This window comes from Mycobacterium sp. 852002-30065_SCH5024008, assembly GCF_001665645.1.
GTDB classification, from domain to species: domain Bacteria; phylum Actinomycetota; class Actinomycetes; order Mycobacteriales; family Mycobacteriaceae; genus Mycobacterium; species Mycobacterium paraffinicum.
The window spans coordinates 55,834-112,511 of sequence record NZ_LZSZ01000061.1; the positions used below are offsets into that span (position 1 = coordinate 55,834).

Annotated in this window: 55 protein-coding genes and 3 pseudogenes (1 of these 58 running past the window's edge); 28 read left to right on the plus strand and 30 right to left on the minus strand. The window is 66.9% G+C overall.

Features of this window, described 5'->3' with window-relative positions; translation table 11 throughout:
• Positions 1-80 precede the first annotated feature (80 nt).
• Positions 81-953, minus strand: a complete 873-nt coding sequence (locus A5781_RS06710; protein ID WP_156622467.1) for an aminodeoxychorismate lyase — start codon at positions 951-953, stop codon at positions 81-83.
• A 104-nt stretch (positions 954-1,057) separates the two neighbouring features.
• On the opposite strand from A5781_RS06710, the pseudogene A5781_RS26095 reads away from it, so the two are divergent.
• The 3 genes and pseudogenes from A5781_RS26095 to A5781_RS06720 all read left to right on the plus strand — a co-directional run.
• A pseudogene (locus tag A5781_RS26095) lies at positions 1,058-1,132 on the plus strand (16S rRNA (guanine(966)-N(2))-methyltransferase RsmD); the annotation flags it as partial.
• Positions 1,129-2,223, plus strand: coding sequence for a folate-binding protein YgfZ (locus tag A5781_RS06715; protein WP_067203013.1), 1,095 nt, complete (start codon positions 1,129-1,131; stop codon positions 2,221-2,223). The pseudogene A5781_RS26095 and the gene A5781_RS06715, both read left to right, overlap by 4 nt.
• Before the next feature lie 144 nt (positions 2,224-2,367).
• Positions 2,368-2,553, plus strand: coding sequence for a DUF3073 domain-containing protein (locus A5781_RS06720; protein WP_067203015.1), 186 nt, complete (start codon positions 2,368-2,370; stop codon positions 2,551-2,553).
• A 61-nt stretch (positions 2,554-2,614) separates the two neighbouring features.
• Here the strand turns inward: A5781_RS06720 and purM are convergent, their stop codons facing one another.
• The 3 genes from purM to A5781_RS06735 all read right to left on the minus strand — a co-directional run bounded on the left by purM (position 2,615) and on the right by A5781_RS06735 (position 5,837).
• Complete coding sequence (gene purM, locus A5781_RS06725) at positions 2,615-3,709, minus strand: phosphoribosylformylglycinamidine cyclo-ligase (RefSeq protein ID WP_067203017.1); 1,095 nt, start codon at positions 3,707-3,709, stop codon at positions 2,615-2,617.
• A gap of 72 nt (positions 3,710-3,781) precedes the next feature.
• Positions 3,782-5,308, minus strand: a complete 1,527-nt coding sequence (gene purF, locus A5781_RS06730) for an amidophosphoribosyltransferase (RefSeq protein ID WP_067203019.1) — start codon at positions 5,306-5,308, stop codon at positions 3,782-3,784.
• A 139-nt stretch (positions 5,309-5,447) separates the two neighbouring features.
• The gene (locus tag A5781_RS06735; RefSeq protein WP_067203021.1) at positions 5,448-5,837 is read right to left on the minus strand and encodes a sterol carrier family protein; all 390 of its coding nucleotides are present in this window, start codon (positions 5,835-5,837) and stop codon (positions 5,448-5,450) included.
• A 19-nt stretch (positions 5,838-5,856) separates the two neighbouring features.
• Here A5781_RS06735 and A5781_RS06740 point away from each other — a divergent pair, with 19 nt between their 5' ends.
• Positions 5,857-7,071, plus strand: a complete 1,215-nt coding sequence (locus A5781_RS06740; RefSeq protein ID WP_067203024.1) for an MCE family protein — start codon at positions 5,857-5,859, stop codon at positions 7,069-7,071.
• Here the strand turns inward: A5781_RS06740 and A5781_RS06745 are convergent.
• The 5 genes from A5781_RS06745 to A5781_RS06765 form a co-directional block, all read right to left on the minus strand.
• Positions 7,053-7,688, minus strand: coding sequence for a CPBP family intramembrane glutamic endopeptidase (locus A5781_RS06745; RefSeq protein ID WP_067203027.1), 636 nt, complete (start codon positions 7,686-7,688; stop codon positions 7,053-7,055). The genes A5781_RS06740 and A5781_RS06745 overlap by 19 nt on opposite strands.
• A 19-nt stretch (positions 7,689-7,707) precedes the next feature.
• Positions 7,708-10,005, minus strand: coding sequence for a phosphoribosylformylglycinamidine synthase subunit PurL (gene purL / locus A5781_RS06750; RefSeq protein WP_067203029.1), 2,298 nt, complete (start codon positions 10,003-10,005; stop codon positions 7,708-7,710).
• 49 nt (positions 10,006-10,054) lie between these two features.
• Complete coding sequence (locus A5781_RS06755; protein WP_067203032.1) at positions 10,055-10,402, minus strand: VOC family protein; 348 nt, start codon at positions 10,400-10,402, stop codon at positions 10,055-10,057.
• 70 nt (positions 10,403-10,472) lie between these two features.
• Complete coding sequence (locus tag A5781_RS06760; RefSeq protein WP_067203034.1) at positions 10,473-11,999, minus strand: multicopper oxidase family protein; 1,527 nt, start codon at positions 11,997-11,999, stop codon at positions 10,473-10,475.
• Positions 11,996-12,418 carry a hypothetical protein gene (locus A5781_RS06765; RefSeq protein ID WP_067203036.1) on the minus strand — a complete coding sequence of 141 codons (423 nt, stop codon included), beginning with the start codon at positions 12,416-12,418 and terminating at the stop codon, positions 11,996-11,998. Before A5781_RS06765 ends, A5781_RS06760 begins: the two co-directional genes overlap by 4 nt.
• Positions 12,419-12,731: 313 nt before the next feature.
• On the opposite strand from A5781_RS06765, the gene A5781_RS06770 reads away from it, so the two are divergent.
• Complete coding sequence (locus A5781_RS06770) at positions 12,732-13,181, plus strand: nitroreductase family deazaflavin-dependent oxidoreductase (RefSeq protein ID WP_067203041.1); 450 nt, start codon at positions 12,732-12,734, stop codon at positions 13,179-13,181.
• A gap of 47 nt (positions 13,182-13,228) precedes the next feature.
• Complete coding sequence (locus A5781_RS06775) at positions 13,229-13,597, plus strand: DoxX family protein (RefSeq protein WP_067203044.1); 369 nt, start codon at positions 13,229-13,231, stop codon at positions 13,595-13,597.
• 12 nt (positions 13,598-13,609) lie between these two features.
• On the opposite strand, the gene A5781_RS06780 is transcribed toward A5781_RS06775, so the two are convergent.
• Complete coding sequence (locus A5781_RS06780; protein ID WP_067203164.1) at positions 13,610-14,878, minus strand: M18 family aminopeptidase; 1,269 nt, start codon at positions 14,876-14,878, stop codon at positions 13,610-13,612.
• 166 nt (positions 14,879-15,044) lie between these two features.
• Between A5781_RS06780 and A5781_RS06785 the strand changes: the two genes are divergently transcribed.
• The 3 genes from A5781_RS06785 to A5781_RS06795 all read left to right on the plus strand — a co-directional run bounded on the left by A5781_RS06785 (position 15,045) and on the right by A5781_RS06795 (position 17,653).
• Positions 15,045-16,055: a Dyp-type peroxidase gene (locus tag A5781_RS06785; RefSeq protein WP_067203046.1), complete on the plus strand. Its 1,011-nt coding sequence runs from the start codon at positions 15,045-15,047 to the stop codon at positions 16,053-16,055.
• The gene (locus A5781_RS06790; protein ID WP_067203048.1) at positions 16,052-16,849 is read left to right on the plus strand and encodes a family 1 encapsulin nanocompartment shell protein; all 798 of its coding nucleotides are present in this window, start codon (positions 16,052-16,054) and stop codon (positions 16,847-16,849) included. The genes A5781_RS06785 and A5781_RS06790 overlap by 4 nt, the downstream gene beginning before the upstream one ends.
• A gap of 63 nt (positions 16,850-16,912) precedes the next feature.
• On the plus strand, positions 16,913-17,653 hold the full coding sequence (locus tag A5781_RS06795) for an SDR family NAD(P)-dependent oxidoreductase (RefSeq protein WP_067203051.1): 741 nt from the start codon (positions 16,913-16,915) through the stop codon (positions 17,651-17,653).
• A gap of 14 nt (positions 17,654-17,667) precedes the next feature.
• Here the strand turns inward: A5781_RS06795 and A5781_RS06800 are convergent, their stop codons facing one another.
• A complete protein-coding gene (locus A5781_RS06800; RefSeq protein WP_067203053.1) occupies positions 17,668-19,362 on the minus strand; it encodes an MOSC and FAD-binding oxidoreductase domain-containing protein in 1,695 nt (564 codons plus the stop codon).
• Positions 19,363-19,565: 203 nt separating this feature from the next.
• Here A5781_RS06800 and A5781_RS06805 point away from each other — a divergent pair, with 203 nt between their 5' ends.
• The 7 genes and pseudogenes from A5781_RS06805 to A5781_RS06840 all read left to right on the plus strand — a co-directional run bounded on the left by A5781_RS06805 (position 19,566) and on the right by A5781_RS06840 (position 26,290).
• Positions 19,566-20,438 (plus strand): alpha/beta fold hydrolase, encoded by an 873-nt coding sequence (locus tag A5781_RS06805; protein ID WP_067203055.1) that lies wholly within the window; start codon positions 19,566-19,568, stop codon positions 20,436-20,438.
• 65 nt (positions 20,439-20,503) lie between these two features.
• A pseudogene (locus A5781_RS26515) lies at positions 20,504-21,822 on the plus strand (TetR/AcrR family transcriptional regulator).
• A 145-nt stretch (positions 21,823-21,967) separates the two neighbouring features.
• Positions 21,968-23,014: a zinc-binding alcohol dehydrogenase family protein gene (locus tag A5781_RS06820; protein WP_067203063.1), complete on the plus strand. Its 1,047-nt coding sequence runs from the start codon at positions 21,968-21,970 to the stop codon at positions 23,012-23,014.
• Positions 23,015-23,076: 62 nt separating this feature from the next.
• Positions 23,077-23,670, plus strand: a complete 594-nt coding sequence (locus A5781_RS06825; RefSeq protein ID WP_231990651.1) for a TMEM175 family protein — start codon at positions 23,077-23,079, stop codon at positions 23,668-23,670.
• 2 nt (positions 23,671-23,672) lie between these two features.
• Entirely contained in the window at positions 23,673-24,353 is a 681-nt protein-coding gene (locus A5781_RS06830; protein ID WP_067203064.1) for a haloacid dehalogenase type II, read from the plus strand.
• 26 nt (positions 24,354-24,379) lie between these two features.
• Positions 24,380-25,831, plus strand: a complete 1,452-nt coding sequence (locus A5781_RS06835; protein ID WP_067203066.1) for an NAD(P)/FAD-dependent oxidoreductase — start codon at positions 24,380-24,382, stop codon at positions 25,829-25,831.
• 3 nt (positions 25,832-25,834) lie between these two features.
• Positions 25,835-26,290 (plus strand): cupin domain-containing protein, encoded by a 456-nt coding sequence (locus tag A5781_RS06840; RefSeq protein ID WP_067203069.1) that lies wholly within the window; start codon positions 25,835-25,837, stop codon positions 26,288-26,290.
• 4 nt (positions 26,291-26,294) lie between these two features.
• Here A5781_RS06840 and A5781_RS06845 read toward each other — a convergent pair whose 3' ends face one another.
• A complete protein-coding gene (locus A5781_RS06845; RefSeq protein WP_067203072.1) occupies positions 26,295-26,702 on the minus strand; it encodes a VOC family protein in 408 nt (135 codons plus the stop codon).
• Between the two features lie 131 nt (positions 26,703-26,833).
• On the opposite strand from A5781_RS06845, the gene A5781_RS06850 reads away from it, so the two are divergent.
• The 4 genes from A5781_RS06850 to A5781_RS06865 all read left to right on the plus strand — a co-directional run bounded on the left by A5781_RS06850 (position 26,834) and on the right by A5781_RS06865 (position 30,702).
• Positions 26,834-27,652: a GntR family transcriptional regulator gene (locus A5781_RS06850; protein ID WP_067203075.1), complete on the plus strand. Its 819-nt coding sequence runs from the start codon at positions 26,834-26,836 to the stop codon at positions 27,650-27,652.
• Between the two features lie 97 nt (positions 27,653-27,749).
• On the plus strand, positions 27,750-28,226 hold the full coding sequence (locus A5781_RS06855; RefSeq protein ID WP_067203078.1) for a hypothetical protein: 477 nt from the start codon (positions 27,750-27,752) through the stop codon (positions 28,224-28,226).
• 207 nt (positions 28,227-28,433) lie between these two features.
• A complete protein-coding gene (locus A5781_RS06860) occupies positions 28,434-29,249 on the plus strand; it encodes a lysophospholipid acyltransferase family protein (RefSeq protein WP_067203081.1) in 816 nt (271 codons plus the stop codon).
• Positions 29,250-29,322: 73 nt separating this feature from the next.
• The gene (locus A5781_RS06865; protein WP_197503726.1) at positions 29,323-30,702 is read left to right on the plus strand and encodes a wax ester/triacylglycerol synthase family O-acyltransferase; all 1,380 of its coding nucleotides are present in this window, start codon (positions 29,323-29,325) and stop codon (positions 30,700-30,702) included.
• Here A5781_RS06865 and purQ read toward each other — a convergent pair.
• The 3 genes from purQ to A5781_RS06880 all read right to left on the minus strand — a co-directional run bounded on the left by purQ (position 30,699) and on the right by A5781_RS06880 (position 32,405).
• The gene (purQ, locus tag A5781_RS06870; RefSeq protein ID WP_067203085.1) at positions 30,699-31,373 is read right to left on the minus strand and encodes a phosphoribosylformylglycinamidine synthase subunit PurQ; all 675 of its coding nucleotides are present in this window, start codon (positions 31,371-31,373) and stop codon (positions 30,699-30,701) included. The two genes, A5781_RS06865 and purQ, sit on opposite strands and share 4 nt — an antisense overlap.
• Positions 31,370-31,609 carry a phosphoribosylformylglycinamidine synthase subunit PurS gene (gene purS / locus A5781_RS06875; protein ID WP_066955000.1) on the minus strand — a complete coding sequence of 80 codons (240 nt, stop codon included), beginning with the start codon at positions 31,607-31,609 and terminating at the stop codon, positions 31,370-31,372. The genes purQ and purS overlap by 4 nt, the downstream gene beginning before the upstream one ends.
• Positions 31,610-31,670: 61 nt before the next feature.
• Positions 31,671-32,405: an ATPase gene (locus A5781_RS06880; RefSeq protein WP_082939234.1), complete on the minus strand. Its 735-nt coding sequence runs from the start codon at positions 32,403-32,405 to the stop codon at positions 31,671-31,673.
• Between A5781_RS06880 and A5781_RS06885 the strand changes: the two genes are divergently transcribed.
• Entirely contained in the window at positions 32,382-33,020 is a 639-nt protein-coding gene (locus A5781_RS06885) for an MBL fold metallo-hydrolase (RefSeq protein WP_067203091.1), read from the plus strand. The genes A5781_RS06880 and A5781_RS06885 overlap by 24 nt on opposite strands.
• A gap of 92 nt (positions 33,021-33,112) precedes the next feature.
• Here the strand turns inward: A5781_RS06885 and A5781_RS06890 are convergent, their stop codons facing one another.
• Both A5781_RS06890 and A5781_RS06895 read right to left on the minus strand, forming a co-directional pair.
• Positions 33,113-34,780: an FAD-binding dehydrogenase gene (locus tag A5781_RS06890; RefSeq protein WP_067203094.1), complete on the minus strand. Its 1,668-nt coding sequence runs from the start codon at positions 34,778-34,780 to the stop codon at positions 33,113-33,115.
• A 48-nt stretch (positions 34,781-34,828) separates the two neighbouring features.
• Positions 34,829-35,533, minus strand: coding sequence for a DUF2334 domain-containing protein (locus A5781_RS06895; RefSeq protein ID WP_067203096.1), 705 nt, complete (start codon positions 35,531-35,533; stop codon positions 34,829-34,831).
• Between the two features lie 137 nt (positions 35,534-35,670).
• Between A5781_RS06895 and A5781_RS06900 the strand changes: the two genes are divergently transcribed.
• A complete protein-coding gene (locus A5781_RS06900) occupies positions 35,671-37,290 on the plus strand; it encodes a DHA2 family efflux MFS transporter permease subunit (RefSeq protein ID WP_067203098.1) in 1,620 nt (539 codons plus the stop codon).
• A 262-nt stretch (positions 37,291-37,552) separates the two neighbouring features.
• On the plus strand, positions 37,553-39,178 hold the full coding sequence (locus tag A5781_RS06905) for a DHA2 family efflux MFS transporter permease subunit (RefSeq protein ID WP_067203101.1): 1,626 nt from the start codon (positions 37,553-37,555) through the stop codon (positions 39,176-39,178).
• Between the two features lie 10 nt (positions 39,179-39,188).
• On the opposite strand, the gene A5781_RS06910 is transcribed toward A5781_RS06905, so the two are convergent.
• Positions 39,189-41,339 (minus strand): S9 family peptidase, encoded by a 2,151-nt coding sequence (locus A5781_RS06910; protein ID WP_067203170.1) that lies wholly within the window; start codon positions 41,337-41,339, stop codon positions 39,189-39,191.
• Positions 41,336-42,223 (minus strand): phosphoribosylaminoimidazolesuccinocarboxamide synthase, encoded by an 888-nt coding sequence (locus tag A5781_RS06915; protein ID WP_067203103.1) that lies wholly within the window; start codon positions 42,221-42,223, stop codon positions 41,336-41,338. Before A5781_RS06915 ends, A5781_RS06910 begins: the two co-directional genes overlap by 4 nt.
• Before the next feature lie 64 nt (positions 42,224-42,287).
• On the opposite strand from A5781_RS06915, the gene A5781_RS06920 reads away from it, so the two are divergent.
• Positions 42,288-42,908 (plus strand): hypothetical protein, encoded by a 621-nt coding sequence (locus A5781_RS06920; RefSeq protein ID WP_067203105.1) that lies wholly within the window; start codon positions 42,288-42,290, stop codon positions 42,906-42,908.
• Here A5781_RS06920 and A5781_RS06925 read toward each other — a convergent pair.
• From A5781_RS06925 to purB, 3 genes are read right to left on the minus strand one after another with little or no spacing between them, the layout of a single operon-like run.
• Entirely contained in the window at positions 42,873-43,892 is a 1,020-nt protein-coding gene (locus tag A5781_RS06925) for a tellurite resistance/C4-dicarboxylate transporter family protein (protein WP_067203108.1), read from the minus strand. The genes A5781_RS06920 and A5781_RS06925 overlap by 36 nt on opposite strands.
• The gene (locus tag A5781_RS06930; RefSeq protein ID WP_067203110.1) at positions 43,889-45,136 is read right to left on the minus strand and encodes a cytochrome P450; all 1,248 of its coding nucleotides are present in this window, start codon (positions 45,134-45,136) and stop codon (positions 43,889-43,891) included. The genes A5781_RS06925 and A5781_RS06930 overlap by 4 nt, the downstream gene beginning before the upstream one ends.
• The gene (gene purB, locus A5781_RS06935) at positions 45,133-46,551 is read right to left on the minus strand and encodes an adenylosuccinate lyase (RefSeq protein WP_067203113.1); all 1,419 of its coding nucleotides are present in this window, start codon (positions 46,549-46,551) and stop codon (positions 45,133-45,135) included. Before purB ends, A5781_RS06930 begins: the two co-directional genes overlap by 4 nt.
• A 42-nt stretch (positions 46,552-46,593) precedes the next feature.
• Here purB and A5781_RS06940 point away from each other — a divergent pair, with 42 nt between their 5' ends.
• Positions 46,594-47,340, plus strand: coding sequence for a DUF429 domain-containing protein (locus A5781_RS06940; protein WP_067203115.1), 747 nt, complete (start codon positions 46,594-46,596; stop codon positions 47,338-47,340).
• On the opposite strand, the gene A5781_RS06945 is transcribed toward A5781_RS06940, so the two are convergent.
• Entirely contained in the window at positions 47,274-47,936 is a 663-nt protein-coding gene (locus A5781_RS06945) for a TetR/AcrR family transcriptional regulator (RefSeq protein WP_067203118.1), read from the minus strand. The genes A5781_RS06940 and A5781_RS06945 overlap by 67 nt on opposite strands.
• Positions 47,937-48,009: 73 nt before the next feature.
• Here A5781_RS06945 and A5781_RS06950 point away from each other — a divergent pair, with 73 nt between their 5' ends.
• Both A5781_RS06950 and A5781_RS06955 read left to right on the plus strand, forming a co-directional pair.
• Positions 48,010-48,927, plus strand: a complete 918-nt coding sequence (locus A5781_RS06950; protein ID WP_067203121.1) for an alpha/beta hydrolase-fold protein — start codon at positions 48,010-48,012, stop codon at positions 48,925-48,927.
• Between the two features lie 75 nt (positions 48,928-49,002).
• A complete protein-coding gene (locus A5781_RS06955; RefSeq protein WP_067203172.1) occupies positions 49,003-50,586 on the plus strand; it encodes a gamma-glutamyltransferase family protein in 1,584 nt (527 codons plus the stop codon).
• Here A5781_RS06955 and purD read toward each other — a convergent pair.
• Positions 50,583-51,851, minus strand: a complete 1,269-nt coding sequence (purD, locus tag A5781_RS06960; RefSeq protein WP_067203124.1) for a phosphoribosylamine--glycine ligase — start codon at positions 51,849-51,851, stop codon at positions 50,583-50,585. The genes A5781_RS06955 and purD overlap by 4 nt on opposite strands.
• Before the next feature lie 24 nt (positions 51,852-51,875).
• A complete protein-coding gene (locus A5781_RS06965) occupies positions 51,876-52,307 on the minus strand; it encodes a MarR family winged helix-turn-helix transcriptional regulator (RefSeq protein ID WP_231990652.1) in 432 nt (143 codons plus the stop codon).
• A 58-nt stretch (positions 52,308-52,365) separates the two neighbouring features.
• On the opposite strand from A5781_RS06965, the gene A5781_RS06970 reads away from it, so the two are divergent.
• A complete protein-coding gene (locus A5781_RS06970) occupies positions 52,366-53,451 on the plus strand; it encodes an aldo/keto reductase (protein ID WP_067203177.1) in 1,086 nt (361 codons plus the stop codon).
• Positions 53,452-53,460: 9 nt separating this feature from the next.
• On the opposite strand, the gene A5781_RS06975 is transcribed toward A5781_RS06970, so the two are convergent.
• From A5781_RS06975 to A5781_RS06990, 5 genes and pseudogenes are all read right to left on the minus strand, one after another.
• Complete coding sequence (locus A5781_RS06975; protein ID WP_067203126.1) at positions 53,461-53,895, minus strand: carboxymuconolactone decarboxylase family protein; 435 nt, start codon at positions 53,893-53,895, stop codon at positions 53,461-53,463.
• On the minus strand, positions 53,895-54,752 hold the full coding sequence (locus A5781_RS06980; protein WP_067203128.1) for an NAD(P)-dependent oxidoreductase: 858 nt from the start codon (positions 54,750-54,752) through the stop codon (positions 53,895-53,897). Before A5781_RS06980 ends, A5781_RS06975 begins: the two co-directional genes overlap by 1 nt.
• A pseudogene (locus A5781_RS26520) lies at positions 54,749-54,847 on the minus strand (hypothetical protein); the annotation flags it as partial. The gene A5781_RS06980 and the pseudogene A5781_RS26520, both read right to left, overlap by 4 nt.
• 2 nt (positions 54,848-54,849) lie before the next feature.
• Positions 54,850-55,599: an SDR family oxidoreductase gene (locus A5781_RS06985; protein WP_067203130.1), complete on the minus strand. Its 750-nt coding sequence runs from the start codon at positions 55,597-55,599 to the stop codon at positions 54,850-54,852.
• Positions 55,600-55,613: 14 nt separating this feature from the next.
• On the minus strand, positions 55,614-56,678 hold the 3' portion of the coding sequence (locus tag A5781_RS06990; RefSeq protein WP_067203134.1) for an aldehyde dehydrogenase. Its footprint extends 405 nt past the window's final position; only the last 1,065 of its 1,470 coding nucleotides appear in the window; the start codon falls outside the window, past its right edge — the gene reads right to left on this strand; the stop codon is at positions 55,614-55,616.

The window sequence follows — 56,678 nt, forward strand, 5'->3', positions numbered from 1 at the left end:
TCAATTTCTCGGACCACCTCCCTTCTTGTGTACGGCCGACCGTACCCGCGATTCCGCAAGCCGACAACACAATTCAGCGCTTAGCGATCACTGACGATCGCCGAGTCGACCAGTGCGGCGAATTCGGCGGCCAGCGGAGACCGGGGCAGCGGCCGACCGTCGAGGGTGTGTACGCGGGCGGCCAACGTCATACTTGAGACCAGCCAGATCCCTTGCGCCGCATTGAGATCGGCGAGCCGCAACGCGCGATAGTCGCAGTCGTAGCCCTTGTCCCGCGCCACCTCGAAGAGGGCCTGCTGCGTAGTGCCACGCAAAATCGGATACCACGGCGGCGGTGTCAGCAGGCACAGGTTCCCGCCTGCCGCGGTTTCGTCAGCGGCCGCGATCACCACCGTCGAGCGCGGTCCTTCCAGGATGTAGCCATCCGAGCTGACGAAGATCACGTCACCGGCCCCTTGCCGGGCGGCATGACGCAAAGCCGCCATGTTGACCGCGTAGGACAGCGTCTTGGCGCCGGCGAGCAGCCACGGCATCGCGCCGGCACCGCCCGAGGGCAGTCCGCGGTCCAACGTCACCGCGGCCAGGCCCTCGCGCCGAACCGCCGTCACTCGTTCGGGGACGGCGTTGACCATCACATAGGTGGTCGGCGTCGTCCCGCCCTCCCGGCCGCGGCTGTAGATCAGCCGCATCGCGCCTTCGTCAGCGGTGTCCGCGACCCACTGCCGAGTGGCCAGGTCGATCGCATCGCGCCAGCTCGGCAGGTCCGGCTCGGGCAGGTCCATCAGCCTCGCCGACTGGGTCAGCCGCTGCAGATGGGACTCGACCAGACAGGGCCTGCCGTCGCGGACCAGCAGCGTCTCGAAGATGCCGTCGCCGCGAACCGCCGCCAAGTCGTCGGCGTGCAGCAGCGGCGCGTCCGGCGGATGAATCGCGCCGTCCAGCGTGACGATCACACCCGCCTGGCCTGCCATGAAGGTAAAGCCTAGCCGCGAATGTGAGGGTGGCCGCACGCTCCGCGGACGAGACACCAGGGGGTCCGTAGAGTTGACGTGTGTCTCGCGCCGGCGACGATGCAGTGGGGGCACCTCCCGCTTGCGGGGGACGTAGCGATGAGGAGGAGCGGCGCACATGAACGCAGTTCCTGCACCCGATGCCGGACCCGACGCGGGCGCCGTCTGGCATTACGGCGATCCCCTGGGCGAACAGCGCGCGGCCGAAACCGCTGCAGTCGTGGTGGACCGCTCAAACCGCGCAGTCCTCACCCTGACCGGTGGTGACCGCCAGAAGTGGCTCCACAGCATCTCCACCCAGCACGTCAGCGACCTTTCCGAGGGCGCCAGCACGCAGAACCTCAGCCTCGACGGTCAGGGCCGCGTCGAGGACCACTGGGTCCAAACCGAACTCGGCGGCACCACCTACCTGGACACCGAACCCTGGCGCGGCGAACCGCTACTGGAATACCTGCGCAAGATGGTCTTCTGGTCTGATGTCACCCCGGCTGCCGCCGACATGGCGGTGCTTTCGCTGTTGGGCCCGCGCCTGTCCGACCGGGCGGTGCTCGACGCGCTCGGCGTGGACGCCCTGCCCGCCGAGCTGACGGCGATCCCGGTGGCCGGCGGGGGCTTTGTGCGGCGGATGCCCGGCGGCCCCGCCGGCCAGATCGAACTGGATTTGGTGGTCCCGCGCGGCGAGTCCGCCGGCTGGCAGAAACGTTTGGTCCAGGCGGGCCTGCGACCCGCGGGGGTCTGGGCGTACGAAGCGCACCGGGTGGTGGGGCTGCGCCCGCGATTGGGCGTCGACACCGATGAGCGCACAATTCCGCACGAGGTGGGGTGGATCGGCGGCCCCGGCGAGGGCGCCGTCCACCTGGACAAGGGCTGTTACCGGGGGCAAGAGACCGTCGCGCGGGTGCACAACCTCGGTAAACCACCCCGGATGCTGGTGCTGTTGCACCTCGACGGTTCGGTCGAGCGGCCGTCGACGGGTGACCCGGTGGTCGCCGGCGGTCGCGCGGTCGGTCGCCTTGGCACCGTGGTGGACCACGTGGACCTCGGGCCGGTGGCCCTGGCGCTCATCAAGCGCGGGGTGCCGGCGGACACGGAATTGGCGACCGGCCCGCAGGCTTCGGTGGCTGCGGTGATCGACGCCGATTCGCTGCCACGCACGGAACAGATCGGCGCGGGACGCCTGGCCGTTGAACGCTTGCGGGGCGGTGCGAGATAATTGTGAATGACGTCCGCCACAGCGGCAGGGGGCACCGACGCCCAACCGTAAGGCACGGTAAACTGTCGGCAGGACAATAACGACACCAGGAGATCGGAGCCGCCTGATTCGGGCCGCTCCGTTATTGCGCGAGGGGGTTCCCCCATGGGCCGCGGCCGGGCTAAGGCAAAGCAGACCAAGGTTGCTCGAGAACTCAAATACAGTTCCCCGCAGACCGACTTCCAGCGGCTACAGCGCGAGCTGGCAGGAACGGATGCCGACGACTCCACCGGACTGGAGGACGACAGCGTCGCCGACTCCTGGGCAGACACCGACGACTGGCGTCGCTAAGACTCACGCCGCTGTGCCGCTGCCATTCGCTTCGACACGGCGCTAGCCCGGCTCCCGCCCTTTAAAATCTCGGGTGCTGCCCGACGAGCTTTGCCCGCGGGCCTTCTTTACCGCCTTTGCAGACGGTTCCCAACACCCAGCAGTCCAAGTGCCGGGCGGTCAAGATGGCCAGGGCCCGGTCGGTGTCCTCGGGGGCGACGACGGCGACCATGCCCACGCCCATGTTGAACGTCTTCTCCATCTCCTCGCGCGCCACCCGGCCACGCTGGGCGATCATGGCGAACACCGGTGCGGGCGTCCAGGTCCCGCGGTCGATCTCGGCGACCAGGCCGTGCGGGATGACGCGTTGCAGGTTGCCGGCCAGCCCGCCGCCGGTGACATGGCAGAACGTGCGGACATGGGTTTCGGCGGTCAACGCCAGGCAGTCTTTGGCGTAGATCCGGGTGGGTTCCAACAGCTCTTCACCCAGCGTGCGGCCGAACTCCTCGACATAACCCGCCAGGTTCATCCGGTCGATCTCGAGCAGCACCGTGCGGGCCAGGGAGTAGCCGTTGGAATGCAGGCCGGAGGAGCCCATCGCGATGATGGTGTCGCCGGGTTTGACGCGTTCGGGACCCAACACGTCGTCGGCCTCGACGACGCCGATACCGGTTGCCGAGATGTCGTAGTGGTCCGGTTCCATCAGGCCGGGGTGCTCGGCCGTTTCCCCGCCCAGCAGCGCGCAGCCGGCGCGCACGCACCCCTCGGCGATACCCGCCACGATCGCGCTGAGGCGTTCGGGCACCGTTCGGCCCACCGCGATGTAGTCCTGCAGGAAAAGCGGCTCGGCGCCGCACACCACGAGGTCGTCGACCACCATCGCGACCAGGTCCAGGCCGACGGTGTCGTGCTTGTCCATCGCCTGGGCGACCGCCAGCTTGGTTCCCACACCGTCGGTGGACGCCGCCAGCAGCGGTTCGCGGTAATCGTTGCGCAACGCGAACAGCCCGGCGAACCCACCTAGGCCGCCCCGCACCTCGGGCCTGGTGGCCTTCGTCGCCAGCGGCTTGAACATTTCAACGGCGCGGTCGCCCGCCTCAATGTCCACCCCGGCCGAGGCGTAGGTGATGCCGTGGGTGCCCGGGCTTCGTCCGGGGCTTTTTCCGGGATCCGTCATCGCGATAAAGGCTACCGGGCGCCGCCGACCGCCGTTATCAAACCGTCTTGGAAGGGGCGCGCCGGACGTCCGTCAGTGGACGATCGGCACTTCGTCGGGTGCCAGATCGTCGAGACCGGCTCCGCGGGCGGCGTTGGTGAGCATGTGCTCGATGACGTTCTTGCCCAAAGCCGTCTCCTCGGGCAGTTCGATCGGATACTTGCCGTCGAAGCAGGCGGTGCAGAGCCGCGACGCGGGTTGCTCGGACGCCGCCACCAGGCCGCGCAGCGAGATGTAGCCGAGGGTGTCCGCGCCGATGGCATGCCGCACCGCCTCGAGTATCTCCTCTTTGTCCTGCACGGCGTTGGCGATCAACTCGGCCGGCGACGGGAAGTCGATGCCATAGAAGCAGGGCCACTTCACCGGCGGCGACGCGATCCGCACGTGGACTTCGACGGCGCCGGCCTCGCGCAGCATGCGCAGCAGCGCGCGCTGGGTGTTCCCCCGCACGATCGAGTCGTCGACGACGATGAGCCGCTTGCCGCGGATGACCTCGCGAAGTGGGTTGAGCTTCAACCGGATACCGAGCTGGCGGATGGTCTGGGACGGCTGGATGAAGGTCCGCCCGACGTAGGCGTTCTTCATCAGGCCCTGCCCGTACGGAATGCCGGACTCCTGCGCGTATCCCACCGCGGCCGGGGTGCCCGACTCCGGGACCCCGATCACCAGATCGGCGTCGACCGGGCATTCACGGGCCAGCCGGCGACCGATCTCCACCCGGGTGGCGTGCACGGACCGGCCGGCGATCGTGCTGTCCGGACGCGCCAGGTAGACGTATTCGAAGACGCAGCCCTTGGGGGTGGGGTTGGCGAAACGCGTGGAGCGCACCCCGTCGGCGTCGATCGCGAGCAGCTCGCCCGGCTCGATGTCGCGTACGAACGACGCGCCGACGATGTCGAGGGCCGCCGTTTCGGAGGCCACCACCCAGCCGCGATCCAGCCGTCCGAGCGAAAGTGGCCGCACCCCATGCGGATCGCGGCAGGCATACAGCGTGTTCTCGTCCATGAACGTCAGGCAGAACGCGCCGCGCACGGTTGGCAGCAGATCCAGGGCCGCCCGCTCCAGCGTGGAATCGGCCGCGCCGTGGGCTAGCAGCGCGCCCAAGATGTCGGAGTCCGTCGTGGCGGGGGCGGGGGCACGCCGGGCGATCAGTCCCGCGTCGCGGGCGCGGGCGGCCAGCTCGGCGGTGTTGACCAGGTTTCCGTTGTGCCCCAGAGCGACGCCGGTGCCGGCGGCGGTGTTGCGGAACACCGGTTGCGCGTTCTCCCAAGTGGTGTCGCCCGTGGTGGAGTAGCGGCAATGCCCGATGGCCACATGGCCCGGCATTGCCGCGAGCGTCTGCTCGTCGAACACCTGGCTGACCAAGCCCAAGTCTTTGAAGACGAGGACCTGCGATCCATCGGCGACGGCGATACCCGCGGCTTCCTGCCCGCGATGCTGCAGGGCGTACAAGCCGTAATAGGTGAGTTTTGCGACGTCCTCGCCCGGGGCCCAAACCCCAAAGACACCACACTCTTCACGAGGCGAGTTCAGGTCCTGCTCGGGTTCCTGGACGGTCACGATTGGGCGGCTCCCTGGGGAACGATTGGTGACGTAACGGAGTCTACGGGTCCGACGCCCGCGACCGCGAATTAGCAGCGCGTGTTGGGCGGCGAAAATTCCCGCATCCGACCCTAAACCTGCAGTTCAGAGTTGTCATTCAGCCGACACCGAACAAGGGCAGACAGTGTTCGATCTCACCCGTCCGAGCGCCGGAAAGGCTCAGCGCACCGGCGTCCTTCGCGTCCTGGAAGGACAGCATCCCGGTCGCCAGCAGCAGCCACGTCCGCGGATCGGTCTCCACCACGTTGGGAGGCGTGCCCCGGGTGTGCCTCGGCCCGGCGACGCATTGCACCGCGACAAACGGCGGGATACGCACCTCGACGCTGGCGCCGGGCGCCACGGCGGCCAGAGTGCGGGCGGTGAGCCGGACGGCCGCGGCCAGGCCCTCGCGGTCGGGGGCCGGCAGGGATTCGTCGCGCAACCAATCCGCCACCGCCAACACGGCCTGCCGAGTCTTTGCCGGATCGGCCTTTTCACGGGCGGCCATACCCTAGGGTCTCAAACTCATGGAGCGTCGTCGCCTGCGGCGCGGGCCACCGTACAAGACCGTCGGCCTCGTGACGATCATCGTCATGGGTTTGGCCGGGTCGCTCCTGTACCTACAGTTCCGTGGCGACCTCACGCCGACGACGAAGCTCACCATGGTCGCCACCCGGGCCGGACTGGTGATGGATCCGGGATCCAAGGTCACCTACAACGGGGTGCAAATCGGCAGGGTGGCGAGCATTTCCGAGATCACCCGCGACGGCAAGCCGGCCGCCAAGGTGGTCCTTGATATCACCCCCCGGTTCGTCCCGATGATCCCGGCCAACGTGGCGGCCGCCATCAAGGCGACCACGGTCTTCGGCAACAAATACGTCGCGTTGAACTCGCCGCCTCAGCCCGCGACCCAAGCGATCACACCGTCGACCGTGATCGATGCGAGGTCGGTGACGACCGAATTCAACACCGTGTTCGAAACACTCATCTCGATCGCCGAGAAAGTCGATCCGGTCAAGGTGAATCTGACGCTCAGCGCGGCCGCGCAAGCCCTGACGGGATTGGGCGACAAGTTCGGCGAATCTGTGGTCAACGGCAACACGATCCTCGACGACGTGAATCCCCAGATGCGCGAAATCCACGCCGACATTCAGCAGTTGGCCGCGCTCGGTGACACGTACGCCAACGCCTCGCCGGACTTGTGGGACGCGCTCGACCACGCGGTGACCACGGCGCGTGCGCTCAACCGCCAGCAAGCCGACCTGGACGCGGCGCTGCTGGCGGCGGCCGGACTGGGCGGCACGGGCGCCGACGTATTCGGTCGCGGCGGACCGTACCTGGCGCGGGGGGCCGCCGATCTGGTCAGCTCCAGCCAGCTGCTCGACGAGTACAGTCCGGAAATCTTTTGCACCATCCGCAATTTCAATGAAGTCGGACCCAAGATCCACAACGCCCTCGGCGACAACGGCTACTCGCTGGGTGCCCACGCCGCGGGCGCAATCGCCGGGGCACCCAATCCGTACATCTGGCCGGAGAATCTGCCCCGGACCAACGCCAGGGGCGGCCCCGGCGGCCTGCCGGGCTGTTGGCAGACGATCACCCGGCAGCTGTGGCCGGCGCCGTTTCTGGTGATGGACACCGGCGCAAGCATGGCCCCCTACAACCACTTCGAACTCGGCTCACCACTTTTCGTCGAGCATGTGTGGGGTCGGCAACTGGGCGACTACACCATCAACCCGTGACGCCGCACGCCCAGCGCGGCGATCGCGCCGGCCTCGTTGATGGCCAAGTGCACCAACATGGGCGCGGCGATGCTGCCGGAACAGTCTGCCAGCCAACCGAATAACCAGCCCGCGATGCCCGTCACCAAAACGGTGCCCACCACCGGGTCACCCGCCGACCTCGCGTCCGCGACGTGGGAGAGCCCAAAGCACGCCGCTTGCAACAACCTTCCACCCGACCTGCCGCACGCCCCGGAAGCGGCGACGGTCAGCGCGGCGCGAAACGCGGCCTCCTCGGCCCAGACGGTCCCGACGGGGATGCGCAGCAGCAACCAGCCGGACACCGATCCGGGCGGCTCCCGCTCGGCCATCGATGCCCGCACCGAAGGCACCGCCGTCGTCGCCGCGATCACGCTCGCCGCCGCCGCGCCGGTCGCCGACCCAAGCCGCAGCCCCGCCCACAGCCGCGGCGGAGATAAACCCAGCGGAGCACGCGTCACCAGCACCAGCAGGCCGGCCGCACCCGCCTGCACCGCGGCGCGCCAGGCCGTGGGCAGTCGCGGGCCGACGAAGCTCCAGCCAACCAGGGCGGCGGCCAAAGAGAACGCTTCCGCCCGGCGAAAACCGGTTCGGCCCATCAGGATTCGCCGCTAGGGCTCATCCGAAGAGGCGGGGCAGCACCGCCTCGGACGTCTCGCGCAGTTCCTCGAGCGACACGGTGAACAGGCCCTGAACCTCCACCCCGTCCGAGGCCTGATCGACGACGCCGATGCGCACCGGGGGCAGCCCCCGCGCCTCACACATCGCCCGGAACCGGCTCTCCTCGGTACGCGGCACCGCCACCAAAACCCGGCCCGCCGACTCGGAGAACAACGTGACGAACGGATCGGCACCCTCGGGAAGCACGATGCGGCAACCGGTTTCGCCCGCCAGGGCAGCCTCCACGATCGCCTGCGCAAGCCCGCCCTCGGACAGGTCGTGCGCCGCGGACACCAGCCCGTCGCGGGAGGCCGCGGTCAGCACCTCGGCCAATAACTTTTCGCGCGCCAGATCGACCGCGGGCGGCAGCCCACCCAGGTGGTCGGCCGTCACCTGCGCCCAGATGGACCCGTCGAGTTCATCGCGCGTATCGCCCAGCAGCATCAGGGCCTCGCCCGGTTCGCCGCCCAGACCGGTTGGGATGCGCCGGCCGACATCGTCGAGCACACCGAGCACACCGACCACCGGCGTGGGCAGAATCGCCGCCGACCCAGTCTGGTTGTAGAAGCTGACGTTGCCGCCGGTGACCGGAATGCCAAGGGCCGCACAACCATCGGCCAGCCCTCGCACCGCCTGAGAGAACTGCCACATCACCCCGGGATCTTCCGGAGAGCCGAAATTGAGGCAGTTGGTCACCGCGACCGGGGTGGCGCCGGTGACGGCGACGTTGCGGTAGGCCTCAGCCAGCGCGAGTTGGGCTCCGACATAGGGGTCGAGCAGCGTGTAGCGCCCCGACGCGTCAGTCGACAATGCGATGCCGCGGCCGGTGGTTTCGTCGACGCGGAGCACACCGCCATCGGCGTGCTCGGCCAGCACGGTGTTGCCGCGCACGTAGCGGTCGTACTGCTCGGTGATGAAGGCGCGGCTGCACAGGTGGGGGCTGCCCAGCAGTGCAAGCAAAGTCGCGCGCAGTTCCTCCCCGGTCGTTGGCCGCGGCAGGCTGGTGGACCGGTCGGCGTTCAGGGCATCCTGCGATTCGGGCCGTGCGACCGGCCGCTGGTACACCGGGCCCTCGTGCGCCACGGTGCGCGGCGGCACGTCGACGATCGTTTCGCCGCGCCAGGTGATCCGCAACCGGTCGCCGTCGGTGACCTCGCCGATCACCGTGGCCAGCACCTCCCATTTGCTGCAGACCGCCAAGAAGGCGTCCACGTTCTCCGGCGCCACCACCGCGCACATCCGCTCCTGCGACTCGCTGCAGAGCACCTCCGCGGGCGTCATGTCCTTGGCCCGCAACGGGACGAAGTCGAGCTCGATCGCCATCCCGCCGTCCCCGGCAGACGCTAATTCCGAGGTAGCGCAAGACAATCCGGCCCCACCCAGATCCTGGATGCCGATCACCAGGCCGCCCGCGTAGAGCTCGAGGCAGCACTCGATCAGCACCTTCTCCATGAAGGGGTCGCCCACTTGCACCGACGGGAGCTTCTTGCGGGACCCTTCGCTGTCGAAGGTTTCCGACGCCAGCACCGACACCCCACCGATGCCGTCGAGGCCGGTGCGCGCGCCGAACAGGATGATCTTGTTTCCGGTGCCCGAGGCGAACGCCAGGTGCAGGTCCTCCTGGCGTAACACGCCGACGCACAACGCGTTTACCAACGGATTGCCGGCGTAGCACGCATCGAAGACCGTCTCGCCGCCGATGTTGGGCAACCCGAGCGAGTTGCCGTAACCGCCGATGCCACGGACCACCCCGTCGACCACGCGGCGGGTGTCGGGCGCGTCGGCGGCGCCGAACCGAAGCTGGTCCATCACCGCGACCGGTCGGGCCCCCATGGCCATGATGTCGCGGACGATGCCGCCTACGCCGGTCGCCGCGCCCTGGTAGGGCTCGACGTAGGAGGGGTGGTTGTGGGACTCCACTTTGAAGGTGACTGCCCATCCGTCGCCGATGTCGACCACGCCGGCGTTTTCGCCGATGCCCGCCAGCATGCCGGCGCGCATGTCGTCGGTGGTGGTCTCGCTGAAGTAGCGCAGATGAACCTTCGACGACTTGTACGAGCAGTGCTCGCTCCACATCACCGAGTACATCGCCAGCTCGGTGTCGGTGGGTCTGCGGCCCAGGATCTCGCGGATCCGCTCGTACTCGTCCTCTTTGAGGCCCAGCTCGGCGAACGGCTGCGGCTGGTCGGGGCTGGCAGCGGCGTGCTCGACGGTGTCGGTCGCCTGGGTGCGGGCGCTCGTCCCGGAGACAGTCACGCCAGACAGTCTAGGGCGACGCCGCTATCGCCGTGGGGTCGCCGCGTGGCTATTGACCGACGACGCAGAAGACGTTGCCCTCCGGGTCGGCCAGCACCACCCAGCGAAAATTGTCACCGAACCTGTGCCGGCCGACCTCCGTGGCCCCGGCGGCCGTCAGCCGGGAGACCTCGGCGTCAACGTCGGCGGCACCGAAGTCGAGGTGCACGCGGTTTTTCCCGGGCGTGGGATCGGGCACCTTCTGGAATCCGAGCCGGGGTCCTTCCGACAAGCTCACTGCGGTGAACTCGTCGGCTAGCAATTCCTGCGTCGTACCCCCGAACTGCTCGGCCCACCATCCGGCCAGCATCGCGGGGTCGCTGCAGTCGAAAGTGATCATCTCCACGTTGAGCGCCATACCGCCAGACCTTAGGCCTCGGACTGACTCGGGTGAAAGGACTGCGCGCATCGCCGAGGCAACCCGGCGGTTAAGCGATTGTCAGGAAGTCGGCCATCATGGCCATGTCCTCGTGCTCGAGGTTGTGGCAATGCAGAAGGTAGGAGCCGGCGTAGTCGGTGAATCGGGTGAGGACTTCCACCGCCTCGGCCGGGCGGACGTCGACGGTGTCCTTCCAGCCCACGTCGAAACGTCCGGGTGCGCGGTTGTTGCGGGACAGCACTTGGAACGAGTTCAGGTGCACATGAACGGGATGGTGGAACTCGGTGATGAACCGCCAGATTTCCGTCGTGCCGGTCCTCGGGCGCGCCAGCGGCCGGCCCGGTTGATACGGCAGGTCGTTGATCGTCCATACCCCTCTTCTGCCTAGGCGGAAGAGGAAGGTCCGAGTGCCCACCACTTGCTCTCGGCTTAGGGGGGTGCTTGTGCTGAGCCGCTCGGGGACCGCCGAATCATCGGAACGATCGGTACCGACGATGTCGAACCGCATAACCTCGGCGGCGCTTCCGGTACCCAACAGGTTGAGGAGGCGCACGCTTGTTCCGCGTTGGTAGCGGCCGAAGTCGACCACGACCTCGAAGCGTTCGCCCGGAGCGATATCGATGGAGTCATGGCTTACCGGCCGCGCGAGCAATCCGCCATCACTGCCGATTTGCACCAGCGCCGACCCTCCGGGCGGCTGCGGGTCCAATTGCAGCCGGTAGCGACGGGCGTTGGATGCGTTGAGTAGCCGCAGGCGATAGCGGGCAGGATCGGTTTGCAGCACCGGCCATGGCGCACCGTTGACGAGGATGACGTCACCCAGGACGCCGTTCATGTAGTCGCCCGTCGCCCCACCGGACTCAGCGGCCGGGTACCGAAACGAACCATCGGCGGCGAACGCACGATCGGTGACCATCAGCGGGATATCCCGGAAGCCGCGAGGCAGCGGCAACGCGTCTTCCTCGTCGTCGTGAATCAGGTGAAATCCGGCTAGCCCGCGCCACACCGCGGCGCCGGTGTAGCCCATGCGGTGATCGTGGTACCACAACGTGGCGGCCCGCTGATCCATCGGATAAACGTATTCACGTTGTCCGACAACGGTATTGCGTGCCATTTCCATAGCGGCGGGTTGACCGGCCTGCGGCAGGATGAGATCGGTCGGGTACCCATCGTGGTCTGGCGGGGTGTGCCCGCCATGCAGATGTACCACCACCGGCACCGGCAGAGCGTTGCGGTGCCGCACGACGGTGCGTCGGCCGGACCGTGACGCGATAGTGGGGCCCGGGAAGCTCGTGTTGTAAGTCCATGCCGCAGTGGTTATCTCGGGCAGGATGCGCAACTGCGTGACCTGCTGTGTGATCTCGTAGTAGTCGGTGTGGGCATCGGTGCTGACTGGCGTCAACTGGTCCGGGATCGGCAGCGGGACTTGGTACCGGGCGGGAAGTTTGGTCTCACTGCGAATCAGCCGTCCCGACTCGGCGGAGCCCAGCAGTGCGTGCGACATTGGCCAGCTGGCGCCCACGACGCCGATCCCTGCCGCGGTGGCGCCCAACCGCAACGCGCTGCGCCGATTCACCGAGTCACATCCTGCTGTTCCGCGAGAGGGTGTGCGGTCAGCGGCAGACGCCAAACCGACGCGGTCAGCTGCAGGATTCCCGCAACGAGCAGGACCCCGAGTGGAACGTGCAGGCCCGTCAGCCGCAATTCACCCGAGGCGAACTCGGCGACGAAGAGAATTGTCACGAGCGTACCGACCGCTATCGGCCACCGCGGCCCGCCTGTCCTGCTGACGATCACCAGCGCAACCACCTGCACGACGGAGAGCAATGTGGTCACCCTGGCGCCGACCGAGTGCAGCATCAGTGCGTTGTACTGCCCGCCCAGGAAACTGCCGGCGAATGCGGCCTGGGCCACCGCCAGGATCGCCAACGTGGCGCTGGTAGCACGGGCGACTACCCGGGGCCAGCGTCGGCCGTGCCAGTTATCCGCTGTCATCGCGGCACACCCGCTCCGCCAAGGGTTTCGTCGACGCTGTTCTTCCGCCGGATTTGGTTGGCGTCGCGAAACCACCAGCCTGCGTACAGCTTGGCGCCTGTCATGGTTCTCCTTCGTCATGGGCGTCGGACATCCGTGCTCAGGAATGACGACGAGACGGCGCTGCGAAAAGTTACGGACGCAGTTGTAACTTTCTACGCCGACGATCCGTCCTTGAATTACGAGCTGCGAGTGGGCTTCGGTTACCACCTCGGCGGTGCCCCGTCACAGCCGATTCCACGCTCACCGCAACGGAATACACCAAGGAGAAGTGATGTCGAACCCGACGCCGCCCCGCTGGCTGAAGCCGATGAACAAGTTCATGATCGCGATGCAAAAGCTCGGCGTACCCACGGGACCGCCCATGGTATTGACGGTGCCGGGCCGCAAATCTGGGAAGCCACACAGCACGCCGATGACACCCTTCAGGCTGGACGGACAGCTTTTTGCCGTGGCCGGATTCCCCGGTGCAGATTGGGCACGCAATGCGCGCGCCGCCGGCGCCGGGACGCTGCGCAAGGGCCGAAAGGTGCGACGTGTCAGGATAACTGAGCTGACCGCCGAGCAAGCTCGCCCGGTGTTGCGGGAATACCCGAACGAAGTGCCGGTCGGTGTTGGCTTCTTGAAGCGCTCGGGCCTGGTGCGCCACGGCCATCCCGAAGAGGTCGAGGCGCTGGCCGGCCGGATCGCCGTGTTCCGGCTGGACCCCATTCCGGCGAGCTAACGCCGGACGATTCCGCTATAGGTCGACGATCCCCGGAAGCCACCAACATGTACACCGCTTACCTTGTCGTGACAATAATTGCCGTTGCCCTCGACGGATTTTCGGGCGTGAGCGCGCTCCTCCACTTCGCGCCCATCATTCCGCCCATGAGACGGGCCGGGGTTCCGCTGTCCTGGCTCAGATTTCCCATCGGCACCCTGAAAACCTTAGGTGCGCTCGGGCTTGTGGCCGGACTGTGGGTTCCAGCAATCGGCATCGCGGCCGCGGCCGGGCTAACCATCTTCTTTATCTGCGCGATGTACACCCACGTACTCGCCAACGATATTTCCGGTCAGTTCGTCTTCGCCGGGTTCCTGCTCACGCTCAACGCCGCGACCTTCGCACTCACCCTGATCGCCCACCCCGCTGCCGTTTAGGCCTGAGGAACCTCAGAATGACTCAGGCGAAAGGAACGCGCGCATCGCCGCCGAGTAGGTGCCTACGTCGTGGGCGCCCATCAACTCGCGCGCGGAGTGCATCGCCAGCTGCGCGGCGCCGATGTCGACGGTGGGGATGCCGGTCCGGGCCGAGGCCAGCGGCCCGATCGTCGACCCACAGGGCAGGTCGGCGCGGTGCTCGTAACGCTGCAGGGCAACCCCGGCCTGCTGACAGGCCAGCGCGAAGGGCGCGGCCGTGCGCCCGTCGGTGGCATAACGCAGGTTCGGGTGCACCTTGAGCACCGGCCCGGCGTTGACCTCGATGAGATGGCCGGGCTCGTGCCGCTCCGGATAGTTGGGGTGGGTGGCGTGCGCCATGTCCGCCGAGGCCAGCAATGACGCGGGCAGCCGACGCAGGAAGTCCTCCCGGGTGCCGCCGGCGGCGAGCACGATCCGCTCGAGGACGGTGCTCAACAGGTTGGACTGCGCACCGTGATCGGAAGACGAACCGACTTCCTCGTGGTCGAAAACCACCAGCACGGGCAGGACGCCCCGTGGCTCGGCAGCCAGCAGAGCCTCCATCCCCGCATAACAGCTGGCCTGGTTGTCCAGCCGGGGAGCGCTGAGCAGGTCGCCCTCGGCGCCGAGCACCGTCGATCGGGTGAGATCGTGAGTCATCAGGTCGGCGCCCAGCACGGCGGCCGGCGCAACCCCGGCGCGTTTCGCGACGAAGTCAATGAACGACCTGGCTTCGGCGCCGGCGCCCCAGACCGCGTTGACGTGTCGCTGGGGGTCCAGCGTCAGTGATTTGCGGTCCTCGGCCAGGTGAATGGCCAGCTGCGGTACCCGAAGGATCGGCTCGTCTATCCGGACCAGCCGGTGCTCGATCCCCGTGCCTTGATTCGAGTGCACCGATAACCGTCCGCTGATGCCCAGGTCGCGGTCCAGCCAGGAGTTAAGCCACGCTCCGCCGTACGGTTCCAGCGCCACGACACGCCAACCGGCGACCAGCCGATCGGGATGCTGCTTGACCCGCAGGTTAGGGCTGTCGGTGTGTGCGCCGACGATCCGGAACGGGCCGTCGGGCCCGTCGGAATTCCAGGCGACCAGCGAGCCCGCCCGCACGGTGAAGTACCGACCCGGTCCGTCCGGCCAGCGTTGGGCCTCGCTCAGTTCGGTGTACCCGGCGGCGGTCAGCCGCGCCGCCACCGTGGCACAGACGTGAAACGGCGACGGAGAAGCGTCGATGAAATCGCAGAGGCCTGCGGCGCTGGCCGACATGTTCAACATCATGGCTGTCGACCACAACGGAGTTCACGCTAGGTCCGATTGCGCGGCTCCTTCCTCGCGCACTTCCTGCGCTCGCCGTCGCCACGCTCGGTCCGATTGCGCGGCTCCTTCCTCGCGCACTTCCTGCGCTCGCCGTCGCCACGCTAGGGTCAGCAGAGTGCCTCCCGTCCAGCCACAGCCGATCCTCGAGCCATTGACGCCTGCGGCTGTCTTCCTGGTAGTGACCATCGACGACGGCGGAGAAGCGACGGTGCACGACGCGCTACCCGAGATTTCCGGCCTGGTGCGCGCGATCGGCTTCCGCGAGCCGCCGAAACGGTTGTCCGCCATCGCCTCGATCGGCTCGCGAGCCTGGGATCGCTTGTTCTCCGGTCCGCGTCCCGCCGAGTTGCACCCGTTCGTCGAACTGGAAGGCCCGCGGCACACCGCCCCGGCCACGCCCGGGGATCTGCTGTTCCACATCCGGGCCGAGAGCTTGGACGTGTGTTTCGAATTGGCCGACCGCATCCTGAGGTCAATGGCCGGTGCCGTCACCGTCGTCGACGAGGTACACGGATTCCGCTACTTCGACAACCGCGACCTGTTGGGCTTCGTCGACGGCACCGAAAACCCCGACGGCCCGTTGGCCGTCAGCGCCACCGCCATCGGCGCCGAGGATCCCGAATTCGAGGGCTCGTGCTACGTACACGTGCAGAAGTATCTGCACGAAATGTCATCGTGGAACGCGCTGTCGGTCAGCGAGCAGGAGTTGGTGATCGGCCGGACCAAACTGGAGAACCTCGAACTCGACGACGACCAAAAGCCGGCCAACGCCCACATCGCTCTCAACGTCATCACTGACGACGACGGCACCGAGCTGAAGATCGTGCGGCACAACATGCCGTTCGGCGAGCTCGGCAAGGGCGAGTACGGCACCTACTTCATCGGCTATTCCCGCGCTCCGCGGGTCACCGAACAGATGCTGCGCAACATGTTTCTCGGGGATCCACCCGGAAACACCGACCACATCCTCGAGTTCTCCACGGCGGTCACCGGTGGCTTGTTCTTCTCCCCCACTGTGGACTTTCTCGATGATCCACCGCCACTGCCCGCAGCGCCGGTGGCGGAAACGTCTGTTGCACAAGACGGCTCACTTTCGATCGGAAGCCTGAAAGGAACCCCTTCATGAACAACCTCTACCGCGACCTGGCACCGGTCACCGAAGCCGCTTGGGACGAAATCGAAACGGAGGCGACCCGTACATTCAAACGCCATGTCGCCGGGCGCCGGGTCGTCGACGTCAGCGGCCCCGGCGGTCCGGTCACCGCGGCGGTCAGCACCGGCCGCTTGATCGACGTGGCGGCACCGTCCGACGGCGTGGAGGCTCACCTGCGGGCGAGCAAACCCCTTGTCCGGCTAAGGGTTCCGTTCACCCTCTCGCGTTACGAGATCGACAACGTCGAACGTGGTGCGCAGGACTCCGACTGGGACCCGGTCAAGGAGGCCGCCAAGAAGTTGGCGTTCGTGGAAGACCGGGCGATCTTCGAGGGCTACGCCGCCGCGTCGATCGAGGGCATCCGCTCCGCCAGCTCGAACAAGCCGCTGACCTTGCCGGCCGATCCTCGCGAAATTCCGGATGTCATCACGCAGGCGATCTCCGAATTGCGGCTGGCCGGGGTCGACGGCCCCTACTCGGTGTTGTTGTCCGCCGACGTCTATACGAAGGTCAGCGAGACCACCGAACACGGATATCCGATCCTCGAGCACATCGACCGGCTGGTTCCGGGAGACATCATCTGGGCGCCGGCCATCGACGGTGCTTTCGTGCTGACCACCCGCGGCGGTGACTTCGATCTGCAGCTCGGGACCGACGTGTCGATCGGCTACACGAGCCATGATGCGGACACCGTGCAGCTGTATCTGCAGGAGACGCTGACATTCCTGTGCTACACCGCCGAGGCGGCGGTCCCGCTGGGCTCCTAGGAATAAAAGCCGGGGAGCGGCTGCTGTCGGTGAGGCAAGTGAACTTCTCACCAGGAGGATCCGATGGCAGCAACAATGGCCGGCTCCACTGCGCTGGTGACCGGGGCCACGTCCGGTATCGGCAAGGAAATCGCGCTCCAACTCGCGGAACGCGGGGTCGAGGTTGTGGTACACGGCCGCGACGCCGAACGCGGCGCGAAGACCGTGCGCGAGATTGAAAATGCCGGCGGTAGGGCGCGTTTCGTCGCGGCGGACCTCAATGACGGCGAAGACGTCCGCCGGTTGGCCGATGAGGCGGGGCCGGTGGACATATTGGTCAACAATGCCGGCGTCTACCAATTCGGCGCCACCGTGGACACCGACGATGCGACGTTCGAACAGCACGTGGATGTCAACCTGCGCGCCCCTTACATTTTGGTCCAGCAGTTGGTGCCGAGAATGATTGAGCGCGGCGGTGGCGCGGTGGTCAACGTGAGCACCGTCGCGGCGTCGGTGCCGGCGAGCGGCGCGGGCATCTATGGCGCCACCAAAGCCGGCCTGGAGCTGCTGACGCGCGTCTGGGCGGACGAGTTCGGCCGGTCGGGGGTGCGGGTGAACGCGATCGCGCCGGGGCCAACCGACACTCCCGGTGTGGCGGTCCTACCGGGCGTGTTGGACGCGGTGGCGGCCAACACCGCGATCGGCCGGCCCGCCGAGTCGAGTGAAATCGCCAGCGCGGTCATCTTCCTCACCTCTCCCGACGCCAGTTATGTCAACGGCGCTGTGGTGCCCGTGAGCGGCGGTCAACGCGCGATCGCCGCCTGACGCAACGGTTTTCGTTACAGGTCGAGCACCAGCTCGCTCTCCGGGGCCGCCGAGCAGATGAGTACGGTCCCCTGCTCGGGGGGCTCCAGCGGCGGCTGCACGTAACTGGCCCTGCCGGCGACAACGCCGGTGACGCACACATGACACACGCCGCTCCGGCAGGAGAACCGGGTGGGCACGTCGCAAGCTTCGGCCAGCTCGAGGATGCTTCCGAATCGGGATGACCAGTTAACCGTTAGGCCGCTGCGCGCGAAGGTGATCGACGGGCCCGTTCCCGCAAGTCCCGCCGGCGGGTGCGGTGGCGTACGAGGGGCGCCATCGACGATGCCCGGATTGATCGACGGCAGGGCGCCGAATAGCTCGCTGTGGATCCGCTCGGGGGCCAGGCCCTCCGCGGTGAGTGCGTCGCGCATGTCGCTCATGAATTGGTTTGGGCCGCAGAGGTACGCAGTGGCGTTAGCTGGGATACCCAGCGCCGCGAGCGCCGACCGGCCCAACCGCCCCTGTGTGTGCGTATAGAACACCGACTGCCGCGCGCGCGGCAACGACTCGATCAAGCTGGCGACTTCGGCTGCGAACGCTTGTGTTTGAGGACTGCGGGCGGTGTGCAGCCACCAGATCTCGCGGGGGCTGCGGACCGCCGCGAGCGCATGCAACATCGCCAAGACCGGGGTGATGCCGATTCCCGCCGAAAGCAGCAACACTGGGCCGTCACCCTCGGTGAGGTGAAATTCGCCTCGTGGGGCGGCGGCCTCGACGACCGAGCCCGCTTCGACGTGCTCGTGCAACCATCGGCTCACCAGACCTTGCTCTTCACGTTTGACGCTGATGCGGTAGTACCCGGCGCCGGGGTCGCCCGAAAGGGAGTAACTGCGCAGCGGCACTGGTGCGCCCGCGCCGGGGATTCGCACCGTCAGGTATTGCCCGGGGAGCGGCGGTGGGAGACTCGCATGGTCGTCGGCCGCCAGCCAAAGGGACATCACCTGTGAGCTTTCCCGGCGTATTTCGCTGACACGCAAGGGACGAAAGCCCTCCCACGCCGGCTGCGCTTGGGCTGTGGATTCCTGCTGCGCTGTCAGCATGTCGCGGAACGACTGCTGCCAGCCCGGGCTGAGCGGGGGGACGTCGACGACCCTGTGAAGTCGGTCGAGGTCGCGGTTCGGCAGATAAAGGAGCGCATCGACGTCGGCGACGCTGAGCTCGTGTCTACCACGGTGGGTACGCACGATGTCATCACCGGCGCGGACCTCTCCCTCGGTGATCACCCGGAAATAGAAGCCCGGGCGCCGTTGGGCGACAAGCAAGTTCGGCATTCTGGGTTCGTTCAGGCGCAGACCAACGCGGAAGCAGGTGACCCTGGGCTGGGTCACCTCGAACTCGGCCCCACCGATCCGGTAGCGGTCACCGATGCACACATCGTTGTCGGGCAGCCCGGTGATCGTGAAGTTCTCCCCGAAGTGGCCGGGCGCGAGGTCGTCGCGACCCAGGTAGCTCTTCCAGAAGTCGTATGACTCGGTCTGGTAGACCATTACGGCGCGCTGCTCACCGCCATGGCCACCGAGATCGCCCTGGGCGTCGCCGTCGATGTTCAGGCGGCGCACCATGACCGGCCCCTCGACCGGTGTTTTCCAGATCCCGGTGTAGACGGTCTTGTCATGCCACTGAACGTTCTTGGGCATGCCGACGTTCACCGAGATCAGCTTGCCCACGATGTCACCTCCGGGCTTCGCCAGTGGGACGGCCGGCCCAGAATATGCCGCTCCGCGCCGGAGGGCAACAGGAGGCGGGACTGTTGCGCCGTGCCCGCTCTGGTGCATACTGGGTCGTACAACCCAAAATACCGCTCCGGTGGATTCCGTGCCCGTCCGCCCAGCGCGTGGTGTTCGAGGGGCGAAACTGAGGAGGACATGTCATGGCGGCTGTGCATCATCGATACGCCACCGTCGACGGCCACCGGCTCTTCTTCCGCGAAGCGGGCGACCCGAACGCTCCCGCGCTGGTGCTGTTGCACGGGTTTCCGACCAGCTCCTACATGTTCCGGCATCTGCTTCCGGCACTCGCCGACGATTTCCACGTCATCGCGCCGGATCACCTGGGCTTCGGGCTTTCCGACGCGCCGTCCGTGCAGCAGTTCGACTACACCTTCGACGCGCTGACCGACCTCACTGCCGGCTTGCTGAGCGCGCTCGGCATCAACAGACATGCCATGTACGTCCAGGATTACGGCGCACCGATCGGTTGGCGGCTGGCGCTGCGCGACCCGTCGGCGATCACCGCGATCATCACCCAGAACGGCAACGGCTACGACGCGGGATTCGTCGACAGCTTCTGGAAGATCGTGCGGGCCTACCAACGCGAACAAACGCATGAGACGGAGGCCGCGGTACGGCAGTTCCTTACGCTGGACGCCACGCGATGGCAATACGTCACCGGCGTTCCCGACGAGACCCTCGTCGACCCGGAATCGTGGCATCACGACTACGCGCTCATATCGCGGCCAGGCAACGACCTGGTGCAGCTGAAACTGTTGCGAGACTATGCCACTAATGCGCCGCTCTATCCACGCTTGCACGAATACTTTCGCGCCAGCCAGGTGCCGCTGCTGGCGGTGTGGGGTCGCAGCGACGAGATCTTCGGTCCGGCCGGCGCCGAGGCGTTCGCCGACGACCTGCCGGATGCCGAGATCCGCCTGCTCGAGGGCGGCCACTTCCTGCTGGAGTCCGCACTGGACGACGTCGCCACGCTGATCCGCGGCTTCCTAACCAAGGTTGACATGACCGCCTGACCGGTTCCGGGATCAATGGGTTGGATATCCCATAGTTCTCGAGCCTCGCGGGTTAGCCTGACGCGATGGCCCATTCCGGTGTCCAAGACGAACAACGGTTGACCGCCAAGGGGCGTGCCACCCGGGACCGCATCGTGGAAGCGGCCGCCCAGCTGATCGTCACCGAGGGCCTGTCCGCGGCGAACATGGAAAACGTTCGCAAGGCGGCATCGGTCAGCGGTTCGCAGCTCGCCCACTATTTCGCCGACAAGAGCGCACTGATTCGCGCGGTCCTCAGGCGTCAGATCGGGGTGGTGCTCGACTTCCACCGGCAGCCCAAGCTGGGGTGCCTGGATTCCTTCGAAGACTTCGAGCGGTGGATCGACCTCAACATGCGATACCTCAGGCGCATCGGATATTTCGGCACACCCACCTACCACGCGCTTGCCGCCCAACTGGCGAAGTCCGACGACGCGACGCGCGAAACGCTGGCGGCCGGCTATTGGCAGTGGGTCGAGCTGCTCCAGGCAGCGATCCAGCGGATGAAGGATGGCGGCGCCTTGGTCGCGGACGCCGACGCTCGACGATTGGCGATGGTCATCGTCGCCGCCCATCAGGGCGGGGGTACCTTGGCCTTCACCTACCGGGCGGAGTGGCCGCACGCGGATGCGGTTCGCTTCGCGATCAATTACTTACGCAGCTTCGCCACCGACCCCGGCGAGCGGGTTGCCCGGCCTGCGCGGCGTCCACGGGGCCGCCGAAGGACCGTCACGTGAGCGACGACAGCCCAGCGCGATTCACCAGCAAGGGACTGGCGACTCGCGCGCGCATCGTTGACGTAGCCGCCCGTCTGATGTTCGAGCGGGGCGTCGCCAACACCAGCATCGAGCACGTACGGCGCGCGGCGGGGGTGGGCGGCTCTCAGATCGCGCACTATTTCCGGGACAAACGCGATCTGACCCGCCAGGTCGTTGCCACCCGCCGCGAAGACGTGCGGGCATTTCACACCCAGCCACCGCTGGGCGCCCTGGACAGCGTCGACGCCCTGCAGGCATGGGCTGACGCCTGCGTCGCCGACATAGACGCCGTGTACCGCGTCGGCGGTTGCGTCTACGGCTCCTTGGCGGGTGAGCTGATCGACGCCGACGACCAGATACACGACGACCTCTCCGCCGGCTATGACCAGTGGATCGACCTGTTTCGGGCCGGCCTGACGGCGATGCGCCGACGCGGCGACCTGCGCGCCGCCGCGGACCCCCGCCACCTGGCGGTGTCGCTGGTCGTCGCGCATCAGGGCGGTGCGCTGTTGACGTATGCCACCGGGGATCCGGAACCGCTGCGGACCGCCGTCAACGCCGCCGTCGACTACGTCCGCTCGTTGGCGACACCCACGCGCAAGCGCTGAGCCGAATCGAGACAACCCCCTGGACAGAATGGGATGCATAGCCCATAATAATTGGGTCAGCTGGCCCATTATGTACGGGAGCCCTAACCGCGGGTTCGCACCTCCGGATTCGTTGGGGCGGCCAGGAATTTGGGAGGAACGGCACGTGTCCACCACCGATGCACCCCAGCTGCCGACCGCCCCCGCGATGGTGCGCGAGCAGCCCGGCGGGGAAACGATGCGCGCGATCATCCTTGACGGGTTCGGCGCCCCGGACAGGCTGGTCTACGCCGATATTCCGAAGCCGCTGCCCAAGGACGGCGAAGTGGTGATCGAAGTCAAGGCCTTCGGACTCAATCACGCCGAGATGCACATGCGGCGCGGGGAATGGGCCGAAGCCGCGGAAGTCAGCGGCATCGAATGCGTCGGTGTCGTCGACACATGCCCGGGCGGCGAATTCCCCTTGGGCGCCAAGGTGGCGGCCCTGATGGGTGGTCTGGGCCGAACCATCAACGGCAGCTACGCGCAGTACACCCGCGTACGCGCGGCGAACGTCGCCCTCATCGAAAGCGAGCTGCCATGGTCGGATTTGGCCGCGCTGCCCGAAACCTACGCGGTCGCTTGGACCTGCCTCTTCCGCAACCTCAAGCTGAAAGCCGGCCAGACGCTGGTGTTGCGCGGCGCGACATCGTCGTTGGGCCAGGCCGCGCTGAAGATGGCCGTCGCCGCCGGTGCGCGCGTCATCTCCACCGCGCGGAATCGCGGCCGGTTTCCGATGCTGGAGGAGCTGGGCGCGTCGCGCGTCGAATTGGAAAGGGGCGACCTGGCCGACCGCCTCCCCGAGGCCAAGCGGGTAGACGCGGTCCTGGACCTGGTCGGCAACAGCACCATCCTGGACTCCCTCGACATGCTGCGCCGCGGCGGAACGGCCTGCTTGGCGGGCTGGCTGGGCGGACTCGACCCGATCGGGGATTTCAATCCGCTGCTGCGCATGGCAAGCGGCGTCAACTGGAACTTCTTCGGCAGCTTCGTCTTTGGAACTCCCGGATTCCCGCTGTCGGACGTCCCTCTGCAAGACATCGCGCGGCAGGTCGCCGAGGGCGCTCTGGAGGCCAAGCCATCTCGCGTCTTCTCCTTCGACGAGATACGTGAGGCGCACCGGGTGATGGAAGCGGGGGAAGCGGGCGGCAAGATGGTCGTGGTGATGCGGTGAGCTACGCCGTTTCAGCACCGGGGCCTATCGGACTCTCGCCCCTTCCGGCCTGAGGAGGCGTCGTGGTCGCGAGGAAAACCAGCCCGGGCCGGGTGGAAGCATTTTCGGACGGTGTATTCGCCGTCATCATCACGATCCTGGTGCTGGAGCTCAAACCGCCGGCCGCGCACAGCTTCAGCGCCCTGCTACCGCTGTGGCCCACCGGCCTGAGCTATGTAGTCAGCTACCTGTTCATCGCGATCGTGTGGGTCAACCATCATCACTTGTTCAGCTACGCGGAGCTGGTGACGCCGCGGCTGGTGTGGTCGAATTTCGCGCACTTGTTTTCGGTGTCGCTCCTACCGATCACCACCGAGTGGATCGCCGACAGCAGACTGGCCGCTGAGCCCGTGGCTTTGTACGCGTTCGTGTTCGTCCTCGTCAACGTCACCTATCTCGCGCTGTGCCGCGAAGTGGTCGACCGGCCGGCCCACGAAGACCTCACGGACCGGATGCGCGGGTTGTTGCGGATGCGGTCATTCATCACGATGGGCATCTTCACAACGGCGGGGGTGGTCGCACTTTGGTTGCCGTTGCTCGGGATGGCTTTGATTTGCCTGTGCTTGATCGGGTACCTACGGCCGGACGTGCCCACATTGCGGAAGATCGAGGCCTGACCATGACCACACCGTCCGTCCTGGTTTTCGACGTCAACGAGACGCTGCTCGATATCGACTCTCTCGCACCGCTGTTCACCGATGTGTTCGGTGAACAGCGGGTACTTCGCGAGTGGTTCGCCCAGCTGATCATGTACTCGATGTCAGCAACATTGGCGGAAAGCTACGTCAACTTCTCCACGCTCGCCCAAGGCGTGCTGCGCATGGTCGGCGACGTGCACCGCGTCGACGTCTCCGACGATGACCTGCACCGCCTGAAGACCGGCCTGCTCACCATGCCGGCGCACCCGGATGCCGCGGAAGGGCTCGCAAGGCTGCGAGACAACGGGTTTCGCCTTGTGACCCTGACGAATTCACCGCCCAACCCGGATGGGCCGACGGCGCTGCAGAGTTCCGGGCTGGGCGAATTCTTCGAACTACAACTGAGCGTCGATGCCTGCCGCGCCTTCAAGCCGGCGCCCACCGTGTACCGATACGCGTGCGAGACGCTCGGGGTGGCCCCGGCCGACTGCATGATGGTGGCCGCGCACGTGTGGGACACTCTCGGCGCCCAGAAGGTCGGCTTCAGCGCTGCGCTCATTACCCGGCCCGGCAATCCGCCGCTGCCGGTCGACGGGCTACCCCAGCCGAACCTCATGGTGGGTGACTTGCGGGAGCTTGCCGAGAAACTCATCGACAACTAAGAGACGCACGGGGAGGACCGCCGGCAATGGCAGCAGACACAGTGGTCTACGACGTCATCGTTCTCGGCGCCGGGCCGATCGGCCAGAATGCTGCGGAGCGTGCCCGGGCGGCGGGCCTGAGCGTCGCGCTGGTCGAGCGTGAACTCGTCGGCGGCGAGTGTTCTTATTGGGCCTGCGTGCCAAGTAAGGCCTTGCTCCGCCCGGTAATTGCCGTCTCGGAAGCCCGCCAAGTCGACGGCGCGCGCGAGGCGGTAAGCGGCCCCATCAATGCCGCCGGAGTTTTCGGACGCCGCAACCGTTACGTCAGCGACTGGGACGATAGTGGTCAGGCCGACTGGGTGAATCAGATCGGCGCAACCCTGGTGCGCGGCCATGGCCGGTTGGACGGCGCCCGACGAGTCGGCGTCACCGCTCCCGATGGTGCGACGGCCGTGTTGACCGCACGGCACGCGGTCGTGATCTGCACCGGAAGCCGGCCCGTCCTCCCCGACTTGCCCGGAATCGACGAAGCCCGGCCGTGGACCAACCGCCAAGCCACCGACAGCAGCAACGTCCCTGAGCGGCTCGCGGTGGTGGGTGCCGGCGGCGTGGGCGTCGAAATGGCAACCGCGTGGCAAGGATTGGGATCCCAGGTGACCCTCCTCGCGCGAGGTTCGGGACTGCTGCCGAAGATGGAATCCTTTGTTGGCGAGCTCGTCGGCCGCGGCCTCACCGATGCGGGCGTGGACGTGCGTGTCGGCGTATCGGTCCGCGCGCTGCACCGGCCCGACGGCGGACCCGTGACCCTCGAATTGGACGACGGCTCCGAATTACAGGTCAGCGAGGTACTTTTCGCAACGGGCCGGGCACCACTCACCGACGACATCGGCCTGCAGACCGTCGGTCTGACACCTGGCAGCTGGCTCGACGTCGACGACACCTGCCGGGTGCGGGCCATTCGGGACGGTTGGCTCTACGCGGCGGGCGACGTCAATCATCGGGCGTTGCTGACCCATCAGGGCAAGTACCAGGGCCGCGTTGCCGGAGCGGCGATCGGGGCGCGCGCGGCGGGTACCCCGGTGGACACCGCACCGTGGGGCCGGCATGCCACCACCGCCGACCATTACGCCGTGCCGCAGGCCTTCTTCACCAACCCCGAAGCCGCCGCGGTCGGCCTGACGGCCCGGCAGGCCGAGCGGGCCGGGCACCGGGTACGGACGGTCGACGTGCAAATCGGCGAAGTGGTGATGGGCGCCAAGCTTTACGCCGACGGGTACACCGGGCGGGCGCGGATGGTGGTGGACCCCGATCGCGGGCACTTGCTCGGGGTCACGATGGTTGGGCCCGGGGTCACCGAAATGCTGCACTCCGCCACCATCGCTGTCGCCGGTCAGGTGCCCATCGACCGGTTGTGGCACGCCGTGCCCTGCTTCCCCACGGTCAGCGAGCTGTGGCTGCGGCTCCTCGAGGCGTATCGGGATGCATCGGACCATAATTGACGCATGGCCACCACAGACGGATTCCACCCGGATTTCGACGAGGCAACACCCGAAGTCACCCATAATCGAGTGCACCACATCAGGGCATCGGACCTCAGTTCCGACACCGCGCAATCGGAGGGACTCCGTCGCTTCGCCGCGCTCAGCGGCGCGTCGGTGGGAGCTGAGAAGCTCTGGATGGGCGAGACACACGCAATGCCGTCGACCGTCTCGTCCAATCACCATCACGGCGATTCGGAGACCGCCATCTACGTGCGCAGCGGCCATCCGGAGTTCGTCTTTCACGACGGCGCCCAAGAGGTGCGCATCTCGACTTCGCCCGGGGACTACGTCTTCATCCCGCCTCACCTGCCGCACCGAGAGGAAAACCCCGATCCCAACACAACGGCGGAGGTCGTCATCGCACGCAGCACACAAGAGGCGGTCGTGGTGAACCTACCGGCGTTGTACCCGCTTTAGACCGCTATATCGTTGAGTAGACGGCGATTTCGACCAGATTCCCGTCGACGTCGCGGCAGTAGTGCGAGGTCATCGGGCCGAGGGCTCCGGTTCTAGTGACCGGTCCCGCGATGATCTGAACTCCGCAGTCGGCGAGGTGGGCGCGAACCTCATCCGGGCTGCTCAGCGTGATGAAGCACAAGTCCTCGGAACCGGCCGCTTCGACCGAAGCGGTGGCCCACTCGGAATCACCGGCCAGCGCCCCGACCGGCCGCAGGTTGAGTTTCTGCTCGCCGAAGCGCAGGGCGATCCGGCTAGAGGGACCAAACGTTTCTCGCCGCATGCCCAGAATCCGCTCGTACCACGCGGCGGTGGCCTCGACGTCTTTGCAGTTCAGCACGACATGATCAATCCGCTCCACCGCGAATCCCACGGCCAACCTCCTGTGGTGTCCAGCCCAAACTCGCTCGGCGCCAGAGTAATCCGACGGCGGGTGCCGGAGTGGACGACGAGGACCGGCCGCCGGCCTTTACGCCCTGCTCACCAGACGTTTTAATACGTCTTATGACCACCCGGTCGCTCGACCTCGGGTCCGCCGATCTGCGAGTCAGGCGCGGCAGCGTGCCCGCGAGCACCCAGCTCGCCGAAGCGCTCAAGGCCGCGATCATCAAGCAACGCGTGCCCCGTGGGGGACGCCTGCCCAGCGAGCGGGAGCTGATCGATCGATCCGGTCTGAGCCGGGTGACCGTGCGAGCGGCAGTCGGACTGCTCGAGCGCCAGGGCTGGCTGGTGCGGCGCCAGGGTCTGGGCACCTTCGTGACCAACCCGGTAAGACAAGAATTGGGCTCCGGCGTGCGGACGATCACCGAAGTCTTGGCGAGCTCCGGGATCACTCCACACGTCGACGTGCTGTCTCATCGCATCGATGAGCCCCCGCAACGAATAGCCGAAACGCTCGGCTTGTCCAAAGTCCTTTGCATCCACCGGCGCTTTCGCGACGGGGACGTACCGCTGGCGCTGATGATCGCCTATCTGCCGCCGGGACTGGGCAAGGCCGTCGAACCGCTGCTGTCGAGCGTGTCGGACACGCAACCCGCACGGGCGATGGAAAGCACCTACACGATGTGGGAGCGGCGACTGGGCATCCCCGTCGCCCGGGCCGGCTATGAGATCCACGCGGCGGGGGCCTCCGTCGAGGTGGCCGGCGCGTTGAATCTGCCGTTGGGCTCCCCCGTGCTTGTGCTCGAACGCATCAGCTACGGCAATGACGACAAGCCCCTGGAGGTCGTGGAGTTCCACTATCGTCCCGAGCGGTACCGGTTCTCGGTAACGCTGCCCCGGACCATGCCGGCGCCCGGTGCGGGGATTGTCGAGCGGCGCTGAAACGACCGACTTGACTCAGCCAATTCTCAACAGATTCTTCGGCGGCTCATGGCTTGTCTCCCAGCATCCACAAAGCCACTGGCCGCAGCATGTTTTTATGACGAACGAGCCCACGTGCGCAAACTTGGTCGAACGTTACCTGCGCACCCGCGGGCGACGCTATTTCCGTGGCCACCACGACGGTGAATATTTCTTCGTCACCAGCGCCCGCGCGTCCGTCGCGAGGCGCCTGCACGTCCACCTCGAGATCTCGCCCGAGCATGGCGACGTGCTGATCATTCGCGTGACTCCGGGGTGCTTCTTCCCCGCCGCCGAGCGCCCCTGGTTGGTGCACTTCTCCGACACCTGGAACCGCCAGGAACGCGAAGTCACCGTGATCGTGCACGGCTCGTCCGATCCACAGCGAATCGGTGTGGTGGCGCGCAGGTCGCACTGGATCCGGGAGAACGTTTCTTTCGAGGACTTCGCCGCCTTCGTCGACCGCACGATCGCGGACGCGACCGACCTCTTCGCCGACTTGAGCCCCGCCGTCGAACTGCCCACGGCGCATCCATTGCTGCGCGATGCCGGCTGATTCTCGCGCGCGGGTGCCACGCGTACCACCCGTGGTCACCGGGTGAGGGCGACGAGGGCTTTCTCATACACCGTCCGGCGCCGTCAGCAAACGAATATGCCATTCTCCTATCCGGAGAGTAGGCTATGCCGGTCCGGGACTCAGGTTTGAGATCTGCGTCACACCGGCAATCAATAGCAAACAGCAAGAACACGTCAGCGGGGAGCCATGACAGGCAGCGGTGTTGAGGCGGCCGAAAACCACGAGACCGCCAAGTGGGATCCGGCCTTCACCGAGCAGGTCTGCAATGCCATGGGGCCGGTCATCAAGCGGTGGTATCGGGCCGAGGTGCGCAATCTCGACAACGTCCCGCCGTCCGGCGGAGCGTTGGTGGTGTCCAACCACTCGGGGGGCATGCTCACCCCGGACGTGTTGATCTTCTCCCCGGCGTTCTACCAGAAGTTCGGTTACGACCGGCCCGTCTACACCCTGGGCCACTACGGCCTGTTCATAGGCCCCCTGGACGGCTGGCTGCGCCGCCTTGGGGTTATCGAGGCAAGCCGCGAAAACGCTGCCGCGGCGCTGCATTCGGGCGCGGTGGTGTTGGTGTTTCCGGGCGGTGACTACGACTCCTACCGGCCTACCTTCAGCGCCAACTCCATTGACTTCAACGGGCGCACCGGCTACGTGCGGACCGCCATCGAGGCCGGGGTGCCGATCGTGCCCATCGTCTCGATAGGGGGCCAGGAGACCCAACTCTTCTTGACCCGCGGCAACTGGCTGGCGCGCAAATTGGGGCTGACGAAGGCGCGCATGGACATCTTGCCGGTGAGCTTCGGGTTCCCGTTCGGGCTGAGCGTGATCTTCCCGCCGAACCTGCCGCTACCCGCAAAGATCGTCACCGAGGTGCTCGAACCGATCGACGTCACCGCCCAGTTCGGCGACGACCCCGACATCGACGAGGTCGACGCGCACGTGCGCGCGGTCATGGAATCGGCGCTCAAGCGACTCGCCGGTCAGCGCCGGCTCCCCATCCTCGGTTGACCCCCGATGACTGAGGGCGAGATGCCATGCGAAAGTCGTTACAGCACAAGCTGATTCCACGGCGAGGGGGCGGGTGAAAAGGCTCAACGGCATGGACGCCATGCTGCTCTACAGCGAGACGCCCAACCTGCACACGCACACGTTGAAAGTGGCGGTCATCGACCCCGCCGAATCCGAGTTCGGTTTCGAGGCGTTCCGCCGTCACGTTCGTCGCCGGCTGCACCTGCTGGAACCCTTGCGCTACAAGCTCGTCGACATCCCCTGGCAGCTTCATCACCCGATGTGGCAGGAGGACTGCGAGGTCGACCTCGATTACCACCTGCGGCGGGTGCAGGTGCCCGCGCCGGGCGGCCGGCGAGAACTCGACCAGGTGATCGGCCAGGTCGCATCGACGCCGCTGGACCGCAGCCGGCCGCTGTGGGAGTTTCACTTCGCCGAGGGTCTGGCCGGTGGGCGGTTCGCCCTGGTCGGCAAGATCCATCACGCGCTGGCCGACGGCGTGGCGTCGGTCAATCTGCTGTCCCGCGCCATGGATCTCGAGGACGGGCCGACCGACGAACGCGACAACAACGAAGCGGGCGCCACCGCTTCGACCGCCGACCTGCTGCGCGCCGCAGCCCGCGACCATGCCCGGCAGATCGCCGAGATGCCGGGGCTGGTCAGGGACGCCGCCGTAGGGCTGACGCGGGTGCGCCGCCGGTCCAAAGAACGCGGTGACCACCCGGACCTGGCCGATGCCTTCGACGCACCGCCGACCTTCTTGAACCACGTGGTATCGCCTCAGCGGCGATTCGCCAGTGTGACACTGCCGCTGGCCGACGCCAAGGCGACGGCCAAGGCGCTGGGCATCACCATCAACGACCTGATCCTTGCGACGGCCGCCGGCGGCCTGCGCACGCTGCTGTTGGCCTATGACGGCGCGGCCGACCGGCCGATCATCGCATCCGTACCGACGGCCACCGACAAGTCGGACCGCGTCACCGGCAATGAGATCAGCGGCCTCATGATCTCGTTGCCGGTACACGTCGCCGATGCCGCCGACCGGGCGCGGCTGGTGGCACTGGCAACTCGAATTGCCAAGGAAGACCACGAGATCCTCGGCCCGCAGCTCTACGGGCGACTAATGGCCTACCTGCCGACCGCCGCTGCCCCGGCCGCTTTCCGGTGGCTGGGGCGGCGCGACGCGCCGAACAAGCTGATGAACGTCGCTGTCTCCAGCGTGGTGGGACCGCGTGAGCGCGGGCACTTCGGCGGCGCGGCGGTCAGCGAGATCTACTCGACCGGGGTCTTGTCGCCGGGCGCCCCGGTCAATATCACCGTGTGGAGCTATGTCGACCATCTCGGCGTCGCGGTGCTCACCGACGACCGGACGTTCAACGACCCACACGAAGCGACCGACGCCATCAGCGCAGCATTCGCCGAATTGCGTGCAGCCGCAGGGGTTTCCGCCTAGACCGAAAGCACCGCGTCCAGCGCCGAATAGAACAGGCCCAAGCCGTCGTCGGAGGGGCCCGTCAACGCTTCGATGGCGTGCTCGGGGTGCGGCATCAGCCCGACGACACGGCCGTTGGCGGAGCTGACTCCGGCGATGTCGTGCAGGGAGCCGTTGGGGTTGTCGAGGTAGCGGAACACGACCCGGCCCTCCCCTTCCAGCTCGTCGAGCACATCGTCGGGGGCCACGTAGCGGCCCTCGCCGGACTTCAGCGGCACCAGCAGCTCAGCGCCCCATTCGAAACGCGACGTCCAGGCCGTCGAGATCGACGCCACTCGCAACCACACATCGCGGCAGACGAAGTGCAGACCGACGTTGCGAGTCAGCGCCCCGGGCAGCAGCCCGGCCTCGCAGAGCACCTGAAATCCATTGCAAATGCCCAACACTGGCATGCCGCGGTGCGCGGCGGCCACCACTTCACCCATCACCGGGGCGAACCGGGCGATCGCCCCCGCCCGCAGGTAGTCACCGTAGGAGAAACCGCCGGGTACCACCACGGCGTCGACGCCCTTGAGGTCGGCGTCGGCGTGCCACAGGCTGACCGCCTCGGCCCCGACACGCCGCGCCGCCCGGGCGGCGTCGACGTCGTCCAGGGTTCCGGGAAAGGTGATGATGCCGATTCGTGCCGTCACTTGGTTTCCCGGCTGATCGTCCAGTCCTCGATCACCGTATTCGCCAACAGCGTTTCCGCTATGTCGGCCAGCACCGAATCGTCGACGGTGTCGTCCACCTCGAGTTCGAATCTCTTGCCCTGTCTGACATCTGAGATCCCCGGATGACCGAGTCGGCCCAACGCGCCGACGATGGCCTGACCCTGCGGGTCGAGAATCTCCGCTTTGGGCATCACATGAACGACTACCCGGCCCACCGGCGCTCCTCCTCAGATCTGTCTTCGCGCCAACTCTACCGGCGGAGGTGCAGCTCGGCCGTTACGGGCACGAGGCAATGTAGGCCTCGCAGAGGGGCGCGGTCATGGCGTTCAGCACGGGGTCGTCGGCCATTGCCGGCCACGGGACCTGCGGCGGGCCCGACGACCAGAGCGTGAGCTCGCTGATCGTGCTGCTGGCCGGGTGGGCGAGCAGGTAGATATGCATGACGACCGGACCACTGATCACCGCGGCCATCCGGTTCGTTTCGTCGCTGGTGATCGATGGTGATTGCAACGGCGCACGTTGCTGGCAGGACCGCAGCGCGGCGACGGCGTTGCTGAACACCGACCCGGCGATGGCGCCGCCGCTTGCCGTATCGCCGCGCCAGTGCAGGATCTGTGCCTGCAACTGCCACTGCCCGTCCGGGTGGGCGACCGTGCCACGTGCCACGACCGCCGAGTCGCGGGGATCACGCGGCACCGGCGGTGTGGCACACACCTCCTCGAACCGGAATCGAGGGCCGGGCGTCGACCCGGTCACCTGCGCTGCCAGGCCCGCCAGCGGGGGCCAGCTGTAAACCGGATCCAGCGGCACCGCTCGGCGCTGGATCCACGCGGAGTCGGGGATCTGGTCACACACGGGCGGACAGGCCTGCGGCTCGGCGGGTGCGGGCACGGCGATGATGAGAGCCACCGCGAGGCCGCCGACCACCACCATGGTCGCCAGGATCACCCGCATCGGCATCACCCCCGTCGGGGCACAATCGTAGTCATGCAGCTGACGCATTTCGGCCATTCCTGTCTACTTGCCGAATTCGACCACACCCGCGTGCTCTTCGATCCTGGAACGTTCGCGCACGGTTTTGAGGGCATAACGGGGTTATCGGCCATCCTGATCACCCATCAGCACCCCGACCACGTCGACGGCAGCCGCCTGCCGGCGCTGCTCGAGGGCAACCCGGACGCCGCGCTGTTCGCCGATCCGCAAACCACCGCCCAGCTGGGCGCGCCGTGCCAGGCCGTGCACGTCGGTGACGAGCTGAGCATCGGTGAGCTGACGGTTCGCGCGGTCGGCGGCAAACACGCCGTCATTCACCCCGAAATCCCTGTGATAGAGAACATTTCATTCCTCGTGGGCGACGGCGATCATCGCGCCAGGCTGATGCACCCCGGCGATGCACTGTTCGTGCCCGACGAGCCGGTGGACGTATTGGCGGCACCGGCGGCCGCCCCGTGGATGAAAATCTCCGAGGCCGTCGACTACCTGCGCGCGGTGGCACCGGCGCGCGCGGTGCCCATCCACCAAGGGATCATCGCCCCGGATGCCCGGGGCATCTACTACGGGCGGCTCACCGAGATGACCACGACCGATTTCCAGGTGCTGCCCGAGGAGGACGCGGTCACCTTCTAGTGCGAGCAGACGCAAAATGGCACAATTTCTGCTCGATCAATGCGATTTTGCGTCCGGTGGCCCGGCAGGGCCCGGCGAACACCCTGGCGGAGCTAGGCGATGTCGTCGGCCACGCCGCGGCCGGCGGCCCGGCCGGAGAAGATGCAACCACCCAGGAACGTGCCCTCCAGGGCGCGGTAGCCGTGCACACCGCCCCCGCCGAAGCCGGCGACCTCACCGGCGGCGTACAACCCGCTCAGGGGTGTACCGTCCGCCTTCAGCACGCGGGCGGCCAAATCGGTTTCGATGCCGCCCAACGTCTTCCGGGTCAGGATGTGCAGCTTCACCGCGATCATCGGCCCCGCCTTCGGATCGGTCAGCCGGTGCGGTGCCACCACCCGGCCCAGCCGGTCGCCGAGATAGCCCCGGGCGGCGCGGATCGCGGTGATCTGGCCGTCCTTACTGAACTTGTTGGCCACCTCGCGGTCGCGGGCGGTCACCTCGCCCTCCACCGTGGCGTAGTCCAGCGGCGCCACGTCGGGCAGCTTATTCATCCCGGTAACCAACTCCCGCAACGAGTTTGCGCTGACGAAGTCCACTCCCCGGTCGACGAACGCCTGCACCGGCCCCGGCGGTCCGGAGCGCGCCCGGTTACGCAGCAGCTCGCGCAGGCTCTGCCCGGTCAGATCGGGATTCTGCTCCTGCCCGGACAGTGCGAATTCCTTCTCGATGATTTTGGCGTTCAACACAAACCAGGTGTAATCGTACCCGGATTTGGTGATGTATTCCAGCGTGCCGAGGGTGTCGAAGCCGGGGTACAGCGGCACCGGCAACCGCTTGCCGGTCGCGTCGAGCCACAGCGACGACGGCCCCGGAATGATCCGGATGCCGTGCAGCGGCCAGATCGGGTCGTAGTTGGTGATGCCCTCGGTGTAGTGCCACATCCGGTCCGGGTTGATCACCCGCGCACCGGCCCGCTGGGAGATGCCGATCATCCTGCCATCAACGTGCGCGGGCACGCCGCTGAGTAACTGCTCGGGGATGCGGCCCATCCGCGTCGGCCAGTTCTTGCGCACCAGATCGTGGTTGGCGCCGATGCCGCCGCTGGTGACGATCACCGCGGGCGCGCGGAACTCGAATTGCCCCGCGGCCGTTCGTGACGACGCCACCCCCCTGGGCGCGGCCGAGGGCTCCAGCACCGTGCCCCGGACGCCGGTCACCGCGCCGCCCTCGACGATCAACTCGTCGACCTGGTGGCGGTGCGCGAAGCGCACCGTCGAGCGGTCCCGCAGCTGACGGGCGAAGATCTCGACCAAAGCGGGCCCGGTGCCCCACGTGATGTGGAAGCGGGGCACCGAATTGCCGTGGCCCTGTGCGTCGTACCCGCCACGTTCGGCCCAACCCACCAACGGAAAGAGCTTGAGTCCCCGATCACGCAGCCAACGGCGCTTCTCCCCCGCGGCGAAATCGACGTAGGCGTGCGCCCATTGGCGTGGCCAGTAGTCCTCCGGCCGATCAAACGCCGCGGTGCCGAGCCAATCCTGCAAGGCGAGTTCGTGGCTGTCTCGGATCCCCAAACGGCGCTGCTCGGGGCTGTCGACGAAGAACAGGCCGCCGAACGACCAGAACGCCTGCCCACCCAGGTTGGCACTGCTCTCCTGGTCGACGATCAGCACCCGCATGCCGCGGTCCACCAATTCGCAGGCGGACACCAACCCTGCGAGTCCCGCCCCCACGATGATGGCATCGGCGCCGAACCCCGCGGCCGAAGAATCGCTCATGTCAGACCAGGGTAGTGCCCGTGCCGGGCGGGTTGAGGGGACGCTTCGTCAGGCCGCGTCGAGAATCGCCTTGTCGCGCCGCCAGCGGTAAACCGCGGGCGCGCAGCCATGCATCAGCGACAGATCGACGGCGTCCACCATCGCCTGCAGCGGACCGGATTTGCGCAGGTGACGAGCTGCGACGGCGACCCGCACCACCCCGCCGCGCCGGGCGATCCGCTCGGCCGACAGCACCACCATCCGGCACCACCACGGTTCGGTGAGGAAGCCTTCCCCGATACCCAGTACCCGAGAGCGCACGGTGGTGTGCCGAATCAGGTCGGTGATGCCATGTAGGTCGGCGAGCAGGCGAAAACCGTTGTCCGGCAACGCCTTCACGACGCCCGGGGACACCACCCAGCCGGGTGCCGCGAACAGCCGCGTGCGCAGCCCGAGGTGCTCGAGCACCCGGTCGGCAGCCATCAGCCGCAGGTTTGCCTCGTGTGCCCGAAGGATCGCGAACTCGCCGCGGCGCTTCTTGGTGGCCGCATCGTCATAGCCGTGCAGCACGATGGCGTCGCCGCCGGATCGCCGGTCGGTCAACCATTCGACGGTGCGCGGGTCGTGGTCGAGCCGGTAGTCACCACTGAGCCGGGGTGCCACCAACAGCGACACCGGCACGTTGCGGGCATCCATTTGCGCGCAGAACGCCTCGACGTCGCTCAGGGTGCGTTCGCCTATCCCCGAGACCGAGACGATCAATTTTCCAGCCACACCCGCAGTTTGACGATCTCAGGTGTCGGAATGGTGAAGGACACGCAGACGGCAGGCGTATATCGATACCGCAGGTCCTGCCGATCCGCTCCGCGCGGCACGGGCCCGCGGGCGACAGCAAAGAGAATCGGTTCGATATGCTAAGCAACGCCATGGATCAGGCCCCGTACGCAGCGGCCGACACCCCGCTGCCATACGTCCCCGCCCCGCAGCTGGGCGAGGGTGAGCGGGGCTACCCCGACAAGCTGGACGCCGGACTGTTGCGGATTTCCGGCGTGTGCATCTTGGCCACGGTGATGGCGATCGTAGATATCACCGTCGTCAGCGTCGCGCAGCGCACCTTCATCGACCAATTCGCGTCCTCGCAGGCCGTTGTCGCTTGGACAATGACCGGCTACACGCTGGCGTTGGCGACCGTGATACCGATCACCGGGTGGGCGGCCGACCGGTTCGGCACCAAGCGACTCTTCATGGGCTCCGTCCTGGCGTTCACACTGGGCTCGCTGCTGTGCGCGCTGGCCGCGAACATCTTGCAGCTCATCGTCTTTCGGGTAGCCCAAGGCATTGGCGGTGGCATGCTGCTGCCCCTTAGTTTCATGATTTTGACCCGGGAAGCGGGCCCGTTGCGGCTCGGTCGCCTGATGTCGATCCTGAGCATCCCGATGCTGCTCGCCCCGATCGGTGGCCCAATCATGGGTGGCTGGCTCATCGGCACCTCCAGCTGGCGGTGGATCTTCCTGATCAACCTGCCGATCGGAGTCATCACCATCGTGCTCGCGGCCATCGTCTTTCCCCGGGACCACCCTGCGCGGTCGGAGACCTTCGACCTCGTCGGCGTGCTGCTGCTGTCTCCCGGCCTGGCGACATTCCTGTTCGCGGTGTCGTCGATCCCGCATTGCGGGACCGTGGCCGACCGCCGCGTGCTGATACCGGCGACCATCGGTCTGGGGTTGATCGCCGGGTTCGTTGCGCACGCATGGCGCCGTGCGGATCACCCCCTCATCGATTTGAGGTTGTTCCGCAACCCGGTGCTCACTCACGCCAATGTGACGATGCTGGTGTTCGCCGCAGCCTTCTTCGGCACCGGCTTGCTGCTGCCGAGTTACTTCCAGCAGGTGCTGCACCAGACGCCGATGCAGGCGGGCCTGCGCATGATCCCCCAGGGACTCGGCGCCATGCTGACGATGCGGCTGACCGGACCGTTGGTGGACCGGAAGGGGCCCGGCAAGATCGTGCTGGTCGGGATCGCGCTGATCACCGCCGGCCTGGGTACCTTCGCGGTCGGCGTCGCCAGGCAGGCCGACTACCTGCCCACGCTGCTGATCGGCCTGGCGATCATGGGCCTCGGCATGGGCTGCACCATGATGCCGCTGTCGGTCGCCGCGGTGCAGGCGCTGGCCCCGCACCAGATCGCCCGGGGCACGACGCTGATGAGCGTCAGCCATCAAGTGGGCGGGTCGGTGGGCACCGCGCTGATGTCGATGATCCTGACCAATCAATTCAACCGGAGTGAGAACATCGTCGCCGCAAACAAGGTTGCAGCGTTGCAGCAGGAAGCCGCCGTCAGCGGGGTGCCGGTCGACCAGTCCGCAATACCGCGGCAGACGCTCGACGCCGGTTTTTGGGCCAACGTCGTGCACGACCTTTCCCACGCCTATACGGCGGTATTTGTGATTGCGGTGGTGTTGGTGGTCTCTACGATCATTCCGGCGTCCTTTTTGCCGAAAAAGCCGGCGAGCCAAACCGTCGGTAAGTAGCGCAATTCGCTTTATCAGCAAATCGCACCGAGGGGAGAAAGGCCGGCTCTGGCGGCCGTTACGGGGTGCCGGTTTGCCGCCACACTCGTTCTGCGGGGCACCTGCCCCGGTGGTGGGAGGTCTTGAACCGTTACCGGACCGGGTCGGTGCGCGTGCGGTGTCGTTGTGGGACCGACAACCGAAAACGCCTGCATGCAGCGGGTTAGCGGCGTCGGCCGAGCCAAACGCCTAAAAGCGTCCGCTTGCGGGTACCGATATCGCTATGCTCGGCGACACAATGCAGAAGGCCTCTTCCGGCGTGTCCGACGCTCTGGTGTCCACCGCTGACACCGGCGAGTTGGACCACGACGCCGCCGCACGCGAGTACCCCGACAAGCTTGACGCCGCATTACTTCGTATCGCCGGGGTGTGCGGGTTGGCCTGCATCATGGCGATTCTCGACAACACGGTGGTCGCCGTGGCGCAACGCACCTTTATCGACCAATTCGGGTCGACCCAAGCCATCGTCTCGTGGACGATGGCCGGCTACATGTTGGCGTTCGCTACTGTAATTCCGATAACCGGGTGGGCAGCCGACCGATTCGGTACCAAGCGGCTCTTCATGGGCTCGATTCTGTCGTTCACGGTCGGCTCGCTGCTATGCGCCATAGCGCCAAACATATTGCTTCTGATCATTTTCCGCGTCCTGCAAGGTATTGGCGGCGGCATGCTCTTGCCGCTGAGCTGGACGATCTTGACCCGCGAGGCGGGCCCGAAGCGGGTCGGTCGCCTGATGGCAATCGGGGGAATTCCGATTCTGCTCGGGCCAATCGGTGGACCGATATTGGGCGGGTGGTTGATCGACTCCTACGGGTGGAAGTGGATCTTCCTGGTCAACCTGCCGATAGGCCTGGCCACGTTCGTCCTCGCCGCGATCCTCTTTGCGAAAGACCGCCCGTCCCCGTCGGAAGCACTCGACGTCACTGGGCTGCTGTTGTTGTCCCCCGGGGTGGCGATATTCCTATGCGGGGTGTCGTCCATCCCCGGACGACACACGATTGCCGACCCGTACGTGTTGGCACCGGCGGCCGTCGGCGTGGCGCTCATCACCGCCTTCGTCTTGCACGCCCGGTTCCGCACGGATCATCCGCTCATCGACCTTCGGCTGTTCAAGAACCCGGTGGTCACCGAGGTCAACGTAACGCTGCTGGTATTCGCCGCCGCCTCAGTTGGCGCCACGCTGCTCATCCCTAGCTACTTCCAGCTTGTATTGCATGAGACGCCCATGCAGGCGGGGCTGCACTTGGCGCCGGTGGGACTCGGCGCGCTGATAACCCTGCCGATCGCAGGGGTGTACATGGACAGATACGGGGCGGGCAAGATAGTGCTGCTTGGCCTCCCGGTAATGGCCATCGGCCTTGGCATCTTCACGTTGGGCGTGGCGAGGCAGGCTCATTATTCGCCGATCCTGCTCGCCGGTCTGACGATCACAGGCCTCGGTGTGGGTTGCACCACGACGCCGCTCTCGGCCGCGCTCATGCAGTCACTCGCCCCGCATCAGATCGCCCGCGGTACGACGCTGGTGAGCGTCAACCAGCAGCTGGGCGGCTCGATTGGTGCCGCCTTGATGGCAGTCGTCCTGACCAACCAGTTCACCAGCGATGAAACCCTGGCAGCCGCGAGCAAAATGGCCTCGCTTCAGGAGGAGGCCGCCAGACGCAGACTGCCGGTTGATCCGTCGGCAATCCCGCGGCAGGCCCTGTCCCCGGATTTCGCCAGCCATGTGACGCATAACCTCTCTCAGGTCTACACCCTGGTGTTTGTGCTGGCCGTGATCCTGGTGGCGTTCACGATCATCCCGGCCGCATTTCTGCCGCGGAAGCCGGTAACACCGCGCGACGTTTCGTGACCGTTGGGGCCTACCCCTCGACGTCGTCTTTCTGTCCGCCGCTATCGCGGTGGCCTTCGGCGACAGCTAACAGCCAGGCGTACTGGAATGCGGTTTCCTGCCACGCCTTGTAGCGGCCACTGACCCCGCCGTGTCCGGCGTTCATCTGGGTCTTCAGCAGGATCGGACTGCCGCTGGCGTTGGCGTGCCGCAACGCAGCCACCCACTTGGCGGGCTCGACGTAATAGACCCTGGTGTCGTTCAGGGAAGTCATCGCCAGAATGGCCGGATACTGCTTGGGCTCGACATTCTCATAGGGCGAATATGACTTCATGTAGGAATATACGTCTTTGTCCTGCAATGGGTTTCCCCACTCGTCCCATTCCGTGACGGTCAGCGGCAAGGAGGGATCGAGGATGGTGGTCAGCGGGTCGACGAACGGGACCTGCGCCAGGATGCCGGCGAAGAGATCCGGCGCCAGGTTGGCGACCGCCCCCATCAGCAGGCCGCCCGCACTGCCGCCCAGCGCCACCAGCTGATGCGGCCGGGTGACACCCGTGTCAACCAAGTGCCTTGCCACGGCTACGAAGTCGGTGAAGGTGTTCTTCTTCTCCAACAGCTTGCCGTGCTCGTACCACGGCCGGCCCATCTCACCGCCACCGCGGACGTGGGCGATGGCGAAGACCATGCCGCGGTCGAGCAGCGACAACCGAGCGATGGAGAAGCTGGGGTCGGTACATATCTCGTAGGCGCCGTAGCCGTAAAGCAAGGCCGGCGCGGGGAATTCGATCCCGGCGCGGTGCACGATGGATACCGGGACGCGGGTCCCGTCGTCCGCTAGGGCCCAGTCGCGCCGTTCTACGTAGTCGTCGGTGCGGTAACCGCCGAGCACGGGTTGCTCGCGCAGCAAGGTTCGTACCCCAGTGGCAAAGTCGATGTCGTATACCCGCGCCGGGATGACCAGCGACCCCGCTCTGATTCGCAACTTGGGCGCATCCCAGTTCGGGTTGCCCGCGGGACCGGCCGACATCAGCTCCGAGTCGAACGTAATCTCCTCGGGCTCAGCGTATTCCCCTCCGGAACCGATGTGCCACACCTGGAGCCGGGGCAAAGCCTCCCGCCGGTAGCTGACCACCAGATGGCCGGCGAAGGCGTCTACGCCGTCGAGTCGCACGTCGTCGCGGTGCGGGATCAGGGTGCGCTGCTGGGTCGGGTCGCTCACCGGCGCTTCGGTCAGTGTGAAGTTCACCGCGTCTTCGTTGTGCAGAATCAAGAACCGGTCCTGCCCACCGACGACCGCGTGCTCGACGGCGTACTCGATGCCTTCGCGCCGCGGCAGCACCACGGTGAACGGTGCGCGCGGATCGGCGGCGTCGGCGTACCGGTACTCGGAGGTGATCGAGGAGCCCGATGCGATCAAAACGTAGGCCTCGCTACGGGTGAGCCCCACGCCGAGCCAAAACCGTTCGTCGGCCTCGTGATACACCAACTCCGCGGGCTCGCCGGAGCCCACCCGGTAGCGCCAGACCTTGTCGGGGCGGTGGGCCTCATCCAGGGTCAGGTAGTACACGGTGCGGTTGTCGGCCGCCCAGGTCGCGCCCGCCCCGATGTCGGCGATCTGGTCCGGATACAGCTCGTCGGTGCGCAGGTCCTTGAAGCGCAGCGTATAGCGTTCGTCCCCGACGGTGTCGACGGAATACGCCAGCAGATTCCCGTCCAGGCTGACGGTCGCGGCACCGAGCGCGAAGAATTCGTGGCCTTGCGCCTCGGCGTTCGAGTCGAGCAGGATCTGCTCGCCGGGTATTTCGGTGTCCTCTTCCAAAGCCGGCGGATCCCAGTCATCGGGATCGCTTACCGGACAACGGCACTGGACGCGGTACTGCTTTCCCTCGAAGGTGCGGGCGTAGTACCACCAGTCGCCCTGCCGCGTCGGAACCGACAGGTCGGTCTCCTTGGTGCGCGCCTTGATCTCCTCGAAGATCTTCTGCCGCAAAGGTTCGAGATCAGCCGTCATCCGATCGACGTAATCGTTTTCCGCCTCGAGGTAGGCGATGACTTCGGGGTCGGACTTGTCGCGCAGCCACTCGTAGGGGTCGATGAAGACGTCTCCGTGATGCTCGCGTCGGGTCTCCTCGCGCTTGGCGACGGGCGGCGCCGACGCGCCGGCGCGTGTTTCCGTCATGCGCCGATCCACTCGCCGAAACTCAGGCCCGAAATGCGTTCGTAGGCATCGATATAACGGCCCCGCGTGACGTCGATGATGTGGTCGGGCAGCGGTGGCGGTGGTTGCGAGCCATGGCGGTCCCAGCCCGACTCGGAGCTGGTGAGCCAGTTACGGACGAATTGCTTGTCGAAGCTCGTCTGCACAACCCCGACCCGGTAATCCTCGGCCGGCCAGTATCGCGAGGAGTCGGGCGTGAAGATCTCGTCGGCCAGCAGCAAGTTGCCGTCGCGGTCGGTGCCGAACTCAAACTTCGTGTCGGCGATGATGATTCCCCTCGTCAAGGCGTGGTCGGCGGCCTGCACATAGATCTGCAGCGTGCGGTCGCGCAGCTGGTTGGCATAAACCCCGCCCACCAACTCGATCACCCGGTCGAACGAGATGTTCTCGTCGTGATCCCCCAGCGCGGCTTTGGTGGCGGGGGTGAACAGCGGTTCGGAGAACTTGCTGGCCTCGACGAGGCCGGGCGGCAGGGTGATGCCGCAGACCTTCCCGGTCGCCTGATAGTCCAGCAATCCCGACCCGGTGAGGTAGCCGCGTGCCACACACTCCACCGGCAGCATCTCCAGCCGACGCACCACCAGGGCACGACCCAGGACCTCCTCGGGGATTCGTGGGTCATCCGGTGGGCCGGCCAGGTGATTGGGAGCGTCGACCAGACCGAAGAAGAAGACACTCATCGCGGTGAGGATGCGGCCCTTGTCCGGGATCGTGCTGTCGAGGACGTAGTCGTACGCCGAGATCCGGTCAGTCGCGACCAGCAGCAGATGTTCGTCGTCGACGCGATAGATCTCGCGGACCTTGCCGCTGGCCAGGTGCCGGTAGTCGGACAGTGCAGGGCGCATCGGGTCAGCCTATCGGGCACCCGGGAAGGGGCCGCGTGTCGGGAGCTGTGCTGGGATCGAGACCATGACCCCGCGGTTTTTGCCCTACTCCACCCGGCCCGGCCGGCTGATGGCCCAGCTGCTCAGCGACTTCGCCGTCGTCCTGTGGACCGCCATCTGGCTGCTCGTCGGCCTGGCGGTTTACGACGCCGTTTCGACGATCGCCGAGGCCGGCCGGCAAGTCGAGAGCGGCGCGCATGGCATCGCCGGCAACCTGGCGTCGGCCGGCAAGGGCGCCCAGCACATCCCTTTGGTGGGGGACGCGGTCAGCCAACCGCTGAACTCCGCCAGCCAGGCGGCGCTCGATCTTGCAGGCGCCGGCCACGACCTGGACTCCACGGCCAGCTGGCTTGCGGTCCTGCTGGCGATGGCCATCGCCGCCGTCCCGATCCTCGTCGCGGACGTACCGTGGCTTCTCCTGCGGCTGCGGTTCTTTCGACGGAAATTGACGGTGACCGCGCTCGCCGCGACCCCGGCCGGCGAGCAACTCCTTGCCTTGCGGGCATTGACGAACCGACCGCCGGGAAAGCTCGCCGCGGTCAGCGCGGATCCGGTCGGTGGGTGGCGCCGGGAGGATCCGTTCACCATCCGTGCGCTGGCCGCACTCGAATTACGCGCGGCCGGCATCTCGATCGGCCGGCTCTAGCAGCCCGCGGCCGAGGAGCAACAGCCCAGCGACGACCACAACGAGCCACGCCGCCAACGCATCCCAAAAGAAGACCAGCGAAACCGTCAGCAATGACCGCTGGCCGATCTCGCCCGCCATGGCGTAGCTGGCCGCGGAATACATACCCAGCGGGAACACGAACGCCCACCACACCCCGGCGAAGCGCAACACGTTGGGACGCCGGCTGATCCGGTGCAGGCCGAAGTAGATCAGTGGCGGTATCCACAGGGTGGCCGTCATCCATGTCACGACGGTGACGATGCGCACGGGCCCGGCCAGCCAGGCGGGGGCCAGGGGGTGGATGTTGTCGCCGGCCAGCGTCGCAATCGCCATGCCGCCCATCAGGATCCAGGTGTCCGGCTCGAATCCGTCCCGGTCCTGTCGTTCGTTCACGACCCGCCGTAGGATCAGCCAGGTCATCAGGCCATAGATGAGGATCGCCGCCGCCCACACCGCCACGGCTACGGTCAGCCACCAACGATGACCGGTGTGGTACGCCGCCCGGGCGATGACGATCGCTAGCCCGGAGCTTCCCACGCTACCCAGTTCCCACGCGCCGTGGGCGCGGTCGCGCAACGCCGACCAGCGGCGCGCCAACATGTTCCGCGCGGTGAGGCCGATCAGCACCAACCAGGACGACAGTCCGACCGCGCCGAGTACCCGCAGCACCCACACATTGGACGACAAACGGGTGTCGATCACCGCGCAGGCGGCGACGAAGGTGAACAACCGAAGGGTGACATCGGGATCCGCCAGATCCCAGCGCAGTTTCTCGCGCCTGCCGACGGCTGTCGTGACCACCAGGACCACCAAGAACACCAGGCCGACGGTGGCGACGACGCCCAGCGTGTCACTGATCCAGCGGTAGCCGTGGTTGTGCGCAGCGATCGACAGAATTCCGGTCGCCATGACCGCGGCGAAGACATCCGGCGTCGGCTCGGCATCGACGTGTCGGATCGTCACCGGTCCTCTAGTAGTTCCACAACCAGGTGCCGGATGCCGGTATGCCGATTACTGCGAGCCCATTCGACCGGCCGCACAACCCGCACGCCGCCGAACCGGGAGAACAGTTCCTCATAGAGCACGCGCAGTTCCAGCCGGGCCAGATTGGCGCCCAGGCAATAATGCACGCCTTGACCGAACCCCAAGTGCGGGTTGGGCTTTCGAGCGATATCAAAATCGTCGGCGCGCTCGAATGCAGCGGCGTCGCGATTCGCCGAGCCTTCCCAGATCTGGATCTTCTGGCCCGCCTCGATCGACTGCCCGCCGAGCGTGGCGTCGCGCGTGGCGGTACGCCGCTTGGACGGCGACGGCGACGTCCACCGCACGATCTCCTCGACGGCGGTCGGCAGCGCGCCGAGATCCGCGCGCAGCGCCCGCAGTTGCTCCTGATGGTTCGCCAGCGCCAGCAGCCCTCCGGCGACCGCATTGCGCGTCGTCTCCGCGCCGGCGCTGAACAACAGGCTGAAGAACAGGTAGAGCTCGAGATCCGACAGGGACGGCGCGTCCGCGTCGTCGACCATCGCGTTCGCCACGACCGACAACATGTCGTCGGTCGGCTCGGCCCGCTTCGACGCGATCAGCTGCTGGCCGTACTCGTACATCCGTGACCCGGCCTCTTCGACCGACAGCTGCGATAATGACGCCTTGCGCGAGCCGCCGAAGTCGAACTGCGGCTCGATGGCCTCGAACAGCCAATGTCGTTCGGACTCGGCCACTCCCAACAGGATGCAGATCATCTGCATCGGCAGCTCGGCGGCGATGTCGACCAGGAAGTCGAACGGTTCGCCGGGCACCACCGCGTCCAGCAGCCGACGCGTCCGCGTCCGCAGGTCGTCTTCGACCAGCCGGATCATTCGCGGTGTCAGCCCGGAGCTGACGAGTCGCCGTATCTGTGAGTGGCGCGGGTCGTCCATCATGTTGAGTACTTGCCCGGCGATGGAGAGGTCCTGCAGCAGCGTGCCGCCGTACGGCCGGCCGCCGCCCGTGACCGATGAGTACGTCGCCGGATCCTTAAGCACCTCAAGCGTTTCCGCATAGGTGGCGACGGACCAGAAACCCTCGCTGTCGGGGGTGTTGTCGGTCGGCTCGTGCCAGTACACCGGCGCCTCGCGACGGTGGATGGCGAACAAGTCGTGCGGAAATCCGTTGGCGAAATTTTCCAGATCGGTGAGGTCGATCCCCGCGAGCGCGCCGGCGAGGGTCACAGGATCGCGCCCGGGGCGTACTTGGCAGCGTCCGGGTAGCGGCTTACCAGCGCGTCCACCGTGGCGGCCATCTCGTCCACCTGATCGCCGGCGGCTCCGATGAACGCCTTCTTGTCGGCCAGCGCGGCATCCAGCGCCGCCCGGTCCAGCGGCAGTCGCTCGTCGGCGGCCAACCGCTCCAGCAGGTCGGGCTCCGCGCCCTGCTCCCGCATGGCCAGGGCCGTCGCGACCGCGTGCTCGCGGATCACATGGTGCGCGGCCTCGCGCCCCATCCCCGCGCGGACTGCCGCGATGAGCACCTTGGTCGTGGCCAAGAACGGCAGGTAGCGATCCAGCTCGCGGCTGATCACCGCGGGGTAGGCGCCGAACTCGTCGAGCACGGTCAAGAACGTCTCGATCTGCCCATCTATGGCAAAGAAGCTGTCCGGCAATGCAACTCGGCGCACCACCGAGCAGAACACGTCACCCTCGTTCCACTGCGCGCCCGCGAGCTCGGCGACCATCGAGGCATAACCGCGCAGCACCACCTGCAGCCCGTTGACCCGTTCGCAACTGCGGGTGTTCATCTTGTGCGGCATCGCCGACGAGCCGACCTGGCCCGGAGCGAATCCCTCGGTGACGAGCTCGTGCCCGGCCATCAGCCGGATCGTGTGGGCCATCGACGACGGTCCGGCGCCGAGCTGCACCAGCGCGGAGAGCACGTCGTGGTCGAGCGATCGCGGATAAACCTGCCCGACGCTGGTCAAAACCGTTGCGAAGCCGAGGAATTGGGCCACGCGACGCTCGAGTTCGGCCAGCTTTGCCGCGTCACCGTCCAGCAGGTCCAACATGTCCTGGGCGGTGCCCATCGGGCCTTTGATGCCGCGCAGGGGGTAGCGATCGATCAACTCGCGCAGCCGCGTCAACGCGATCAGCGTCTCTTGCGCGGCGGACGCGAACCGCTTCCCCAACGTGGTGGCCTGCGCGGCGACGTTGTGGCTGCGTCCGGCCATCACCAGGTCGCGGTAGGCCACCGCACGTTCGGCGAGCCGCGCCACCACCGCGATCCCATGGGAGAAGACCAACTCCAGGGACCGCCGGATCTGCAACTGCTCCACGTTCTCGGTCAAGTCGCGGCTGGTCATGCCCTTGTGCACGTGCTCGTGACCAGCCAGCGCGTTGAACTCTTCGATGCGGGCCTTGACGTCGTGGCGCAACGCCCGCTCGCGCTCCGCGATCGAGGCCAAATCGACGTCCTCGAGCACCCGCTCGTAGTCGGCGATGGCGTCCTGCGGAACGTCCACTCCTAGCTCCGCCTGTGCCCGCAGCACCGCCAGCCACAGCCGGCGTTCGGCGACGACCTTGGCCTCCGGCGACCAGATCGCGACCATTTCCGCGCTGGCGTACCGGGCGGCCAGGACGTTCGGAATGCTCACAGACATAGAGCTTACGATCCGGCACGCCATACCCTGGGCAGGATGTACTTCGCCGGCGTCGATCTGGCGTGGGCCGGGCGCAATCCCACCGGGGTCGCGGTCGTCGACGCCGGGGGCTGCCTCGTGCACATCGATGCCGTCGGCGACGACGCGGCGGTGCTCGCCGCATTGTCGCCCTATGTGCGGGAGCAGTGCCTGGTCGGATTCGACGCGCCGCTGGTGGTGACCAACCCGACCGGCCAGCGTCCCGCCGAAGCGGCGCTCAACCGCGACTTCCGCAAGTTCGAAGCCGGGGCGCACCCGGCTAACACGGCGAAACCGGAGTTCGCCGACGGCCCACGCGCGGCGCGACTGGCGCGGGCGATGGGACTGGACATGGACCCGCGGTCACCGGCGTCCCGGCGCGCGATCGAGGTCTACCCGCATCCGGCAACCGTGGTGCTGTTCCGGCTGGAGCGAACGCTCAAGTACAAGGCCAAGCCCGGCCGCGGCGTCGATCAGCTCAAATCCGAGCTGCTCTTGCTGATGGACGGCATCGAGAAGCTCGCGCACGCTGCGGTGCCCCTGCAGGTGGCGGGTAGTGAAGAGTGGGCTCGGCTGCGCAAGCGCGTAACCACCGCCGAGCGCAAAAGCGAGCTGCGCCGCGCCGAGGATCCCGTCGACGCCGTCGTCTACGCCTATGTGGCGCTCTACGCGCAGCGCAGCCCGGCGGACGTGACGATTTACGGCGACTTCGCCACCGGGTACATCGTGACGCCTTCGCTGCCGGCCGACCGCAGGGGCCGCTGATCGATGGGGGCGAGCACTTCGATGAGATCGACCACCGTCCCCAGCGCCGCCGCCCGAGGATCGCGGCCCTCGACCAACGCGGACACCACCGAACCGTCGACCGCGCAGATCAGCGTGCACACCAGCTCGATGTGTACCGTGCGGCCCGATCGCTCGACGGCCTCGGCCACGGCCTCGGCGCGCTGCCGCAGGCTGCGACGCATGGTCTCGCGCAATGCGGGCAGCCGGGTGCACGCGATGTGTCGCTCGTAGCGCGAGATCAACTGGTCGCTGAGCCCCGGGCTGGACACGTCGCCGACGAGCAGATCGACCAACACCTCGGCGATGGTCTCCGGTCCGCGGCGCCGACGGGAAAGGGCGGTGACCCGCGACCGCAGCTGCGCCACCTCGATCATCGCGATGTGTTCGACGGCGCGCGCAATCAAATCATCAAGGGACGAGAAGTAATACGTAGTAGACGCCAACGGCAGTCCGGCCCGCCGAGCGACCGCGCGGTGGCCCACCGCCTCGAATCCACCTTCGGCAAGCAGCTCGGCGGCAGCGCTCACGAGCGCATACCGCCGACGTTCTCCCTTCGGAGTGACTGCTGCCGTCACGAGTAGCCATCGTGCCAGCCAAAGTGGTACTGCATTGCCATTTCGGCCAAACGGCCCGCCAAACGAACGTGGCATGATGGCCCGCATGCCCGACTTCAGCCGCCGTGCCCTGCTGGGTCTCGGCGCCGGCGCCGCCGCGGGCGCAGCGGGCACGTATGCGCTCGACGTCCTGTTCAAGCCCCGACCATCCCAGGCTATGCCGCTGTCAACGGCCGGCACCCAGGCGCCGCTGGCGCCGCCGCCGACCCCACCTCTCGAACCGGCTCCCCCGGGTCAGCCGGCGCCCACCATGGTGACGGGTTCCTTCGTATCGGCGGCACGCGGCGGCATCAACACCAACTGGGCGATCGCACGACCGCCCGGCCAAACGAAGACGCTGCGACCGGTCATCGCGCTGCACGGCAAGGGCAGCGACGCATCCACGGTGATGGCCGGCGGCGTCGAACAGGGCCTGGCCCAGGCCGTCAACGCGGGCCTGCCGCCGTTTGCCGTGGTCGCCGTCGACGGTGGCGGCAGTTATTGGCACAAGAGGGCGTCCGGCGAGGACAGCGGGGCCATGGTGCTCGACGAGCTCATCCCGATGTTGAGTAGCCAAGGCCTGGACACCTCGCGGGTGGCGTTCTTGGGCTGGTCGATGGGTGGCTACGGCGCGTTGCTGCTGGGGGGCCGGCTGGGTCCGGCGCGCACCGCGGCGATTTGCGCCGTCAGTCCCGCACTGTGGCTTTCCTCCGGCGCGGCCGCGCCTGGTGCCTTCGACGGGCCCGACGACTTCGCGGCGAATTCGGTGTTCGGGATGCCTGCGCTGGGGTCGATTCCCATTCGGGTCGATTGCGGCGACGGCGATCCGTTTTACGCCGCGACCAAACAGTTCATCGCGCAACTGCCCCATCCGCCTGCGGGCGGTTTCTCGCCCGGCGGCCACAACGGGGAGTTCTGGAGTTCGCAGCTGCCCGCCGAGCTGACCTGGATGGCGCCGCTGCTGACGGCGTGAATGCGCTTGGCCATCGTGCGTCACGCGAGCGCGGCGCTGGGCACCGAGCGTCACGCCAGCGCTACGCTCGCGAAGGTGACGGCACCCTTCGATTGGGAGTTCCCTTACCCCTGGCCGCGAAAGCCCATGCTGGCGGACAACGTTGTGTGCACGTCGCAACCGCTGGCGGCCCAAGCGGGCCTTCGGATGCTCGCCGACGGAGGCAGCGCGGTGGATGCGGCCATCGCCACCGCGATCGCGCTCACGGTGGTGGAGCCCGTCTCCAACGGCATCGGCTCGGATGCCTTCGCCATCGTGTGGGACGGCCGGCGCTTGCACGGGCTGAATGCCTCTGGCCGTTCGCCCGCGGCCTGGACGCCGGAATACTTCGGCGGCAACGCCGTTCCGGTGGTCGGCTGGAACGCGGTCACCGTGCCCGGGGCGGTGTCGGCGTGGACCGAATTGCACGCCAAGTTCGGCAAGCTCCAGTTCGAAAAGCTCTTCGAGCCCGCAATCAGCTACGCCCGCAACGGGTTCCTGGTCTCACCGACCGTCGCGGAGCAATGGGCGGCGCAGATACCGCTGTTCGAAAGGCAGCCGGGCTTCGCCGCCGCCTTCATGCCCGCCGGGCGGGCGCCCAAACCCGGTGAGCGGTTCAGCTTCGCCGAACAGGCCGCCACGCTCGAGAAGATCGCCGCGACCAACGGCGACGCGTTCTACCGCGGAGAACTGGCCGCCCAACTCGAGGCGCACGCGCTGGCCAACGACGGCGTGATGCGCGCCAGCGACCTCGCCGCTCACCGCGCCGACTGGGTGGGCACCATCCGCGGCAGCTACCGCGGATACACCGTCCACGAGATCCCGCCCAACGGTCACGGGATCGTGGCCCTGATCGCCCTGGGAATCCTGCAGCACTTCGACATGGGCTCGTTCCCAGTCGATTCCGCCGACAGCGTGCACCTGCAGATCGAGGCGGTGAAGCTGGCCTTCGCCGACGCGCAGGCCTACGTCGCCGACATCGAGCACATGCCGGTCCGCCCGGAACACCTGCTGGACGCCGACTATCTGAGGCAACGCGCCGCCCTCATCGATCGCGCCCGGGCGAGGCCGGCGTCAGCGGGCGCTCCGAGTGGGGGAACCGTGTATCTGACCGCCGCCGACGCCGCGGGGATGATGGTGTCGATGATCCAGTCGAACTACATGGGATTCGGGTCCGGTGTCGTGGTGCCGGGCACCGGGATATCGCTTCAGAACCGCGGTGCGAATTTCGCTGCGGCCGAAGGACACCCGAACCGCGTAGGGCCGGCCAAACGGCCCTACCACACGATCATCCCGGGCTTTGTCACCAAAGACGGCGCCCCCGTGATGAGCTTCGGCGTGATGGGCGGAACGATGCAGCCACAGGGTCACACGCAGGTGATGGTGCGCATCGCCGACCATGGACAAAATCCGCAGGCCGCGTGTGACGGCCCTCGGTTCCGGTGGGTGCAAGGCATGCAGGTCAGCTGCGAGAAAGGCGTCCCGGCCGCGACGCTCGACGAGCTTCGCCGCCGCGGACATGACCTGGTTGCCGTGGACGACTACAACCAGTTCGGCAGCTGCCAGGCGATCTGGCGGCTCGACGGCGGCTACCTTGCGGCAAGCGATCCCCGCCGCGACGGCCAGGCCGCGGGTTTCTAGACGCTGATCTTGCCCTCGGCCGCCAACAGCGCGATGTCGCTTCGAAAATGGCTGCCCGGCAATCGAATCAACCGCATCAGCTCGTACGCCTGCGACCGCGCGGCGGCGAGGTCGGCGCCGGTGCCCACCACCGACAGCACGCGGCCGCCCGACGAGACCACCTCGCCGTCGTCGCGACGCGCCGTGCCCGCGTGCAGCACCCCCTCGGCTTCCGAGCCGGCGACGACGTCCCCGACGCGAGGGCGCCCGGGATAGTTCTCCGCCGCCAGCACCACCGTGACAGCCGCCCCCTCGTGCCAGCGCAGCTCGCCGAAGTCGGCCAGCTTGCCGGTGCCCGCCGCGTACAGCAGCTGCCCGAGCGGTGATTCCAGCAGCGCCAGCACGGCCTGGGTCTCCGGATCGCCGAACCGACAGTTGAATTCGACCACGGCCGGCCCGTTGGTGGTGATCGCCAGTCCGACGTACAACAAACCACAGAACGGGCTGCCACGCTGAACCATTTCCGCCGCAACGGGTTCGACGATATTGCCGACGATGTCCCGGTACACCCCGTCGGGAAGCCACGGAACCGGTGCGTAGGCGCCCATGCCGCCAGTGTTGGGTCCGCTATCGCCGTCGCCGACACGTTTGAAGTCCTGCGCCGGCAACAGCGGCAGCACGGTATCGCCGTCGACGACACAGAACAGCGACACCTCCGGGCCGTCCAGATACGACTCCAGCAGCACCGGATGGCCCGCCTCGAGCAGTCCGGCGGCGTGCGCGCGGGCGACGCCGCGGTCCGCGGTCACCACTACGCCCTTGCCCGCGGCCAGCCGATCGTCCTTGACCACCCAGGCGGGGTCGCCCACCGGAGGCCCGAACCGATCCAGTGCGGCGTCCAAATGCGCCGGGCTGTCAACGGTTTCGCTGGCCGCGGTACGGACGCCGGCCGCGGCCATGACCTCCTTGGCGAACGCCTTGGAGCCTTCGATGCGGGCGGCGTCCTTGCTGGGCCCAAAGCAGACGATGCCGGCGGCTCGCAGCGCGTCGGCCACCCCCAGCACCAACGGCACCTCGGGACCGATCACCACCAGGTCGGCGCCGAGCTCGCGCGCCAGGGCGACGACGTCGGAATTCGACGTAATGTCGACGTCATGCTGCTCGGCCACGCGGGCGGTACCGGCGTTGCCGGGAGCGACGAATAGGCCCGTGACCTGGGGGTCTTTCCGAAGCGCCAGCAACAGCGCATGCTCTCGCGCACCCGAACCGATCACCAGAACTCGCACGACACGTCAGACTAGCTCAGGCGTTCAGACGATTCGCTCCAGCAGGTCTTTCAGCTCTTTTTGCTGCGCGGCAGTGAGGCGTCCGAGACGCTTGTCGAACTCGTCGGACAGCAGTGCCAACCCGTCAGTGGCGGCCTTCCGTCCGGCCGGAGTGAGCAGTAGTCGATGGCGCCGCAGATCGGAGGCGTCGATCTCACGACGCACAAATCCCGCGGCCTCCAGTCGTTTGAGGTAGACGGTGACCGTCGCTTTGGGCATGCTCAACGTCGCCGCCAGTTGGGCGGGGTAGGGATGCTCGTCGATCTCGGCGAGCAGGAACAGCTCCTTGGATTCGAGCCCCAGCGCGCAGATGTCGGGCTCGGCGCACGAGATCACCGACAGCAGCACGCGGTAGTTCAACGACCAGATCTTGGCCGCGTCGATCGCAGGCTTCGACTTGCCTGATCGTTCAGACATGAACTAGTTTAGGATGGAACAAACCCATAACCGAACAATTTACCAGAAGGCGGCCACTATGCCCCTGGATCAGTACGTGACACTCGGACGCTCCGGATTGCGCGTCAGCCCCTTGTGCCTGGGCGCCATGACGTTCGGCGAGGACCTCGGCTGGGGCACCAGTGTCGAAGAGTCCCAACAGATCATCGACCAGTACACCGAACTCGGCGGCAACTTCATCGACACCGCCAACTTCTACACCCGAAGCCATTCCGAGAAGATCATCGGCGACCACGTCGGGCGCAACGCCGCCCGCCGGGATCGATTGGTGATCGCCACCAAGTTCAGCGGCAACCTGTATCCCGGCGATCCCAACGGCGGGGGTTCGGGCCGTAAGTCCCTGATCAACGCTTGCGACAACTCCCTGCGGCGTCTGCAAACCGACTACATCGACCTGTACTGGCTGCACATCTGGGACGCGAACACTCCGATCGACGAGACGATGGCGGCGCTCGACGACCTCGTCCGCGCCGGAAAGGTGCGCTACATCGGCGTTTCGGACACCCCGGCGTGGAAGATCGCCGAGGCTAACCTCATCGCCCGGTTCCGTGGCTGGTCGAGCTTCGTCGGACTGCAGGTCGAGTACTCGCTCTTGGAACGCTCCATAGAACAGGAACTCGCCCCGATGGCAGCGGAGTTCGGCCTCGGCCTCACACCATGGTCGCCGCTGAAGAGCGGCGTGCTCAGCGGCAAGTACACCCGAGCCAATGCCGGTCAGCACGACGCCGATCGCGGCGCGATGGTCGACGCATTCCTCAACGACAAAACCTACGCGCTGATCGACGAACTCGAAGGCATCGCCAAGGCGCACGAGACGAACGTCGCCAGCGTCGCACTCGCCTGGGTGCTCGCGCAGCCCGCCGTCTCCTCGGTCATCATCGGGGCGCGCAGGCTCTCGCAGCTCGAGGACAACGTCCGCGCCGTCGATGTGCGGCTCAGCGCCGACGAACTGGGCCGGCTCGACTCGCTGACCAAGCCGAAATTCGGTTTCCCACACAACATGCTGGAAATGGCGCCGGGCATCATCAACGGTGGAACGTCGGTCAACGGCGGCTCCGCGCCGATCTCCGAGTACGTGATGCCCGAAGGTGGCCGGCCTTACTGACGTGTCGGGTCAGTCCTTGTCCCCGGAGTGCATCTTCAGGGCGGCGTCCACGTTGGCCTTCTTGTCCTCTCCGGCACCCTTCGCCGCGGCCTTCTTCCGCTTCGCGACGACGGCGTCGACGGCGCCGTTGAGCGCGGAACCGAGCGGAAAACCGAGATAGTGGGTGAGGAAGACGGCCATCTCCTTGAGCTCCGTCTCGGTGAGCTCCCCGTTGAGCAACGCGGCGTTGATCTGAATCTCGGCCAGGTCGCGGTTGCCGATCGCGGTCACCGCCGTCAACGTCATGATGCGCTTGTCGCGCATCGACAATCCGGGTCGCGTCCAGATGCTGCCGAACAAGTGGTCCACGGTCAGGTCGAAGTACGCGTCGCCCTCGATGTTGGGCATCTCCCAGCCGTAGACCTCGTTCATCTTTTCGAGGCCTTTGCGGCGAAGTTCGTCCATCACGCCTCTTTCTCTGTGTGTGGCACCCCGAGGCCGGCCGCCAGCCCCTCGTAGGCCAATCGGGCCAGCGGCAGATCCACCGACACCGCCTCGCCCAGGGCCAGCGCCAGGCTCAGGTCTTTCTCCCCCAGCCCCCGGGTGTGCATGAACGGCTGGTACAGGAAATGTTCCGGCTCAAGGTCTTTCATGTCATCGCGGACCATTATCGCCCCGGGCCCGCCGGTGAGGGCATCGGTATGACGCACCACCCGACCCAGCGCCTGCAGATCCAGGCCCGCCGCCTCCGCCAGTTTCATGGCTTCGCACGCCGCGACATACGAAGTGAACGTCAACATGTTGCGGGCCAGCTTCATTCGAGTCCCGGCGCCGGGCTCACCGGCGTGGATGACCACCGCCGCCCAGTGTTTGAACGCCGGCTTGATCCGCTCGTACACCTCCCGATCGGCCCCCACCATGGTGGCAAGCTCGCCCTTCGCGGCGGCCGCCGCGCCACCGCTGACCGGTGCGTCCACGACATGGATGCCCTGCGGCTTGAGGTCACTGGCCAGTTCCGCAGCCGTGGTGTCGCTGATGGTCGAGTGGATCGCGATGACCGTTCCGGGCTTGGCGTGGGCGGCCAGCTCGCCGACGACCTCGCGCACCTGCGCATCGTCGAGGACGGTGACATGGATGATATCGGCGGCGGCGACGTCGGCGACGCTGTCGGCCAGGCGGGCGCCCTTTTCGACAAGCGGCGTCATCGCCTCGGTCCGGATATCGTAAACCGTCACCCCGCCGGGCCATTCGGTCATCTTCGTGGCCATCGGCGCACCCATGTTGCCCAGCCCGATGTAGCCAAGCCTCACGTGCTCACTCATATGCGCCGCTCCTCTCCCCCGCAAGCGGGAGATGCCCCCACATCGCTACGTCCCCCACAAGCGGGAGGTGCCCCCACTGCATCGTCGCCGGCACGAGTCATGATCGGATTATCTGCCCGCCGTCAACGTTGAAGATCTGCCCCGTGATCCACGACGCCTCATCCGAGAGCAAGAAAAGGCACATCCCGACCAGATCCTCGGGAGTCCCCATGCGCGACAAGGGAAGACCCTTGACGATGTCGGCGACCATCTCCTGCGGCGTGGTGGTCCGATTGGCCTCGGTGTCGATGGGCCCGGGCGCGATCGCGTTGATCCGGATGTTCTGGCCGCCCAACTCGCGGGACAACTGTTGGGTCAGGCCATTCACCCCGACCTTGGCCAGGCCGTAGTAGTTCGAGTACAGCCACGCCGCCGTGGACGACTGGTTGACGATCGCCCCGCCGCCGCGCTTGGCCATCTTCTTGTAGACGGCGCGGGTGCACCACAAGGCGCCGTCGAGGTTGACGCTCATGAACTTCTTGTAGTACTCGGGGTCGATGGTGAGCAGGAAGTCCAGCTTCATGCCCCCGAAGATCGCGGCGTTATTGACCAGATAATCGATGCCGCCGAACTCGGCCAGCGCGCGGTCGGCCATCGCCTTCGCCGATGCCGGGTCGGACACATCGACCGGCACCGCCAGGGCCGTGCCGCCGTCGGCGACGATCTGCTTGGCCACCGCCTCGGCCGCCTCGGATTTGATGTCGGCCACCACAACCGCGGCGCCTTCACGTGCCAGCGCTTCGGCGTACGCCTGCCCGATGCCGCCGCCCGACCCGGTGACGATGGCGACCTTGTTCTCAAACCGCATGCTCTCGAGCTCCTCTAGTTAACCGCTGTCGCGATGGTCTTGATCTCCAGGTATTCCTCGAAACCGGCCAGGCCCATCTCTCGGCCGTTGCCGGACTGCTTGTAACCGCCGAATGGGGCGTCGGCCGAATACCACACGCCGCCATTGACATTGATGGTTCCCGCGCGAACCCGCGCGGCAACCCTCGCCGCCCGAGCCGGGTCAGCTCCGAATACGGTGCCCGACAAGCCGTATGGCGAATCGTTGGCAATGCGCACCGCGTCGTCGTCGCCGTCGTGCGGAATCACCGTCAGGACCGGGCCGAAGATCTCCTCGCGCGCGCAGCGGGCGTCGTTGCCCAGCCCCGCGATGACGGTGGGCTCGATGAAGAAACCGACGTCACGGCCGGCCGGCCGGCCACCCCCGCACGCGAATGTGCCGCCCTCGGCGATCGCCGAGTCGAGGTAGCCCTGGATCCGGTCCCGCTGACGCGCCGAAATCACTGGCCCGCAGATGGTTCCGGGCTCAGTGGGGTCGCCGGCCTTGATGCCGCCCATCGTCGCAGCCGCGATGGCGACGGCTTCGTCATACTTCGCGCGGGGCACCACCAATCGGGTGGTGATCGCGCATCCCTGGCCGGCGTGCATGCAGACCGAGAACCCTGCCACGCCCACGGCACCGCTCAGGTCGGCGTCGTCGAGGACGATGAACGCCGACTTGCCGCCGAGCTCGAGGAAGACCTTCTTGATGGTCGCGGCGCCGTCGGCCATCACGCTGCGACCGGTGGCCGTCGACCCGGTGAACGAAACCATGTCCACCCGAGGGTCTTTGGCCAACAGCGCACCCACTCCGTGGTCGCTGGAGGTGACGATGTTGATGACACCGGGCGGGAACTCGGTGTGCTCGGCGATGAGTTCGCCCAGCACGGCGGCGCACCAGGGGGTGTCGGGGGCGGGTTTGAGGACCACGGTGTTTCCGGCGGCCAGTGCGGGTCCGATCTTGGCGAGGTTGATCTGGTGGGGAAAGTTCCACGGCGTGATCGCCCCTACGACGCCGACGGCCTCACGCGCGATGGTGCGCCGGGTGCGGATACCCATCGG

Coding starts and splice junctions, on each gene's coding strand:
- A5781_RS06715 (WP_067203013.1), top strand. CDS start 1,129: ATGAACGCAGTTCCTGCACCCGATGCCGGACCCGACGCGGGCGCCGTC.
- A5781_RS06720 (WP_067203015.1), top strand. CDS start 2,368: ATGGGCCGCGGCCGGGCTAAGGCAAAGCAGACCAAGGTTGCTCGAGAA.
- purM (WP_067203017.1), bottom strand. CDS start 3,709: ATGACGGATCCCGGAAAAAGCCCCGGACGAAGCCCGGGCACCCACGGC.
- A5781_RS06735 (WP_067203021.1), bottom strand. CDS start 5,837: ATGGCCGCCCGTGAAAAGGCCGATCCGGCAAAGACTCGGCAGGCCGTG.
- A5781_RS06740 (WP_067203024.1), top strand. CDS start 5,857: ATGGAGCGTCGTCGCCTGCGGCGCGGGCCACCGTACAAGACCGTCGGC.
- A5781_RS06745 (WP_067203027.1), bottom strand. CDS start 7,688: ATGGGCCGAACCGGTTTTCGCCGGGCGGAAGCGTTCTCTTTGGCCGCC.
- A5781_RS06755 (WP_067203032.1), bottom strand. CDS start 10,402: ATGGCGCTCAACGTGGAGATGATCACTTTCGACTGCAGCGACCCCGCG.
- A5781_RS06765 (WP_067203036.1), bottom strand. CDS start 12,418: ATGACAGCGGATAACTGGCACGGCCGACGCTGGCCCCGGGTAGTCGCC.
- A5781_RS06770 (WP_067203041.1), top strand. CDS start 12,732: ATGTCGAACCCGACGCCGCCCCGCTGGCTGAAGCCGATGAACAAGTTC.
- A5781_RS06775 (WP_067203044.1), top strand. CDS start 13,229: ATGTACACCGCTTACCTTGTCGTGACAATAATTGCCGTTGCCCTCGAC.
- A5781_RS06780 (WP_067203164.1), bottom strand. CDS start 14,878: ATGTCGGCCAGCGCCGCAGGCCTCTGCGATTTCATCGACGCTTCTCCG.
- A5781_RS06790 (WP_067203048.1), top strand. CDS start 16,052: ATGAACAACCTCTACCGCGACCTGGCACCGGTCACCGAAGCCGCTTGG.
- A5781_RS06795 (WP_067203051.1), top strand. CDS start 16,913: ATGGCAGCAACAATGGCCGGCTCCACTGCGCTGGTGACCGGGGCCACG.
- A5781_RS06805 (WP_067203055.1), top strand. CDS start 19,566: ATGGCGGCTGTGCATCATCGATACGCCACCGTCGACGGCCACCGGCTC.
- A5781_RS06830 (WP_067203064.1), top strand. CDS start 23,673: ATGACCACACCGTCCGTCCTGGTTTTCGACGTCAACGAGACGCTGCTC.
- A5781_RS06835 (WP_067203066.1), top strand. CDS start 24,380: ATGGCAGCAGACACAGTGGTCTACGACGTCATCGTTCTCGGCGCCGGG.
- A5781_RS06840 (WP_067203069.1), top strand. CDS start 25,835: ATGGCCACCACAGACGGATTCCACCCGGATTTCGACGAGGCAACACCC.
- A5781_RS06850 (WP_067203075.1), top strand. CDS start 26,834: ATGACCACCCGGTCGCTCGACCTCGGGTCCGCCGATCTGCGAGTCAGG.
- A5781_RS06855 (WP_067203078.1), top strand. CDS start 27,750: ATGACGAACGAGCCCACGTGCGCAAACTTGGTCGAACGTTACCTGCGC.
- A5781_RS06860 (WP_067203081.1), top strand. CDS start 28,434: ATGACAGGCAGCGGTGTTGAGGCGGCCGAAAACCACGAGACCGCCAAG.
- A5781_RS06885 (WP_067203091.1), top strand. CDS start 32,382: ATGCAGCTGACGCATTTCGGCCATTCCTGTCTACTTGCCGAATTCGAC.
- A5781_RS06880 (WP_082939234.1), bottom strand. CDS start 32,405: ATGGCCGAAATGCGTCAGCTGCATGACTACGATTGTGCCCCGACGGGG.
- A5781_RS06890 (WP_067203094.1), bottom strand. CDS start 34,780: ATGAGCGATTCTTCGGCCGCGGGGTTCGGCGCCGATGCCATCATCGTG.
- A5781_RS06900 (WP_067203098.1), top strand. CDS start 35,671: ATGCTAAGCAACGCCATGGATCAGGCCCCGTACGCAGCGGCCGACACC.
- A5781_RS06905 (WP_067203101.1), top strand. CDS start 37,553: ATGCTCGGCGACACAATGCAGAAGGCCTCTTCCGGCGTGTCCGACGCT.
- A5781_RS06910 (WP_067203170.1), bottom strand. CDS start 41,339: ATGACGGAAACACGCGCCGGCGCGTCGGCGCCGCCCGTCGCCAAGCGC.
- A5781_RS06915 (WP_067203103.1), bottom strand. CDS start 42,223: ATGCGCCCTGCACTGTCCGACTACCGGCACCTGGCCAGCGGCAAGGTC.
- A5781_RS06920 (WP_067203105.1), top strand. CDS start 42,288: ATGACCCCGCGGTTTTTGCCCTACTCCACCCGGCCCGGCCGGCTGATG.
- A5781_RS06940 (WP_067203115.1), top strand. CDS start 46,594: ATGTACTTCGCCGGCGTCGATCTGGCGTGGGCCGGGCGCAATCCCACC.
- A5781_RS06950 (WP_067203121.1), top strand. CDS start 48,010: ATGATGGCCCGCATGCCCGACTTCAGCCGCCGTGCCCTGCTGGGTCTC.
- A5781_RS06965 (WP_231990652.1), bottom strand. CDS start 52,307: ATGTCTGAACGATCAGGCAAGTCGAAGCCTGCGATCGACGCGGCCAAG.
- A5781_RS06970 (WP_067203177.1), top strand. CDS start 52,366: ATGCCCCTGGATCAGTACGTGACACTCGGACGCTCCGGATTGCGCGTC.
- A5781_RS06975 (WP_067203126.1), bottom strand. CDS start 53,895: ATGGACGAACTTCGCCGCAAAGGCCTCGAAAAGATGAACGAGGTCTAC.
- A5781_RS06980 (WP_067203128.1), bottom strand. CDS start 54,752: ATGAGTGAGCACGTGAGGCTTGGCTACATCGGGCTGGGCAACATGGGT.
- A5781_RS06985 (WP_067203130.1), bottom strand. CDS start 55,599: ATGCGGTTTGAGAACAAGGTCGCCATCGTCACCGGGTCGGGCGGCGGC.